General features: G+C 70.5%; 46 protein-coding genes, 2 tRNA genes and 2 pseudogenes. 24 read left to right on the forward strand and 26 right to left on the reverse strand.

The window, feature by feature from the left end; translation table 11 throughout:
• Positions 1–455 precede the first annotated feature (455 nt).
• Entirely contained in the window at positions 456–1,811 is a 1,356-nt protein-coding gene (locus tag ACIBW9_RS02095) for a sigma-70 family RNA polymerase sigma factor (RefSeq protein ID WP_398950302.1), read from the forward strand.
• Between the two features lie 76 nt (positions 1,812–1,887).
• Positions 1,888–2,646 carry an SDR family NAD(P)-dependent oxidoreductase gene (locus tag ACIBW9_RS02100; protein ID WP_398950304.1) on the forward strand — a complete coding sequence of 253 codons (759 nt, stop codon included), beginning with the start codon at positions 1,888–1,890 and terminating at the stop codon, positions 2,644–2,646.
• Between the two features lie 62 nt (positions 2,647–2,708).
• Here the strand turns inward: ACIBW9_RS02100 and pepN (ACIBW9_RS02105) are convergent, their stop codons facing one another.
• Positions 2,709–5,279 carry an aminopeptidase N gene (gene pepN / locus ACIBW9_RS02105; RefSeq protein ID WP_398950306.1) on the reverse strand — a complete coding sequence of 857 codons (2,571 nt, stop codon included), beginning with the start codon at positions 5,277–5,279 and terminating at the stop codon, positions 2,709–2,711.
• 215 nt (positions 5,280–5,494) lie between these two features.
• Here pepN (ACIBW9_RS02105) and ACIBW9_RS02110 point away from each other — a divergent pair.
• Positions 5,495–5,578: pseudogene (locus tag ACIBW9_RS02110) on the forward strand (DUF1203 domain-containing protein); the annotation flags it as partial.
• On the opposite strand, the gene ACIBW9_RS02115 reads toward ACIBW9_RS02110, so the two are convergent.
• Positions 5,578–6,594: an aspartate-semialdehyde dehydrogenase gene (locus ACIBW9_RS02115; RefSeq protein ID WP_398950308.1), complete on the reverse strand. Its 1,017-nt coding sequence runs from the start codon at positions 6,592–6,594 to the stop codon at positions 5,578–5,580. The pseudogene ACIBW9_RS02110 and the gene ACIBW9_RS02115 sit on opposite strands and share 1 nt — an antisense overlap.
• A 307-nt stretch (positions 6,595–6,901) precedes the next feature.
• Here ACIBW9_RS02115 and ACIBW9_RS02120 point away from each other — a divergent pair, with 307 nt between their 5' ends.
• Positions 6,902–7,429, forward strand: a complete 528-nt coding sequence (locus ACIBW9_RS02120) for a sigma-70 family RNA polymerase sigma factor (RefSeq protein ID WP_398950310.1) — start codon at positions 6,902–6,904, stop codon at positions 7,427–7,429.
• A 1-nt stretch (position 7,430) separates the two neighbouring features.
• Entirely contained in the window at positions 7,431–8,153 is a 723-nt protein-coding gene (locus ACIBW9_RS02125) for a hypothetical protein (RefSeq protein WP_398950312.1), read from the forward strand.
• Between the two features lie 79 nt (positions 8,154–8,232).
• Here ACIBW9_RS02125 and ACIBW9_RS02130 read toward each other — a convergent pair whose 3' ends face one another.
• The gene (locus ACIBW9_RS02130; protein ID WP_398950314.1) at positions 8,233–11,526 is read right to left on the reverse strand and encodes a S8 family serine peptidase; all 3,294 of its coding nucleotides are present in this window, start codon (positions 11,524–11,526) and stop codon (positions 8,233–8,235) included.
• Positions 11,527–11,703: 177 nt separating this feature from the next.
• Between ACIBW9_RS02130 and ACIBW9_RS02135 the strand changes: the two genes are divergently transcribed.
• Positions 11,704–12,171, forward strand: coding sequence for an NUDIX hydrolase (locus ACIBW9_RS02135; RefSeq protein ID WP_398950317.1), 468 nt, complete (start codon positions 11,704–11,706; stop codon positions 12,169–12,171).
• Between the two features lie 212 nt (positions 12,172–12,383).
• Positions 12,384–14,147, forward strand: coding sequence for a TIGR03767 family metallophosphoesterase (locus tag ACIBW9_RS02140; protein WP_398950319.1), 1,764 nt, complete (start codon positions 12,384–12,386; stop codon positions 14,145–14,147).
• On the opposite strand, the pseudogene ACIBW9_RS02145 reads toward ACIBW9_RS02140, so the two are convergent.
• Together ACIBW9_RS02145 and ACIBW9_RS02150 are read right to left on the reverse strand one after the other, a co-directional pair.
• Positions 14,134–15,339, reverse strand: a pseudogene (locus tag ACIBW9_RS02145) (RNA-guided endonuclease InsQ/TnpB family protein). The gene ACIBW9_RS02140 and the pseudogene ACIBW9_RS02145 sit on opposite strands and share 14 nt — an antisense overlap.
• A 108-nt stretch (positions 15,340–15,447) precedes the next feature.
• Positions 15,448–16,851 (reverse strand): PLP-dependent aminotransferase family protein, encoded by a 1,404-nt coding sequence (locus ACIBW9_RS02150; protein ID WP_398950321.1) that lies wholly within the window; start codon positions 16,849–16,851, stop codon positions 15,448–15,450.
• A 46-nt stretch (positions 16,852–16,897) separates the two neighbouring features.
• Between ACIBW9_RS02150 and ACIBW9_RS02155 the strand changes: the two genes are divergently transcribed.
• Both ACIBW9_RS02155 and ACIBW9_RS02160 read left to right on the forward strand, forming a co-directional pair.
• Positions 16,898–17,140 carry a hypothetical protein gene (locus ACIBW9_RS02155; RefSeq protein ID WP_398950323.1) on the forward strand — a complete coding sequence of 81 codons (243 nt, stop codon included), beginning with the start codon at positions 16,898–16,900 and terminating at the stop codon, positions 17,138–17,140.
• A gap of 72 nt (positions 17,141–17,212) precedes the next feature.
• Positions 17,213–18,397, forward strand: a complete 1,185-nt coding sequence (locus tag ACIBW9_RS02160; protein ID WP_398952057.1) for a glycosyltransferase — start codon at positions 17,213–17,215, stop codon at positions 18,395–18,397.
• Positions 18,398–18,884: 487 nt separating this feature from the next.
• On the opposite strand, the gene ACIBW9_RS02165 is transcribed toward ACIBW9_RS02160, so the two are convergent.
• Both ACIBW9_RS02165 and pepN (ACIBW9_RS02170) read right to left on the reverse strand, forming a co-directional pair.
• Positions 18,885–19,931: a hypothetical protein gene (locus tag ACIBW9_RS02165; protein ID WP_398950325.1), complete on the reverse strand. Its 1,047-nt coding sequence runs from the start codon at positions 19,929–19,931 to the stop codon at positions 18,885–18,887.
• A 188-nt stretch (positions 19,932–20,119) separates the two neighbouring features.
• Complete coding sequence (gene pepN / locus ACIBW9_RS02170) at positions 20,120–22,720, reverse strand: aminopeptidase N (protein ID WP_398950328.1); 2,601 nt, start codon at positions 22,718–22,720, stop codon at positions 20,120–20,122.
• 138 nt (positions 22,721–22,858) lie between these two features.
• Between pepN (ACIBW9_RS02170) and ACIBW9_RS02175 the strand changes: the two genes are divergently transcribed.
• On the forward strand, positions 22,859–23,524 hold the full coding sequence (locus tag ACIBW9_RS02175; protein ID WP_115908144.1) for a DsbA family protein: 666 nt from the start codon (positions 22,859–22,861) through the stop codon (positions 23,522–23,524).
• A gap of 3 nt (positions 23,525–23,527) precedes the next feature.
• Here the strand turns inward: ACIBW9_RS02175 and ACIBW9_RS02180 are convergent, their stop codons facing one another.
• From ACIBW9_RS02180 to ACIBW9_RS02195, 4 genes are all read right to left on the reverse strand, one after another.
• Positions 23,528–23,755, reverse strand: coding sequence for a hypothetical protein (locus ACIBW9_RS02180; RefSeq protein WP_398950330.1), 228 nt, complete (start codon positions 23,753–23,755; stop codon positions 23,528–23,530).
• Positions 23,756–23,839: 84 nt separating this feature from the next.
• Positions 23,840–25,264 carry an FGGY family carbohydrate kinase gene (locus ACIBW9_RS02185; protein ID WP_398950332.1) on the reverse strand — a complete coding sequence of 475 codons (1,425 nt, stop codon included), beginning with the start codon at positions 25,262–25,264 and terminating at the stop codon, positions 23,840–23,842.
• Positions 25,265–25,388: 124 nt separating this feature from the next.
• The gene (locus tag ACIBW9_RS02190; RefSeq protein ID WP_398950334.1) at positions 25,389–26,411 is read right to left on the reverse strand and encodes a 2-hydroxyacid dehydrogenase; all 1,023 of its coding nucleotides are present in this window, start codon (positions 26,409–26,411) and stop codon (positions 25,389–25,391) included.
• A gap of 43 nt (positions 26,412–26,454) precedes the next feature.
• Positions 26,455–27,291 (reverse strand): DeoR/GlpR family DNA-binding transcription regulator, encoded by an 837-nt coding sequence (locus ACIBW9_RS02195; protein ID WP_398950336.1) that lies wholly within the window; start codon positions 27,289–27,291, stop codon positions 26,455–26,457.
• A gap of 161 nt (positions 27,292–27,452) precedes the next feature.
• Here ACIBW9_RS02195 and ACIBW9_RS02200 point away from each other — a divergent pair, with 161 nt between their 5' ends.
• Positions 27,453–28,892 carry an FGGY-family carbohydrate kinase gene (locus ACIBW9_RS02200; RefSeq protein ID WP_398950337.1) on the forward strand — a complete coding sequence of 480 codons (1,440 nt, stop codon included), beginning with the start codon at positions 27,453–27,455 and terminating at the stop codon, positions 28,890–28,892.
• Between the two features lie 67 nt (positions 28,893–28,959).
• Complete coding sequence (locus ACIBW9_RS02205; protein ID WP_398950339.1) at positions 28,960–29,574, forward strand: histidine phosphatase family protein; 615 nt, start codon at positions 28,960–28,962, stop codon at positions 29,572–29,574.
• 74 nt (positions 29,575–29,648) lie between these two features.
• On the opposite strand, the gene ACIBW9_RS02210 is transcribed toward ACIBW9_RS02205, so the two are convergent.
• The gene (locus ACIBW9_RS02210) at positions 29,649–30,554 is read right to left on the reverse strand and encodes a helix-turn-helix domain-containing protein (RefSeq protein WP_398950341.1); all 906 of its coding nucleotides are present in this window, start codon (positions 30,552–30,554) and stop codon (positions 29,649–29,651) included.
• Positions 30,555–30,568: 14 nt separating this feature from the next.
• Here ACIBW9_RS02210 and ACIBW9_RS02215 point away from each other — a divergent pair, with 14 nt between their 5' ends.
• Positions 30,569–30,739: a tautomerase family protein gene (locus ACIBW9_RS02215; protein ID WP_398952059.1), complete on the forward strand. Its 171-nt coding sequence runs from the start codon at positions 30,569–30,571 to the stop codon at positions 30,737–30,739.
• A 142-nt stretch (positions 30,740–30,881) separates the two neighbouring features.
• Here the strand turns inward: ACIBW9_RS02215 and ACIBW9_RS02220 are convergent, their stop codons facing one another.
• From ACIBW9_RS02220 to ACIBW9_RS02255, 8 genes are all read right to left on the reverse strand, one after another.
• Entirely contained in the window at positions 30,882–31,523 is a 642-nt protein-coding gene (locus ACIBW9_RS02220) for a superoxide dismutase (protein ID WP_398950343.1), read from the reverse strand.
• A 103-nt stretch (positions 31,524–31,626) separates the two neighbouring features.
• Positions 31,627–33,009, reverse strand: coding sequence for an amino acid permease (locus tag ACIBW9_RS02225; RefSeq protein ID WP_398950345.1), 1,383 nt, complete (start codon positions 33,007–33,009; stop codon positions 31,627–31,629).
• A gap of 113 nt (positions 33,010–33,122) precedes the next feature.
• On the reverse strand, positions 33,123–34,019 hold the full coding sequence (locus tag ACIBW9_RS02230) for a TauD/TfdA dioxygenase family protein (RefSeq protein WP_398950347.1): 897 nt from the start codon (positions 34,017–34,019) through the stop codon (positions 33,123–33,125).
• A gap of 13 nt (positions 34,020–34,032) precedes the next feature.
• Positions 34,033–35,373, reverse strand: coding sequence for an LLM class flavin-dependent oxidoreductase (locus ACIBW9_RS02235; protein WP_398950349.1), 1,341 nt, complete (start codon positions 35,371–35,373; stop codon positions 34,033–34,035).
• A 133-nt stretch (positions 35,374–35,506) separates the two neighbouring features.
• Positions 35,507–36,223 carry an ABC transporter ATP-binding protein gene (locus ACIBW9_RS02240; protein ID WP_398950351.1) on the reverse strand — a complete coding sequence of 239 codons (717 nt, stop codon included), beginning with the start codon at positions 36,221–36,223 and terminating at the stop codon, positions 35,507–35,509.
• Positions 36,199–37,041, reverse strand: coding sequence for an ABC transporter permease (locus ACIBW9_RS02245; protein WP_398950353.1), 843 nt, complete (start codon positions 37,039–37,041; stop codon positions 36,199–36,201). The genes ACIBW9_RS02240 and ACIBW9_RS02245 overlap by 25 nt, the downstream gene beginning before the upstream one ends.
• Positions 37,042–37,046: 5 nt before the next feature.
• Positions 37,047–38,114 (reverse strand): ABC transporter substrate-binding protein, encoded by a 1,068-nt coding sequence (locus tag ACIBW9_RS02250; protein WP_398950355.1) that lies wholly within the window; start codon positions 38,112–38,114, stop codon positions 37,047–37,049.
• A 250-nt stretch (positions 38,115–38,364) separates the two neighbouring features.
• Positions 38,365–39,531 (reverse strand): ROK family protein, encoded by a 1,167-nt coding sequence (locus ACIBW9_RS02255; RefSeq protein ID WP_398950357.1) that lies wholly within the window; start codon positions 39,529–39,531, stop codon positions 38,365–38,367.
• 423 nt (positions 39,532–39,954) lie between these two features.
• Here ACIBW9_RS02255 and ACIBW9_RS02260 point away from each other — a divergent pair, with 423 nt between their 5' ends.
• Positions 39,955–40,533 carry a biotin transporter BioY gene (locus tag ACIBW9_RS02260; protein WP_390691892.1) on the forward strand — a complete coding sequence of 193 codons (579 nt, stop codon included), beginning with the start codon at positions 39,955–39,957 and terminating at the stop codon, positions 40,531–40,533.
• On the opposite strand, the gene ACIBW9_RS02265 is transcribed toward ACIBW9_RS02260, so the two are convergent.
• Positions 40,517–41,851: an FAD-binding oxidoreductase gene (locus tag ACIBW9_RS02265; RefSeq protein WP_398950360.1), complete on the reverse strand. Its 1,335-nt coding sequence runs from the start codon at positions 41,849–41,851 to the stop codon at positions 40,517–40,519. The two genes, ACIBW9_RS02260 and ACIBW9_RS02265, sit on opposite strands and share 17 nt — an antisense overlap.
• A gap of 81 nt (positions 41,852–41,932) precedes the next feature.
• Positions 41,933–42,664, reverse strand: coding sequence for an LPXTG cell wall anchor domain-containing protein (locus tag ACIBW9_RS02270; RefSeq protein ID WP_398950362.1), 732 nt, complete (start codon positions 42,662–42,664; stop codon positions 41,933–41,935).
• Between the two features lie 259 nt (positions 42,665–42,923).
• On the opposite strand from ACIBW9_RS02270, the gene ACIBW9_RS02275 reads away from it, so the two are divergent.
• The gene (locus tag ACIBW9_RS02275; RefSeq protein WP_398952061.1) at positions 42,924–44,720 is read left to right on the forward strand and encodes a protein kinase; all 1,797 of its coding nucleotides are present in this window, start codon (positions 42,924–42,926) and stop codon (positions 44,718–44,720) included.
• Positions 44,721–44,756: 36 nt separating this feature from the next.
• Here ACIBW9_RS02275 and ACIBW9_RS02280 read toward each other — a convergent pair whose 3' ends face one another.
• Positions 44,757–46,184 (reverse strand): amino acid permease, encoded by a 1,428-nt coding sequence (locus ACIBW9_RS02280; RefSeq protein ID WP_398950364.1) that lies wholly within the window; start codon positions 46,182–46,184, stop codon positions 44,757–44,759.
• A 216-nt stretch (positions 46,185–46,400) separates the two neighbouring features.
• Between ACIBW9_RS02280 and ACIBW9_RS02285 the strand changes: the two genes are divergently transcribed.
• Both ACIBW9_RS02285 and ACIBW9_RS02290 read left to right on the forward strand, forming a co-directional pair.
• Positions 46,401–46,886, forward strand: coding sequence for a ribose-5-phosphate isomerase (locus ACIBW9_RS02285; RefSeq protein WP_398950366.1), 486 nt, complete (start codon positions 46,401–46,403; stop codon positions 46,884–46,886).
• A 221-nt stretch (positions 46,887–47,107) separates the two neighbouring features.
• Positions 47,108–47,917: an Fpg/Nei family DNA glycosylase gene (locus ACIBW9_RS02290; protein WP_398950368.1), complete on the forward strand. Its 810-nt coding sequence runs from the start codon at positions 47,108–47,110 to the stop codon at positions 47,915–47,917.
• A 7-nt stretch (positions 47,918–47,924) separates the two neighbouring features.
• Here the strand turns inward: ACIBW9_RS02290 and ACIBW9_RS02295 are convergent, their stop codons facing one another.
• Positions 47,925–49,154: a GNAT family N-acetyltransferase gene (locus tag ACIBW9_RS02295; RefSeq protein WP_398950370.1), complete on the reverse strand. Its 1,230-nt coding sequence runs from the start codon at positions 49,152–49,154 to the stop codon at positions 47,925–47,927.
• 162 nt (positions 49,155–49,316) lie between these two features.
• Here ACIBW9_RS02295 and ACIBW9_RS02300 point away from each other — a divergent pair, with 162 nt between their 5' ends.
• Together ACIBW9_RS02300 and ACIBW9_RS02305 are read left to right on the forward strand one after the other, a co-directional pair.
• The gene (locus ACIBW9_RS02300) at positions 49,317–50,507 is read left to right on the forward strand and encodes a PP2C family protein-serine/threonine phosphatase (protein ID WP_398950373.1); all 1,191 of its coding nucleotides are present in this window, start codon (positions 49,317–49,319) and stop codon (positions 50,505–50,507) included.
• Between the two features lie 4 nt (positions 50,508–50,511).
• Complete coding sequence (locus ACIBW9_RS02305; protein WP_398950375.1) at positions 50,512–50,991, forward strand: HD domain-containing protein; 480 nt, start codon at positions 50,512–50,514, stop codon at positions 50,989–50,991.
• 19 nt (positions 50,992–51,010) lie between these two features.
• Here the strand turns inward: ACIBW9_RS02305 and ACIBW9_RS02310 are convergent, their stop codons facing one another.
• Positions 51,011–52,186: an acyltransferase family protein gene (locus tag ACIBW9_RS02310; protein WP_398950377.1), complete on the reverse strand. Its 1,176-nt coding sequence runs from the start codon at positions 52,184–52,186 to the stop codon at positions 51,011–51,013.
• 536 nt (positions 52,187–52,722) lie between these two features.
• Here ACIBW9_RS02310 and ACIBW9_RS02315 point away from each other — a divergent pair.
• Positions 52,723–52,917: a hypothetical protein gene (locus ACIBW9_RS02315; protein WP_016435177.1), complete on the forward strand. Its 195-nt coding sequence runs from the start codon at positions 52,723–52,725 to the stop codon at positions 52,915–52,917.
• 149 nt (positions 52,918–53,066) lie between these two features.
• Here the strand turns inward: ACIBW9_RS02315 and ACIBW9_RS02320 are convergent.
• Positions 53,067–53,137, reverse strand: a tRNA-Gly gene (locus tag ACIBW9_RS02320).
• Between the two features lie 130 nt (positions 53,138–53,267).
• Here ACIBW9_RS02320 and ACIBW9_RS02325 point away from each other — a divergent pair.
• The 4 genes from ACIBW9_RS02325 (at position 53,268) to ACIBW9_RS02340 (ending at position 56,654) form a co-directional block, all read left to right on the forward strand.
• Positions 53,268–53,344: transfer RNA gene (locus ACIBW9_RS02325), tRNA-Pro, on the forward strand.
• A gap of 224 nt (positions 53,345–53,568) precedes the next feature.
• Positions 53,569–54,957 carry a trigger factor gene (tig, locus tag ACIBW9_RS02330; protein WP_398950379.1) on the forward strand — a complete coding sequence of 463 codons (1,389 nt, stop codon included), beginning with the start codon at positions 53,569–53,571 and terminating at the stop codon, positions 54,955–54,957.
• A 341-nt stretch (positions 54,958–55,298) separates the two neighbouring features.
• Positions 55,299–55,904 (forward strand): ATP-dependent Clp protease proteolytic subunit, encoded by a 606-nt coding sequence (locus tag ACIBW9_RS02335; protein ID WP_344402975.1) that lies wholly within the window; start codon positions 55,299–55,301, stop codon positions 55,902–55,904.
• A 69-nt stretch (positions 55,905–55,973) separates the two neighbouring features.
• A complete protein-coding gene (locus ACIBW9_RS02340) occupies positions 55,974–56,654 on the forward strand; it encodes an ATP-dependent Clp protease proteolytic subunit (protein WP_099928871.1) in 681 nt (226 codons plus the stop codon).
• The last annotated feature ends 105 nt before the right edge of the window (positions 56,655–56,759 follow it).

Consider the following 56,759-nt stretch of genomic DNA (forward strand, 5'->3'; position numbering starts at 1 on the left):
CGAGGGGGCCTCGGCCTCCGGGTCGGCGTGACCGGTGGTCCGCCCTCGCCACCCGCGCCGGTGACCGCAGCCGTCTGGTGTCCGCGTTCCGCAAGGTCGCCCGCACTCACCTCGCCCGGCCGTCCGGACCGGCGTGAGCGGTGGTCGCTGTTCCCGCTCGGGTCGGTGACGGTGGTTGTCTGGTGTCAGTGTTTCGGGGGGCGTAGTCGGCTCATCGGGCCGTCAGGGCTCTCTCGACGCGGTGTTCGTCGCCGTCCCGGGCGGACCGGAGGGGGCCTCGGCCTCCGGGTCGGCGTGACCGGTGGTCCGCCCTCGCCACCCGCGCCGGTGACCGCAGCCGTCTGGTGTCCGCGTTCCGCAAGGTCGCCCGCACTCACCTCACCCGGCCGTCCGGACCGGCGTGAGCGGAGGCCTCCCTCGGGCTCCGTGTCGCGATAGCGTCACACCGTTCCCGCGTGACGCAATGCCTTCACCGTCCGGAGGTGCCCGTGGTCGTCGACACCTGTGCCAGTTGCGGCAAACCGCTTCCCGCGCGGGCGGGGCGTACCGGCCGTAGCTCCGTGTACTGCTCGGCCGCGTGCCGGCAGAAGGCGTACCGGGAGCGGCAGGGGAGTGGGGCGGGGGCCAGTGTGCAGCGGCTGATCGACGACATCGGGCGGCAGGTCAAGGAACTCACGCCGCAGCCGCCGTCGGTCCTGTACTCCGGGGTGGCCGACCTGTCGGCCGCCGTGGCGCGGCTGCGGCGGGTCGCCCGGACCGCCCGGGACACCGCGAAGGAACCCCAGGGGCCCGCCGAGCCTTCCGTAACACCGAGAGCCGTTACGGAAATCCCCCTCACGGAAGCCGACTTCGCCACCCTCACCGAGTCCCACCGCCGGGAGATCCACGTCCACTGCTACCGCATGACGGGCTCCTACGACGACGCAGAGGACCTGGTGCAGGAGACGTTCCTGCGGGCCTGGCGGGCCCGGGAGTCCTTCGAGGGGCGCGCCGGTGCCCGCACCTGGCTGTACCGCATCGCCACCAACGCCTGCCTGGACTTCCAGCGCCGCACCGCCCGCCGCCCAAAGCGCTACGAGCCGATCCCCGGCATGAACCACGGCACCGGCGAGGCCCCCGCACGCATCACCTGGCTCCAGCCCTACCCCGACGACGAGCTGCCCACGGCCGAGGAGGACCGGCCGGACGTCGCCGCCGTCTCCCGCGAGACCCTGGAGCTGGTCTTCCTCACCGCCATCCAGCACCTCCCGCCCCGCCAGCGGGCCGTACTGATCCTGCGGGACGTGCTCGGCCTCACCGCCGCCGAGACCGCCGAGGCCCTCGACCTGACCGTGGCCTCCGCCAACAGCGCCCTGCAGCGGGCCCGGCCCACCCTGCGCGACCATCTGCCCGGGCAGCGCGCCCAGTGGAGCGCGGGCGAGCCGACGGAAGCCCAACGCGCCGTTCTGCAGCGGTACATGAGCGCCGCCGAGCAGCTCGACTTCGCGGCGATGACCGACCTGCTCAGCAAGGACGTCACGCTCACCATGCCGCCCAACCCGTTCTGGTTCACCGGCCGGGACGCCCTCGTCGAGTTCCTGCGCCCCACCCTCGACCCGGCGTCCCCCATGTTCTTCGGTCACTGGCGCCATCTGCCCGCCCGCGCCAACGGGCAGCTCGCGGCGGGCGGTTACGTCCGCAGGCCCGGTACGCAGGTCCACCGCGCCCAGGTCCTCGACGTCCTGCGCTTCGACGCCGACGACCGGATCGTGGAGATCACGTCCTTCGAGCCGCATCTCTTCCCGGCCTTCGGACTGCCGCTGCGGCTGTGACGACCGATGAGTGATCGGGGTGCGGTGCGTCTGTACGACCGACCGATACGGAACACCTCTCCCGGAGGAGACCACCATGCTGCTCACCGACAAGACCGCGATCATCTACGGCGCCGGCGGCTCGATCGGCGGTGCGGTCGCCCGCGCCTTCGCCGCCGAGGGTGCCCGCGTCCACCTGGTCGGACGGACCCGGGCGAGCCTGGAGGCCGTGGCCGCCGACATCAAGGACGCCGAGGTCGCCGTAGTAGACGCCCTCGACGAGGCGGCCGTCGAAGAGCACCTCGCGGGCGTCGGGGACGTCGACATCTCGTTCAACCTCGTCACCCGCGGCGATGTGCAGGGCACCCCGCTCACCGACATGCCCGTGGACGACTTCCTGCGGCCCGTTCTCAACGGCCTCCGCGCCAACTTCATCACCGCCCGCGGCGCCGCCCGCCGCATGGCCGAGCGTGGCTCCGGAGTGATCCTCACCCTCAACAGCGGCTCCGCGCACGGCAGCCCGATGATGGGCGGCACGGGATCCGCCGATGCCGCCATCGACACGCTCGTGCGCAACCTGGCCCTGGAGTGCGGTCCCCGCGGGGTGCGCGCCGTGGGCCTGTGGGCGGCCGGAGTACCCGAGACCTTCACCGTCGAGAAGCTCTCCGCGGTCAACCCTGCCATCGACGAGGCCGCCGTCCAGGGCATCGTCGACAACCTCGCCGGAATGCGCATGACCCGTCGCAACCCGACCCTCGCCGAGGTCGCCGCCACGGCTGTGTTCGTCGCTTCCGACCATGCGGCCGGCATCACCGGCACGTTCGTCAACGTGACGGGCGGGATGGTCGTGCGGTGAGGAAACGCGAAGGGCGCCCGGTGTGACACCGGGCGCCCTCGTTCTCGTACCGCTGCGGACGACTACGCCTGCGCGTCAGCCGCCTGCGCCTTCAGCGCGCGCTCCACTCCCGACCGGGACTCCGAGACCAGCCGCCGCAGGGCCGCGCTGGGCTCGGCGGAGGCGAGCCAGGCGTCCGTCCGGTCCAGGGTCTCCTGCGAGACCAGGACGGACGGGTAGAGGCCGACCGCGATCTGCTGGGCGATCTCGTGCGAGCGGGAGTCCCAGATGTCCTTGACCACCTCGAAGTACTTCTCGGCGTACGGGGCGAGCAGCTCGCGCTGGTCGGTCTGGACGAAGCCGCCGATGACCGCCTCCTGGACGGCGTTCGGCAGCTTGTCGGACTCCACGACCTGCGCCCAGACCTCCGCCTTCGCCTCCGCGGTCGGCCGGGCGGCACGGGCGCTGGCCGCATGGCGCTCGCCCGCGGCGGTCTTGTCGCGCTCGTACTCGCCGGCGATCTCCGCCTCGTCGTAGCGGCCCACCGCGGCCAGCCGCTGCACGAACGCCCAGCGCAGCTCGGTGTCGACGACCAGACCCTCGATCGTCTGCGAACCGTCGAGCAGCGCCTCCAGCAGATCCAGCTGCTCCGGGGTCCTGGCGGTCGCCGCGAACGCCCGCGCCCAGGCCAGCTGGTGGTCGCTGCCCGGCTCGGCCGCACGCAGATGGGCCAGCGTGGCGTCGGTCCAGCGGGTGAGCAGGGCCTCACGGGCCGCCGGGTCGGCGTACAGGTCGATCGCCAGCTTCACCTGGCGGTGCAGCGACTGCACGACACCGATGTCGGACTCCTTGCCGATGCCCGACAGGACCAGCGAGAGGTAGTCGCGGGTGGCGAGCTCCGCGTCCCGGGTCATGTCCCAGGCGGAGGCCCAGCACAGGGCACGGGGGAGGGACGACTCGAAGTCGCCCAGGTGCTCGGTGACGAACGCCAGGGAGTTCTCGTCGAGGCGGACCTTGGCGTACGACAGGTCGTCGTCGTTGAGCAGGACGACGGCCGGGCGGCGCCTGCCCACCAGCTGCGGTACGGCGGTCAGTTCACCGTCGACGTCCAGCTCGATGCGCTCGTCACGCACCAGCTTGCCGCTGTCGTCATCGAGTTCGTACAGGCCGACCGCGATGCGGTGCGGGCGGAGCGTGGGCTCGCCCTTCGCACCGGCGGGGAGCGCCGGGGCCTCCTGGCGGATGGCGAAGGAGGTGACGACACCGGCGGCGTCCGTCTCGATCTCGGGCCGCAGGATGTTGATGCCCGCCGTCTGGAGCCATTTCTCCGACCAGTTCTTCAGGTCGCGGCCGGAGGTCTCCTCCAGCGCGCCCAGCAGGTCGGACAGGCGGGTGTTGCCGTACGCGTGACGCTTGAAGTACGCCTGCACGCCTCCGAAGAACTCGTCCATGCCGACGTAGGCGACGAGCTGCTTCAGGACGCTGGCGCCCTTGGCGTAGGTGATGCCGTCGAAGTTGACCAGGACGTCGTCCAGGTCGTTGATCTCGGCCATGATCGGGTGGGTGGAGGGCAGCTGGTCCTGCCGGTAGGCCCACGTCTTCATCGAGTTGGCGAAGGTGGTCCAGGAGTGCGGCCAGCGCGACTCGGGATGGTACGACTGGCACGCGATCGACGTGTACGTGGCGAACGACTCGTTCAGCCACAGGTCGTTCCACCACTCCATGGTGACCAGGTCGCCGAACCACATGTGCGCCAGCTCGTGCAGGATGGTCTCCGCGCGCAGCTCGTACGACGCGTCGGTGACCTTGGAGCGGAACACGTACTGGTCCCGGATGGTCACCGCGCCCGCGTTCTCCATCGCGCCCGCGTTGAACTCCGGCACGAACAGCTGGTCGTACTTCTTGAACGGGTACGCGTAGTCGAACTTCTCCTGGAACCACTCGAAGCCCTGCCGGGTGACCTCGAAGATGGCGTCGGAGTCGAGGAACTCGGCGAGCGAGGGCCGGCAGTAGATGCCCAGCGGCACGGACTGCCCGTCCTTCTCGTACACGCTGTGCACGGAGTGGTACGGGCCGACGATCAGCGCCGTGATGTACGACGAGATCCGCGGCGTCGGCTCGAAGACCCAGGTGTCGTCCTTGGGCTCGGGCGTCGGCGAGTTGGAGACGACGGTCCAGCCGGAGGGCGCCTTCACCGTGAACTGGAAGGTCGCCTTGAGGTCGGGCTGCTCGAACGAGGCGAACACACGGCGGGCGTCCGGGACCTCGAACTGGGTGTAGAGATAGGCCTGTTGGTCGACCGGGTCGACGAAGCGGTGCAGCCCCTCACCCGTGTTGGTGTACGCGCAGTCGGCGACCACGCGCAGGATGTTCCGTCCCTCGAGCAGCCCCGGAAGGGCGATCCGCGAGTCCTTGAAGACCTCGGCGGGGTCGAGGGCGTCGCCGTTCAGCGTCACCTCGTGGACGGTCGGGGCCACCAGGTCGATGAAGGACTCGGCCCCGTTCCCGGCCACGTCGAAGCGCACCGTCGTCACAGACCTGTAGGTGCCGCCCTCCTGCGCGCCGGAGAGGTCGAGATCGATCTCGTACGAGTCAACGGTGAGCAGCTTCGCCCGCTGCTGCGCCTCTTCGCGGGTCAGGTTTGTGCCAGGCACGCGGTCATCTCCTCGTCATGTGTCGGTTCAGCCATCCTTCCACGGGACCGTGGGGAGGGCGACGAGGGTTTTCCCGATGGTGGTCTCCGACGGCCGGGCCGGGTGACGTGCGGGCCCGCTGCGGCTCGCGTCCCGGGGCTGCCGCCCCCAGACCCCCGCTCCGGCCCTCAAGGGGCCTTGTCCTCAAACGCCGGACGGGCTGAAAAACCAGACCTGACGCGCTCGACGACCCGTCCGTGGCGCTCGCCCACGTCCGGGCCGTCGAGTACGGCTGTTTCCTCTACGAGGCCAGGAGGCCTCAGCCCTTCAGTTCCGCAGCCACCAGCTCCGCGATCTGCACCGCGTTCAGGGCCGCGCCCTTGCGGAGGTTGTCGTTGGAGATGAACAGCGCGAGGCCGTTGTCCACCGTCTCGTCGCGGCGGATGCGGCCGACGTAGGACGGGTCCTGGCCGGCGGCCTGGAGGGGGGTCGGGATCTCGGAGAGCGCGACACCCGGGGCGCCCGCCAGCAGCTCCGTGGCGCGCTCCGGGGAGATCGGACGGGCGAAGCGGGCGTTGACCTGCAGGGAGTGGCCGGAGAAGACCGGGACGCGGACGCAGGTGCCGGAGACCTTGAGGTCGGGGATCTCCAGGATCTTGCGGGACTCGTTGCGCAGCTTCTGCTCCTCGTCCGTCTCGTTCAGGCCGTCCTCGACGAGGTTGCCCGCGAAGGGGAGGACGTTGAAGGCGATGGGGCGCTTGTAGACGCCGGGCTCCGGGAAGTCGACCGCCGCGCCGTCGTGCGTGAGCTTGTCGGCGTCGGCGACGACCTTCTGCACCTGGCCGTGCAGCTCCGCCACGCCCGCGAGACCCGAGCCGGACACCGCCTGGTAGGTGGCGACGACCAGCGCCTGAAGGCCCGCCTCCGCGTGCAGCACCTTGAGGACCGGCATCGCGGCCATGGTCGTGCAGTTCGGGTTGGCGATGATGCCCTTGGGGCGGTCCGCGACCGCGTGCGGGTTCACCTCGGAGACGACCAGCGGGACCTCGGGGTCCTTGCGCCAGGCCGAGGAGTTGTCGATCACGACGGGGCCCTGCGCGGCGACCTTCTCGGCCAGCGCCTTCGAGGTCGCGCCGCCCGCGGAGAACAGCACGATGTCCAGGCCGGTGTAGTCGGCGGTCGCCGCGTCCTCCACCGTCACACCGTCCAGTTCCGTGCCCGCCGAGCGGGCCGAGGCGAACAGCCGCAGCTCGGTGACCGGGAAGTCGCGCTCCTTGAGGATCCTGCGCATGACCGTGCCGACCTGCCCGGTGGCTCCGACGATTCCGACCCTCACGGCGACTCCTTCTGCGTGTTCCTGTATGTCTGCGGCGTTTCCATCATGCGGCCGACCCGGGTCAGCCTGTCCAATTCTTTGTGCTCCATGCCCGAAACCTGGGACGCCGCACCGCGACCAACAGTTGCGGAACTCCGCTCACACCCCTGCTGAGCTGGAGAAAATCGCTCCACGACGGCCCCGTGCCGCAAGCTGTGCTGGCCGCGCGCGCCGGTGTGACGTACACCTCTGCACGATGTCCCGCGGCCCGGTCGAACGTTTCCGCCGGCTCCGGCGTCGTAGAGGAAACGCGGTGAGGGGGTGGCTTGTGCTGCGCAGAAAGGCCCGCCGTGGCCAGGGGGACGATCATGGCGATCCTCTGGACGCGGCTCAGGAACGCCGGGTGCGGGCGGTGCTCGCACTGGGCGGGGTGCCGCAGGCGGACCTGCTGGACGGGGTACAGCAGGTACGCCTGCGGTTGCTGGAGCGGGCGGCGAAGGGGTACGAGGCCCCGCGTGACGTCTCCGCATGGGCGGCCGTCGTCGCCTCCAACCTGGCCATGGACTGGCACCGGGCCAAGAAGCGGCAGGAGCGGATCGGCGAACGGCTCGCCTCCCTGCGCCAGCTGGAGCACCCGTCCGGAGAGGACACCAGCGTGCTCTCCCTGGCCGTCGCCCAGGGCCTCGACGAGCTCCCCGACGCCCAGCGCCAGGTCCTCGTCCTGCGCTTCTACGCCGACCTGCCCGTCCGCTCGATAGCCGACGAGCTCGGCATCCCGGAGGGCACGGTCAAGAGCAGGCTGCACACGGCGGTACGGGCCCTGCGCGCCCGCCTGCACGAGGACGAGGTGGTGTGAGATGACCGCCGAACACAACAGCGTCGATGCGCTGATGTCCGCGATCACCGGCGAGGAGCCGCCGGAGGAGGCCCGCGTGGACGCCGCCTTCGCGGCCGAGCACCGCAGGGCCACGGCCGATGTGGCGCTGCTGCGGCAGCAGCTCGGGATCATCGGGGACGCGCTGGCCGAGGAGACGCGCCCCGAGCGGACGGCCGCTGCGGTACGGGCGCCGCGGGACTGGCGCCGGGCACGCAGGTTCGCCTTCGGCTCGCTCGCCGTGGCCGCCGTCGCGACCGTGCTGTCGGGGCTGGGCTGGCTGGTGGTGCAGGCGGACAGCGGCGTCGGCGCCATGTCGGGCGGCAGCGCCGACTCGGCCTCCAAGGCGGACGGGAACGCCAAGGCCGGCTCCGCGTTCTCCAGCCCCGGCTACCTCGCCTGCACCCGCCTGGTCGCCGAGGGCGAGGTGACCGCTGTGCAGCCGGTCCACGGCACCGACGGGCAGGAGCGGATCACCCTGGACGTGACCCGCTCGTACAAGCCGCAGAAGTCCGGGAAGGAGATCACCCTGCTGATCGAGGAGGAGACCCTGCGCAAGGCCCTCCACAAGGGCGACCACATCCTGGTGGCCGTGCCGTCGCAGTCCACCGTCCCGGACTATGTGATCGTCGGCGAGAAGTCGATCGCCCGCGAACGCGCCGGGCTCACCCGAGCGCTGCCCGAATCGGCCGAGGTCGCCTGCTGACATGGCCCGCTGACGTCCCCCGCCGACGGAAAAGGGCGGGCGCCCGTATGGACGCCCGCCCTCACCGCCGTACCGACGGCTACGGAGTGACCTTCTCGATCTTCACGCTGCCGGTGCCCGCGGCAGTGCCGCGGGCGTCGACCAGCTGGACCTGGCCGAAGAACTCCCGGCCCTCAGGAGCGGCCGCCGCGGCGGTGACGCTGCCGGAGACGGTCGCCGACTCGCCCGTGCCGAGCTTCACCGGCGCCGACTCGTCGACGGTGACCGTGCCCAGGGACGCGGAGAAGAAGACGTCCCGGTAGTCGTAGGCGGTGGAGCCGGACGGGACCGAGTAGCCCGCGACCTCGATGGTGTACGTGCCGGCGGAGGGCGAGGCGATGGAGACCGCCTCCTCCGAGTCGCCGTCGGCGGACTGGCCGACGACCGTGCCGGCCGCGTTCTTCACCACCAGGTCCAGGTCGGCGGAGGCGTCCGAGACGTTGCCGATCGCGACGTCCAGCGACTTGGCGCCCGCGGGCACCTCGACCGTGGTGGTCTGCGTCTCGCCCTCCTTGATGGTCGGGCGGGCCGTCTTGGACGAGCCGAGCGGGCCGCCGACCAGCTTGCCGTCGAGCGCGGCGAGCTTGTTCGTCACCTTCCAGGAGACGGCGGCCGGGGTGCCGACCTTGGCCTCGGGGACGGTCACGGTCTGCGGGTCGAAGGCCGCGCCGAGGACGGCGACGTCCAGCTTGTACGGGTTGTCGAGCAGCGGCGAGGTACGGCGCGACTCGACCTCGATCTCCCAGACACCGGCCTGCGGGTCCGCGTACGCACGCACGTCGGGCTTGCAGCCGTTGCCGTCGAGGTAGTTGTTGTAGCAGTTCGGGGTGGAGGTGTTGTCGACCGGAGTGCCGTACGGGTGGATGGCGATGAACCGGGTCTGGCTCTTGTCCTTCAGCCCGCCGATGGCGACCTCGAGGGACTTGGCGCCCGCCGGCACGGTCACGAAGTACGACTGCGTGCTGTTGCGCTGCACCGTGTTCGAGGCGGTGAAGGTGTACTTCACCGGCGTCGAGACCACGACCGTGGCGAGGATCTGCTTGTCGACGCCCTCGGTGCTCGGGTCGTCGACGTCGAGGATCGCGCTCTTGATGCCCGCGGACCTCGGGTTGGCCTGTACCTTGACGGTGACGGGCTGGTTCAGCGGCAGCTTCACCTCGTCCTTGCCGACGATCCGGAAGGTGTCACCGGCGTTGTTCTCGATGCTCAGCTCGTGCCAGACGGACTTGGCGGAGCCGGAGGTCCGGGTGACGGTGACGTCGTACGTCTTCCTGTCACCCGCCTTGAGGCCGCCCTCGCGGTCGTACAGGCCGGTGCCGAAGCCCGGCGTCTTCAGCGCCTGGTCGAGCGCGGTGTCGACCGGGGCCTTGACGGTGTAGTCATTGGCGCCGGCGCCGTCGCGGATCGCGTCCCAGGCGTCGACGATGTCGATGCGGCCCGCGCCCTCCTCGTAGGCCTGAACGCCCTTGATGTGGTGGGCGGTCGACGTGAGCGCCGTGCGCAGGGTGGCGGGCTTGAGCTCGATGTGCTTCTGCTTGGCGGCCGACAGCAGCAGCGCGCTCGCGCCCGTGGCCTGCGGGGAGGCCATGGACGTGCCCTGCAGCATGGAGTAGCCGGCCGGCAGCGAGTAGCCCGACTCGGCGACCGGGGAGCCCGGCAGCCAGGTCTGGGTGGTGTTGATCGCGGCACCCGGCGCGACGAGGGTCGGCGTGAAGCCGCCGTCCTCACGCGGGCCGCGGGAGGAGAAGGGCATCATCGCGTACTTCTTCTCCACGACCGAGCCGTAGTTGGAGGCCCAGGTCGCCTTGGAGATGGCTGCGCCCACGGAGATCACCTTGTCGGCGAGACCGGGGTCGCCGATGGTGTTCGCGCCCGGGCCGGAGTTGCCCGCCGAGATCACCAGCTGCACGCCGTAGGTGTCGATGAGCCGCGTGTACAGCTCGGCGCGCGCGTTGTTGCCGTCGTTGAGCGCCGGCAGGCCGCCGATGGACATGTTGACGATGTCGACGCCGCGGTTGACGACGAGGTCGATCATGCCCTCGGTGAGCGCGACGTTGGTGCAGCCGCCGGTCCAGGTGCAGGCACGGGAGGAGACGATCTTCGCGCCCGGGGCCGCGCCGTTCATCTTCCCGCCGAACAGGCCGTTGGCGGCGGTGATGCCGGCGACGTGCGTGCCGTGCTCGGACTCGATGACGCCGATGTTGACGAAGTCGGCCTTCTTGCCGACCCAGTCGCCGCCGAACGGGTCCATCGGCACGTCCTTGCGGATCTGCACGACGAACGGCTGGCGCTCCACGACGTCGGTGGCCGGGTTGTCGGTCCCGAAGTAACCGATCTGGTAGCCGTCCTTGTACGGCTTCATCGGCGTGTCGTCGCTGAAGTCGTAGTTGTTGTTCAGGTCGACGGTGACCGTCCCGGCGGCGGCGTCGTAGAGGACACCCCACTTGTCCGTGGTGTCCCCGTCCCGGTTGGCGTCGCCCTTCGCGTCGCCGCCCGCGGTGGCGGCCTCGCTGAAGGTGCTGACCTGGTACGACCCGGCGGGCGCCGTCCAGGTCTTTCCGCCGTAGGTGAAGGTGGGCCCGGAGACCGAGGTCACCATCGGGCGCCAGGTGGCGTCGCTGTCGACGATCGGGTCGGTCGCCGTCACCCAGTCGACGATCTTCCGCTCGCCGGTGGTGGTCTTCTGCAGCGCCGGGTGGCCGAGGTCGACGCCGGAGTCCAGGATGCCGATGGTGACGCCGCGGCCGTCCGCCTTCGGGTGGTCCTTCACGAAGTCGACGGCGCCCGTCTCGAAGGACGGGTTGTACGGGTTCTCGGCGGGCGTGTTCTTGTCCGGAGCCGGGTAACTGACCGTGCCCGAGGCGGACTTGGAGCCGCTCGTCGCGCTCGGGTCGTCCAGCGGTATCTCCTTGCGCAGGTCGATGCCGTGCACGGAGGAGAGCTTCGCGGCGGCGGCGATGGCCGCGTCCGCCTTCGCGGTGGGGACGGTGGCGCGGACGTAACCGAGCTTGTCGTACGTCCGGCCGACCGAGCCGCCCTTGACCGCGTCCAGCTCCCCGGCGACCTGCTCGGTCTGCCCCGGGGCGGTGGCGATCATCATCGTGACGTTCTTGGCGCCGTCGGCCTTGGCCTCGGCGAGCAGGTCCGCGTCGTCGGAACCGAGCTTCTCCTGCGCGGACTTGACGCTGCCGTCGGAGGGGGCGGTGGAGCCCGGGGACGGCGCGTCGGCGGAGAAGGCCATGGGTATCGGGCCGGCCGCGGAGAGGGCGGCGACGAGACCGGCGGTCACGGCTATTCGGGCCACGGGTCTCAGGGGGGTGAGGGTCATCGGCATCCCTAGGAGTGAAGATTTTCAGTGCCGGACGAGCGCACAGCTTTACCCAAGGGACAGATGTTTGGGAAGTGTTGACCGAAACGATATGGACGTATGGGGAAAACCCCCGATTCCCTTTACGGGGATGAGTCCCCAATAGTGCTAAATGAACCGGCGGTTCCGGACTAACGTCCCTACGTGCGCAGGAAACTGAGGGTGGCGGCCTACGCCATATGCGTCCGCGACGACGAACTCCTTCTGGCCCGCTGGATCGACGACCGGGGCCGCCCCGAGTGGACCCTGCCCGGCGGCGGCGTGGAACACGGCGAGGACCCCTACGACGCCGCCGTCAGGGAGGTGGAGGAGGAGACCGGCTACCACGTCGACCTCACCGCCCTCCTGGGTGTGCACTCGATCCGGCTCACCACCCCGCGCCGCTTCGGCCGCTCCGTCGACCACCACGGACTGCGTCTGGTCTACGAGGGCCGGGTGGCCGGCGGCGAACTCCGCCACGAGATCGGCGGCTCGACGGACATGGCGGCCTGGCATCCCCTGGAGACGGTGCCCGAACTGCACCGGGTCGCACTGGTCGACGTGGGGTTGGCGCTGTGGCGGGAGCGGCCGGCGACAGGGCGGGTGAACTGCTTGCAGTACCCAGAAAGATGAACGCGGAGTGACCGTCCCCGGGCCGGCCGACGAGCGGTCGTGAACGCGGAGGATGGCCCAAGATCCACGTACGGTGATCGGCGTTGCCCGTTGCCGCCTCGTTCACCAGCAGGTCATTCCCGGTGCCAACCATCCAGAGCGAGCGGGTTGTTCGCGACAGCGAAACAGCCCGCGACCACTGCCGACGCGTTGCCACTCGGGGAGATCGCGCCATGTCGCGCATACGCTCTGTCGCCGCCACCAGCCCGGCGATCAACCGCCGTACCGTCCTCGCCGCCACCGGCGCGGCAGCCGTCTCCGCAGGCGTCGGCTACGCCCTGCGGCCCACCGACAGCCAGGCCGCCACCGACACCACCCGGGTGGTGGCGCAGTCCCGCAGGGCTCCGGCCGCCCCCCTCGCGCCCTACACCAAGGGCACCACCCTCGCCACGGTCGCCGCTCCGCGCACCTCCTCCGGGTTCCGCCGCCTCGGCGACGGCCCCGGCTGGTCCCGCGTCGTGCGCAGCGAGCTCGCCGCCCCCAAGTCGGGCCGAGCCGGCCGCCGTACCGCGCTCGCCGCGTTCGTACAGCTCACCGATCTGCACCTGATCGACTCCCAGCACCCGATGCGCCTGGAGTACCTGCGCTCCACGGACCGGCACGCCTGGCGCCCGCAGGAGGCGCTGACCGTGCAGGGCGCGATCTCGCTCGTCGAGCGGATCAACGCGCTGCGCGGCGCCCCCGTCACCGGCTCCCCGCTGCACTTCGCGATGACCACCGGCGACAACACGGACAACAACGCCAAGTCCGAGCTCGAGTGGTTCCTGAAGATCATGAGTGGCGGGCGGATCACGCCCAACTCGGGGGACCCGCGGCACTACGAGGGCGTCCAGAACAGCGGTCTCAAGCTGTACTGGCAGCCCGACTCCACCGTCCGCGACGGCGACAAGCAGCTCGGCTTCCCGCATCTGCAGGGCTTCCTGGCCGCCGCGATCCGCGAGGTCCGCAGCCCCGGCCTGACGCTGCCCTGGTACTCCACGGTGGGCAACCACGACGCCATGCCGCTCGGCTGCTACGGCCACGGCGACTCCTGGCTCGCCGAGTACGCGGTCGGCGGCAGGAAGCTGATGTCGCTGTCCGCCGCCGAGGCGAAGAAGCTGCAGGACAGCATCGCCAACGCCAAGGACCCGCGGGGCACGGCGTTCCGGGACTTCCTCAAGGCCCACGCCCGCGCCATGCGCTCGGTCACCGCGGACGAGCGCCGGGCCCCGTACACCCCGGCCGACTACCTCAAGGCCCACCTCGACCCGGCGTACCGCGGCAACGGGCCGGTCGGGCACGGCTACTCCACCGCCAACCTCGACGCCGGCACCCAGTACTACACCTTCCGCATCTCCGACGACGTCGTCGGCATCAGCCTCGACACCACCGACCCGGGCGGCCACTACGAGGGCTCCATCGGCACCGCCCAGCTGAAGTGGCTCGACCAGCAGCTGAAGGACAACAAGGACTCGTACGCCATCGTCTTCAGCCACCACACCAGCAAGACGATGGACAACACGGGCATCGTGGACCCGGCCCGCCCCCACGAGCGGCGGCACGGCGGCGAGGAGCTCGTCGCCCTCCTCGGCAGCCACGCCAACGTCGTCGCCTGGGTGAACGGCCACATCCACCGCAACGACATCACCCCGCACAAGGCGTCCAACGGCCGCTCGTTCTGGGAGATCTCGACCGCCTCGCACGTGGACTACCCCCAGCTGGCCCGCGTCATCGAGATCGCCGACAACAAGGACGGCACCCTCTCCCTGTTCACCACCCTCGTCGAGTCCGCGGCCCCGCACCGCACGGACTTCGCCGACCTCACCCAGACGGGCCTGGCCGCCCTGTACCGCGAGCTGTCGTACAACGTCCCCGGCCGCAGCGCCACGCTCGCCGGCAACCCGGAGGACCGCAACACGGAGCTGGTGCTGAAGAAGGGGTCAACTACCCGGGGCTGAGAGGCCCTGGGCGTGCACAACGGGCATCACTGGCGGTGATGCTGCGTCCAGCCCCACCCCGCTGGAGCGGTGGTGGGGCAGGGGCCGTTGACAGGGCCCCGCGTCGCCACAACTCCCACGCTCTGGCGCGGATGTTGCGGGAGCCGTTCCGGTCCGCGTGATCAACGAATCCGCAGTTCCGGCATGCGAACCGGGCCTGGGAGACCCGGTTCGCCTTGTCGATGTGTCCGCACTCGGCGCAGGTACGGGAGGTGTACGCCGGATCGACGTGCACCACCGGCACTCCCGCCTTGCGGGCCTTGTACGCGATGAACTGCCCGAGTTGGTGGAAGGCCCAGCTGGAGTGAGTGGCCCGTTGGGGCTTTCGAAGCCGTCCCCGTTCGCGGACGCCCGTCAGGTTTCCCAGGGCGATTCCGCGACCGGTGCGTTCTGCCTCGGCCACCACATGCTTCGCGATCTTGTGGTTGATGTCCCGCGCCCGCCGTGCTTCCTTGCGCAGCCTCTTCTTCAGCCGGCGCTTGGCGGACGGGGTGTTCTTCTTCTGCAGCTTGTTGCGGAGCGTGCGCTCCCGCAACCGGATGCGGTTGAGCTCACGCCCGGCCATGGTCTCGCCGTCGGACGTGGTGGCGATGTTCACGATGCCCAAGTCGATCCCGAGGAAGTCCGCCGGATCCGTGTTCAGCGGTGCCTCGGGCAGTCGGACTCGCCCCGCCGGTACATGGCCAGGGTGGACAACTGCTCCGGAGAGGCGGTGAACGCCACATCCTTGACGCGTCCGACCGTCGTCCAGATCGAGCCCCGGCGCTCGGGGATCTGCCAGGACAGCATCCGGTCGTCAGAGGGCTGCGCCCCTTGAGGTCGGAAGGCGATCGGTTTCTCGGTCGCGCTGCGGTATCGCTTGGAACCGGGCGTGCCCAGGTTCCCGGCCCTCGGGTTTGTCTTGAGCGTGGCGTACGCGTCACAGGTCTTCTTGATGACGTGCTGGGCGGCCTGCGGCCCCTAGCCCTCACCGCGCCTTGACCTCGCCGTAGGCGTACTCGCGCAGCGCGAAGTTGCGCTTCACATCCTTCTCGAAGGCGATCCCGCTGGTCCATGGAGCGGCTTCGTTGCCTGCGCGCAGGGTTGCCTCGAGTGCCGTCGCCTGCACGGGCGTCGGCAGCAGCCTGATCTGCACCACCAGCTTCACGATCATTGAAGGTACACACGTGAACGACACTCAACCGCACGTTCATCCCCGTCACCCAACCGGGTGACTCCCGTCTCCCTGTTGCAGTGAGTCCTGCTGCGCACCGCCGGACGCTCAGCTCTCGATCGCCACCCGGAGGTGCCGTACCGCCTCCTCCACCGCCCCGTCCGCGAGGTTGCCGTACCCGAGGACCAGGCCGTGGTCGGCGTGATCCTCGGTGGCGTGGTAGGCGGCGAGGTCGGCCACGCGCAGCGAGCGGGCCGCCGCCGCCCTGACCACGGCCGCCGGGTCCACGGCGGCAGGCAGCCGCAGCAGGAGATGCAGGCCGGCCGCGACACCGGAGACCGGGGCGTACGGCAGCTGGTCGGCGAGGGCCCGGACGAGGGTGTCGCGGCGGGCGCGGTAGCGCCCCCGGCAGGCCCGTAGATGGCGGTCGTAGGCGCCTGATTCCAGGAGGTCGGCGAAGGCGAGCTGGTCCAGCGGCGGGGGCTGGTTCGCCGTCTGGTCGGTCCGGTGCAGATGCTCGGTCCAGCGGGCGGGTGCCACGATCCATCCGATGCCGAGCGCGGGGGAGAGGATCTTGCTGAGCGACTTGAACAGGACGACCCGGGAGGGGTCCATGCCCTGCAGGCTCGCGACCGGCCGGCGGTCGTAGCGGAACTCGGCGTCGTAGTCGTCCTCCAGTACGACGCCGTCCACCTCGCGGGCCCAGCGCAGCAGGGCCGCGCGCCGCTCCGGGGCGAGCACGGTGCCCAGCGGGAACTGGTGCGCCGGGGACGCGAGCACGGCCCTCAGCCCGGGGTGTCCGGCGAGCTCGTCGGTGCGCAGGCCGGCGCCGTCCACGCGGAGGGGTACGACGTCCAGGCCCGCGGCGCGGATCACCTCGCGCAGCCGGGTCCAGCCGGGTTCCTCGACTCCGACGGCGGTGCTGCCGCGGGCGCGCAGGGCCTGGCAGAAACGGCGCACTCCGTCGGTCACGCTCGTGCACACCGTCATGTCCTCGGGGCTCGCCGAGACGCCGCGGGAGCGGGCCATGTATTCGGCGAGCAGCCGTCTGAGCCGGGGGTGGCCGCCGGGCGGCGGGTAGCCGAACTCCGTGAAGGCCACCGTCGTCGTCTGTGCGCGGATCGCGTCGGCCCAGCGGCGCCGAGGGAACGCCCGCAGGTCCGGCAGGCCCGGAGCAAGGTCGTAGCGGGCCGCCGGAGCCTGCTGCGGCGCGCGCCGCGCGGTGCGGTCGGCGTCGCTGTTCGACCAGCGCACCCGAGTGGCGGAGCCGGTCCGGGCCTCCAGATAGCCCTCGGCGACGAGCTGGCCGTACGCCTCGGTCACCGCCCAGCGCGAACAGCCGAGGTCGGCGGCGAGCTGCCGGCTGGGCGGCAGGGCGGTGCCCACCTCGATCCGGCCCTCCCTGATCGCCGAACGCAGCGCCCGCTTCACCCGCTCGTGCAACGGCCCGTCGGCGGCCTGCCCGAGGTGGAGCAGGAGATCGCCCACAGGATTGGTCTGTGATTCCCGCATGCCATTGGACGGTAGCAGCGAGCCATTTCTCAGTAGCTTCGAGTGCATGAAGGACGTACCTGAAACCCACCAGTTGTTCCGCGGAGTCTTCGAGGACTGGCAGACCAAGGCGGGCGTCCTGTCGGCGACACCGGACGCGCCGGTCGTGACGGACGACTCCCCGCCCGTGCGGCGCGTGCTGCGCCGGTTGCGGACCTGCTTCGAAAGACCACCCGGTAATTCAGCCGACTCCGACACGAGACGCCTAGTTCATCCGTACGAAACGTCCATGCCGCCTCATATCGGCTAACCCGCACTTCACGGGGGATGGCTCGATTTGTGCAAGGCGGGTGGTCGTATGCCCACGAGGCGCGGACTGCACGTGCTCTCGGTCTACGAGGGTTTCTTCTCCGGCGGGGCCCGGATCGTTCACAGTGACGTCGTACTCGGACTGCAGGAGGGTGACCAGCAGCATCGTGTGCTGAGCCTCCATGGCGAGGTGCACCGGGAGGCCACCCGGCAGCGGATGGAGGACGACGCCTGCTACCGGTCGCTGACCGCGGCGGGCGTGGGCGTCACCTCCCTGGGCCGGGTCTTTCCCGCAAGCGGGGATCCGGCCACCTTCACCGGGCCGGAGCTGGCCGACACGGCGCGGGCCACGGCGGAGGCGGATGTGATCCTCTCGCTGAAGGAACAGCCTCTGCGCCTCCTGAACCAGGCGGGCCTGCCGCGCCGCCCCGTCGTGGTCTGCCTGCACCGCTCCGACCCGGAGAACCAGGGCGCGGCCCTCCACGAGCTGAAGGCCGCCATCGCGGACGGCAGGGTGGTGGCGTGCGTGTGCTGCGCGGAGTCGACGCGGGCGGCCTACGAGGCGGCGGGGATCCCGGCCGAGCTGCTGCACGTCATCCCGAACGGCGTGGACCTGTTGCGCTTCCGCCCCGACCCGGCCCGGCGGCTGGCGGTGCGGGCCTCGCTGGAGATCCCGGCCTCGGCACCGGTGGTCGTCTTCGCGGCCCGCTACGACGCGATGAAGAACGTCCCGCTGTTCCTGCGGGCGGCACGGGTGTGGCTCGAGCAGCAGCCCGACGGGCATGTGCTGATGTGCGGCGCGGGCATGACACCGGCGAACCCGGGACTGGGGGCGGACATCGAGACCGCGTTCGGACCGCAGCGGACGCCGGCGGACCGGATCCACCTGCTCGGCGTCAGACACGACATGGAATCCGTGTACGCCGGTGCCGACGTCGTCGCGCTGACCTCCGCCTGGGGCGAGGCGGCCCCGCTGTGCCTGGTCGAGGGCATGATGTGCGGCGCCGTACCAGTCGCCACCGACGTCGGCGACAGCGCGGCGATCGTTGCGGGCCACGGCTTCGTCACCCCGCCCGACCCGGCGGCGATCGCCTGGGCCTGGACGGAAGCGGCAGCCTCCCGCACCGCCCTCACCCCGTCCCTCACCGCAAGCCGCGAACGCTTCAGCCGCACCCGCATGATCGCGTCCTACGCCTCCCTCCTCGACTGGGTGGCCGCGGGCGCCGCCGCCCGACCGGTCCTCCCGGAGCCGCACTGAGCGTCGGCCGGGCCTGATCTCGGCAGTGAACGACCGCCGTCTCCTGCGGGCCGCGGGAGCTGCCACCGGGTGAGCGCGTCCTGGGGCGGGTGCCGTTGGCCGGCGGTCCCCGCGTGCCGCTCTCTGTGGGACCGGTGCCGCCCCAGCACGATCGCCCGCAGCTACGCGGGCCGGGGGCCGGCGGGGCGAGCCGGAGCCGGCACAGCCGCCGGCTTCCTGACACGAGGAGGGGCCACCGGCACCCGGTGGCCCCTCCTCTCCCCTCCTGGTCCCGCCGCGGTCCGGCGAGCCTGTGTCACATCCCCGGCCGGGCGCGCGACGCCTGGCACGCACGCTCGCCGCGTTGCCGAAACGCCCTAGTAGCTCCTCCCCCACTCTCGGCTTCGCTCGAGCGGGGGGATCCCCATCGAGTGCGCTCCGGCGCCTTGCGATCGCACGCACCGGACGCCGCGCGCTGATCCGACCGGGGATGTGACACAGGCACTCACTACCGCGGCAGCACCACGACATACGCGGCGGGCTCCCGGTCGCCGGAGGCCATCAGGGCCGTGCGGACGACCGCCGCCTGTTGTTCCATCGAGTCGCGGAGCTTCTTGGGGGTGATGTGGACGACCGTGATGCCCAGGCGCTCCAAGTGCTCCCGCTTGCGGGCGTATTCGGACCACAGGGCGTCCTCGTCCTGTCGCGGTGCCCGGGTGTCCAGCTCCACGGCCACCGCCTGCTCCGGCCAGTACGCGTCGAGGCCGCCGAGGTGGGGGCCGCCCGGCAGGCGGAGGTCCACGTTCCAGACGGGGTCGGGCAGACCGTGGTCGCGGACCATCCGGTACAGCCGGTCCTCCGCGATGGCGCGGCCCTCGGCCAGCAAGGAGTCCACCGCGTCCACCACGTGCGGGCGGCTGAGCAGCTTCGCCTGGTTCAACGCCCGTACCACCGAGGCCGGTTCGCAGTGCCCGGCGCGCACCGCCTCGGTCAGCAGCCGGCGTACCGCCCCCGCGTCCGCGAGTTCCGACACCGCGTCGGCCAGGGCGCGCGGCACCGGCGCGATCGGAACTCCCGTCACCTGCTGGGGAGTCGGCAGCGTGTGCGTGCGGACGACCCGGGCGCAACCCGCCGAGCGCAGCCGGCGCAGCCGGGGGACCAGGACGTCGATCTTCTCCAGCGACAGCAGCGGCGGAGCGGACGTGAAGCCGTGCAGCGTCAGAGCCGCCAGGCCCGTGATCATCGCCTCCGCGTAGACCGGCCGGTGCGGGCTCTCCGCGCCCGGTTGCACCGGCACTCCGGGCGTCGACTCGCGCGCCGCGTACATCAGCACCGCGTGCAGCCGCTCCTCGCTGGTCGGCGGGCCCGGGTGGAGCAGGAAGACGCCCGGGAGGAGCTGCTGCCAGGGGCCGCCCGTGCGGCACTGCTCGGTCATCTCCGCGGACGAGACGCCGTGCGCCCGGAGCTGAGCCGTCGTCAGCACTCGGCGGTGCACCTCGGCGAGGTGGCGCAGGGGGCGGGGGGAGGCCGGGGGGAGAGGGGTGTTGTGGTTCATGCCGGGGGGTTTCCCGCGCTCGAACCCCCCTCTAACCGCTGTTACACGCTCGTCGACAAAAACGGACAAGGTGGCACTAAAGGACGCTTGTTCGGGTGCCGATAGGGCAGTCAAAACCCCTGGTCCGTTCGGGTCGGACCAGGGGTTACGGGTGTTATTGACCGGATTCCGTAACGGTCACGGGCGGATCAATCGTTGGCCAAGGTCTGGGGCTGGGCGCCCGCCGCCTGGGCCCGCAGCGCCCGCGCCAGATCGTCGCGCGCCTCCAGGACCAGCCTGCGCAGCGCCGGTGCCGCGTCCTCGTGGGCCCCGAGCCACGCGTCCGCCGCGTCCAGCGTCGCCTGCGCGCCCTGCGCCGTCGGGTAGGAGGGGAACAGCCCCCGGACCACGTCCATGCCGATCTGGATCGACCGCTCCCGCCACACCCGCTGGATCGCCGCGAAGTACTTCGGGGCGTACGGCGCGATCAGCTCCCGCTGCGAGGGCTGCGCGAAGCCCGCGATCGTCGCCTCCACCAGGGCATTGGACAGTGCGTCCGACTCCACCACCTGCGCCCAGGCCTGCGCCTTCACCGCTTCGGAGGGGCGGGCGGCCAGGCAGCGGACCTGGTGGCGCTTGCCCGACGCCGTGTCGTCGCGGGCCAGCTCGGCCGCCAGCACCGTCTCGTCCGCGGCCCCGTGTGCGGCCAGCGGCTCCAGGAACGCCCAGCGCAGCTCCTGGTCCACCTCGAGACCGTCGACCTTCTCCGTGCCGTCCAACAGGCCGCGCAGCAGCGCCAGTTCGTCCGGCCCTGCCGCCACCGTGGCGAGGAAACGGGCCCAGGCCAGCTGCTGCTCGCTGCCCGGCTCGGCCGCCCGCAGGTCCCGCAGGGCGACCTCGGCCAGCAGCCGCTCACCGGTCGGCCGCCAGGCCGGCGCCGCATAGTGGACCAGCGCCGAGTTCGCCCAGGCGTGCAGCATCTGCAGCACGCCGATGTCGGACTCGCGGCGCGCGAACCGCGTCACCAGGTCCACGAAGTCCGCGGCGGGCAGCAGCGCGTCCCGGGTCAGGTTCCACAGCGCCGACCAGCACAGGGCGCGGGCCAGCGGGTCGGTGACCGATCCGAGGTGCTCGCGCAGGGTGGCCAGCGAGGTGTCGTCGAAGCGGATCTTGCAGTACGTGAGGTCGTCGTCGTTGACGAGCACCAGCTCCGGCGCCTCGGCACCCGCCAGCTCCGCCACGACCGTACGCGGACCGTCGACGTCCACCTCGACCCGGGCGTACCGCTCCAGGGCGCCCTCGCCGGTGCGCCGGTACAGGCCCACCGCCACCCGGTGCGGCCTCAGCTCGGGATGCGACTCGGCCGCCTCCTGCAGCACGGCCAGCTCGTCGACCCGCCCCTCCGCGTCCAGCAGCACCTGCGGGGTGAGGGAGTTGACCCCGGCGGTCTGCAGCCACTTCCGCGCCCAGCTCGCCATGTCCCGGCCGCTGGTCTCCTCCAGCACCGACAGCAGATCGCCGAGGCGCGTGTTGCCGTACGCGTTCCGCTTGAAGTAGCGGCGCGCGCCCTCCAGGAAGGCGTCCTGGCCGACGTACGCGACCAGCTGCTTGAGCACCGACGCGCCCTTGGCGTACGTGATGCCGTCGAAGTTGAGCTTCGCGTCCTGGAGGTCGCGGATGTCGGCGGTGATCGGATGGGTGGAGGGCAGCTGGTCGGCGCGGTACGCCCAGGCCTTGCGGCGGTTGGCGAAGGTGATCCAGGCGTCGGTGAAGCGGGTCGCGCCGACGTTCGCGAAGGTGCCCATGAAGTCCGCGAAGGACTCCTTCAGCCACAGGTCGTCCCACCACACCATGGTGACCAGGTCGCCGAACCACATGTGCGCCATCTCGTGCAGGATGACGTTGGCCCGCCCCTCGTACGAGGCCCGCGTGACCTTGCCGCGGAAGATGAACTCCTCGCGGAAGGTGACAAGACCCGGGTTCTCCATCGCGCCCAGGTTGTACTCGGGGACGAACGCCTGGTCGTACTTCCCGAAGGGGTAGGGGTAGTCGAAGTGGTCGTGGAAGAAGTCCAGGCCCTGCTTGGTGACGAGGAAGACGTCGTCCGAGTCGAAGTAGGGCGCCAGGCCCTTGCGGCACAGGGCGCCGAGGGGGATCTCCAGGCGCGTGCCGTCCTCGAAGGTCCGCTCGTAGGAGTCCGTGACGTAGTGGTACGGCCCCGCCACCACGCAGGTGATGTAGGTGGAGATCGGCTTGGTCTCCGCGAACCTCCACACCCCGTCCGCCTGCTCGCCGACGCCGTTGCTCCAGACCGTCCACCCCTCCGGCGCCCGCACCTCGAAGCGGAAGGGGGCCTTGAGGTCCGGCTGCTCGAAGTTGGCGAAGACCCGGCGGGAGTCGGCCGGCTCGTACTGGGTGTACAGGTACACCTCGCCGTCCTCCGGGTCGACGAAGCGGTGCAGGCCCTCGCCGGTGCGGGAGTAGGCGCACTGCGCGTCGACGACCAGCTCGTTCTCGGCGGCGAGGTCCTCCAGGAGGATCCGGGAGCCGTCGAAGACCTGCCCGGGGTCGAGGTCCCTCCCGTTGAGTGAGACGGAGGTCACACTCGGCGCGATCAGGTCGGCGAAGGTGGCGGCGCCGGGCTCGTTGCTGCGGAAGCGGATCGTGGTGACGGACCGGAAGGTCCGCGGACCGTCCCCGTCCGAGTCCCCCACCGCCGTACGCAGATCGAGGGACACCTCGTACCCGTCGACGGACAGCAGGGCGGCCCGCTCCCGGGCCTCGTCGCGGGTCAGATTCTCACCGGGCACGGGCAGCGCTCCCTCGGCTGGTGTTCGGTATGTGGACAGGGCTGATCCTGCCATGGGGCACTGGCACCGGGCACTCGGGAATGGGGACGGGGAGGGCTGTTGTTGCGGGTTGAAACGAACACTTTTCCTAGGAGAGCCATGTCCGAGACCGCGAGCAGCTCCGCCGCGAAGACGCCCGTCGACTTCTGGTTCGACCCGCTGTGCCCCTGGGCCTGGATGACCTCCCGGTGGGTGCTGGAGGTGGAGAAGGTCCGGAACATCGAGGTCCGTTGGCACATCATGAGCCTCGCGGTGCTCAACGAGCCCAAGATCGACGAGCTGCCCGAGGAGTACCGCGAGCTGCTGGAGACCAAGGCCTGGCAGCCGATCCGGGTGGTCACCGCCGCCTGGCAGAAGCACGGCTCCGACATCCTCGGCCCGCTCTACACCGCGCTCGGCACCCGTATCCACAACGAGGGCCAGGGCCCGACGCGCGAGGCCGTCGAAGGCGCCCTGGCGGACGTCGGCCTGCCCGCCGACCTGATCGAGTACTTCGACCAGAAGGACTTCGAGTTCGACGCCGAGCTGCGCGCCTCCCACAAGGAGGGCATCGACAAGGTCGGTCAGGACGTCGGCACCCCGGTCATCGCGGTCCCCGGCCCCGACGGCGAGCAGATCGCCTTCTTCGGCCCGGTCGTCACCCCGGCCCCCAAGGGCGAGGAAGCCGCCCGCCTCTGGGACGGCACGCTCGCGGTCGCCTCGGTCCCGGGCTTCTACGAGATCAAGCGCACGCGTACGAAGGGCCCGGACTTCAGCAACCTGTAGGGATCAGGCGGAGCCGGCTTCCGGATTCTTGAGCTCCTCCGGGAGCCGGCTTCCCGCGCTCTGCTTGCTCCAGCGCTGGTACCACCGGCAGCCCGGGGCGGTGCAGCGCCACAGGTCGGTCAACCGGCGGTGCTCCGGCTCGACGGTCGCCCTTTCCTTGTCGTTGAGCGGCCTGAACACCTGGGTGCCGCTGCCCCCGCAGGTCGGGCAGTGCTTGTCCTTGAAGAACATCCGCGCCTCCTCGCCGTCACCGGTAGTACAGCGCCTGTTCGGCGCACGCGCCCCCGGAATCCCCGGGTCCCGGTGGTGCGCCGGTCACGCCCGCGCCCTTCCCCGCGCCTGCGCGAGCCGGGACAGATGGTCCTCGTACGCCTTCGCGTAGTACGCCGCCCGGGCCGCGTCCGGCTCCACGACCGCCGTCGGCTCGGTCCACGCGCTCGCGTCCAGGCCGACGCCGTACCGCTCGGCCGCGGCCAACACCGCGCCCCGCGCCCCCACTTCACCCTCGACGACCCGCAACGGCCGTCCCAGGACATCGGCGAGCAGCCGCATCCAGGCGGGGCTGCGGGTACCCCCGCCGCAGACGGCCAGCGAGCCCGTGAGGCCCGCCGCCTCCAGACAGTGGCGGGCCGCGTACCCGATGCCCTCGCAGGTGGCGCGGACCAGGTCGCCCTTCGTCGACTCCAGGGAGACACCGGTGAGTTCGGCACGCAGCCGCGGCTCGACGAACGGCGCGCGCTCGCCGGACGGCGCGAAGTACGGCAGCACGCGGACGCCGTTCGCGCCCGGCGGCGTCCCGGCGAGCAGCCCGTCGACCTCCTCGTGGTGGACGCCCGTCGTCGACAGCACCCAGTCCAGAGCCGCCGTGCCGACCATCGCGGGCATGGCGCGCAGCCAGTGACCGGGACGGTCGGTGGAGATGTACAGGCCGGCCGGCTCGCCGGTCAGGTCGAGTTCGGTCGTGGCGACCAGGCTGGCCAGGCAGGTGCCGACGATGAGCAGACCGTCCCCCGGGGTCGTGACACCCGCACCGAGCGCGCACGAGGGGAGGTCGTACGGGCCGTTCGCCAGCCGTGTGCCGGCCGGCAGGCCCTCGCCGCGCGCCTCGGCCGTCGCGATCGGGTCCCCGACGGGAGCGAGCAGCCCACGGCGGTGGGTCAGCCCCAGCAACTCCACCACCCGGTTGTCGTACGCCCGCGTCCGCGGATCGAGGAACGGCATCGACGCGTCCGACACATCCGTCGTCACCGGCGCCCCCGTCAGCCGCCGGAACACCATGTCCTTGCAGTACAGGGCCGTGGCCGCCGCGTCGAGGGACTTCGGCTCGTAACGGTCGAGCCAGGCCAGCAGCGGCCCCGGACACCCTGGGAACATGGCACTGCCCGTCCGCCGGAACACCGTCTCGAAGGTCCCGTCCGCCAGCCACTGATCAAGCAGCTCATGCGCCCGCCCGTCCATCCAGGAGGCAGCGGCCCGAACCGGCCGCCCGTCCTTGTCGACCAGCCAGACACCGTCCCCCTGCCCGGTCAGCCCGGCAAGCTCCACCGGCTCGGCCACCCGCGCGACGACGGCCTCCAGCACCCCGACGACGGCCGCGTACACCTCCTCCATGTCCTGCTCGACGACACCACCGTGCAGCTCGAGCCCCACAGGCCGCGCCTCAACGGCAAGTTCACACCCCGCACCGTCAAACGCGGCGGCCTTCACCATGGACGTACCGACGTCAATCCCAACGTACATAGCGGCTCTCCCTTACGGTCCGGTAGCGCCCCCGAAGGGGCGCGGGGCTGTGTCGATAAGCGGCTCCGCCGCGGGGCGCGACCGGCCACAACGGCGCCGCAGACGAAAAACGACTCCCCGGCAGTCATGTCAACGCGTGGGCGAGGGGCTCCCCCCTCGCCCACCGCCCCACCTCAGCGGCAGCGATCCCCGCGGCCTTCGAAGCCACCGCACGCGAAGCCCCGCCCAGATGCGGCGTCATCACCACCCGCTCCCGCAGCCCGAACAACCGCGACCCCTCCGGCACGGGCTCCGTCGCGTACGTGTCGAGGGCGGCAGCCGACAGCCGCCCGCTCTCCAGCGCGTCGCACAACGCGTCCTCATCCAGCAGCGGCCCGCGCGCCACGTTCACGACCACCGCCCCCGGAGGCATGAGCCCCAGTTCGCGCGCACCGATCAGGCCCCGGGTCTCGTCGGTGAGCCGCGCATGCAGGCTGATCACCTGAGACCGCCGCAGCAGGTCGTCCAGTGACAACACCCGCAGCCCGTGGATCTCGCCCCGCACATAAGGGTCGTGGACCATCACCTGCGCCCCGAACGCACACAGCGCCCGAGCGACCCGGCTGCCCACCGCCCCGTAACCGACGAGCCCGACCGGCAGGTCCTCCAGCTCCAGTCCGCTGTGTTCGTACGTGTAGTACGTCGCCCCCTGCCAACTGCCCTCCCCGGCGAGGAGGTTGTGAGCCTGGGGGATGCGCCGCAGGGCCGCCAGCATCAGGCCGACGGTGAACTCGGCGGTGGCGGCGGCGTTGCGGCCGGGGGCGAAGCAGACGCGGACGTCGTGCCGCTTGGCCGCGTCCAGGTTGACGTTGACCGGGCCGCCCCGGCACACGACCACCAGCCGCAGGTCCGGGCAGGCGTCCAGGACGCGCTCCGTCACCGGTCCCATCTGGGTGACCAGCACCTGCGCCCCCGCGAGCGCGTCGATCAGCTCGTCCTCGGCGTCGCTGGCCTCCGACACCTCGGCCACCGGGCCGAAGGGTTCGAGTGGCCAGCCGAGGGTCAACTCACGTACCTCACATGCGTGTTCCTGGTTGAGCGCCGCCGTGATGAGCGACGGCAGGATGAAGTGGTCGCCGGCGGCGACGACACGCACGGGTTCGCTCATCGCGGGGAGTCTCCTGTCTCGAGGCCGCACCGGGAGGCGCGGATCACGTGGCTCCGGCTCGGTCGTCGCCGTCCTTCGTGGCGCAGACCTGATAGGTGACCTTGTGCTCGTCCAGGTCCCGCAGCGCCTGAGCCGACGCCCCGTCGTCGACGAGGAGCAGGTCGAAGCGGGAGAGCGGGGCGACCCGGTGCAGGGCGGTGCGGGCGAGCTTGGTGTGGTCGATCAGCAGGACGTTGCGGGCGGCCGAGTCGAGCATCGCCCGCTTCACCGACACGATGTGCTGCTCCTGGTGGTAGGCGTAACCCCCGTGCACGGCGGACGTCGACGCGAAGCACACGTCCACCCGCAGCGACTGCACCGCCTCCACGCAGGACACCCCGAGGAACGACGAGTGCAGTGGGTCGTAGTCGCCGCCGAGGGCCATCAGATGGATGCCCCGCTGGTCGGCGAGCAGGTTGATCGCCTCCAGGAAGTTGGTGACGACCGTCAGCGGGGTGATCTCGCCGAGGCGCAGCCTGCGGGCCAGCTCCAGGGTGGAGGTGGAGTCGTCCAGCATGATCGCCATGCCGGGCTCTATCGACCTCAGCGCCTGCTCGGCGACGGCGGCCTTCTGTGCCCGCATGGTCTTCAGCCGGTACTGCACGTTCGACTCGAACACCCCGGACGGCTGGGCGGTCACCCCGCCCCTGAACTTTCTCACCAGGCCCTGCCGCTCCAGCTCGTCGAGGTCCCGGTGGATGGTCATCAGGCTCACCCCGAACCGCTCGGCGAGCTCCGCAGCGGTCGCCGAACCGTCGGCCAGGACCAGCTCGGCCATGGCGGCCTGCCGGGCCGCGGGCCCCTGCTGGTGCGCGCTGCCGGCGCTGCTGTTGCTGCTCATCGTGTCCCGATCAGTCGTCCTGCGGTGCGGCCGAGGAAGCGCCGGCGGTCGTGTCCCGAGGGTGTAACGGCGGAAGATGGCCGTCAATCCCTCGCGCAGGCGAAAATCTCAGTGCAGAGTGTGAAGTTCACATCCCGGGTCGCGATCCGTGGGAGGTCCGCATGGGATACGAGGGCGAGGCGTGGCTGGGGATCGACCTGGGCACGCAGAGCGTCCGTGCGCTGCTCGTCGCCGCCGACGGCACGGTCCTCGGCGCCGGCTCGGCCCCCCTGGCGGGGGTGCGGGACGGGGTGCGGCACGAGCAGGATCCGGGGGAGTGGTGGCCGGCGGTGTGCACGGCCGCCCGCGTCGCCCTCCGGGAACGGCCTTTCCGCATCGGCGGGCTCGCGGTGTGCGGGACCTCCGGGACCGTGCTGCTCACGGATGCGGCGGGGCGGCCGGTGAGCCCCGCCCTGATGTACGACGACGGGCGGGCCTGGGCCGAGGCGGAGCGGCTGCGGGGGGCGGGGCTCACGGTGCAGAACACCTGGGGGCTGCCGAAGGCACTGTGGCTCCTGCGCACGCACGGGCAGGGGCGCATCACCCACCAGCCGGACCTCGTCGCCGCCCGGCTGGTCGGCCGTCCCGTTCCCACCGACTCCAGCCATGCCCTCAAGACGGCCTACGACGTGGAGGGCGACGCCTGGCCGGACATCCCCGGCGCGCCCGAACTGCCCGAGGTCGTACGGCCCGGCACCCCGCTCGGCGAGGTCTGCCCGGCCGCCGCGGACGCCACCGGCATCCCCGCCGGCACCCCGGTGATCGCCGGGATGACCGACGGCTGCGCGGCGCAGATCGCGTCCGGCGCGCTGCGGCCGGGCTCCTGGAACTCGGTGCTCGGCACGACGCTCGTCCTCAAGGGGGCCTCTTCCACCCCCGTCCGCGATGCGACGGGCGTGGTCTACAACCACCGTGCACCGGACGGCAGTTGGCTGCCCGGCGGGGCGTCCAGCGTGGGCGCGGGCGTGCTGGCCGCCGCCTTCGCGGGCGCCGACCCGGCCGCGATGGACGCACGGGCGGCCGCCCATGAGCCCTCGGGTGCGGTCGCGTACCCGCTCGTGTCGCCCGGCGAACGCTTCCCCTTCTTGGCCCCGCAGGCCTCCGCCCTGGTCCTGGGCGAACCCGAGGGGGAGGCCGACCTGTGGGCCGCGCTGCTCCAGGGCGTCGCCTTCACCGAACGCCTCTGCCTGGACTACCTCGACCACCTGGGCGCCCCGCTCGCCGGCCCCCTCACCTTCACCGGCGGCGGCGCCCGCAGCCCGTACTGGAACCAGCTCCGCGCCGACATCCTCGGCCATTTCGCCCGCGTACCGGAACAGACCGAACCGGCCCTCGGCATGGCCGCCCTGGCCGCCCACGGAACGGGCGCGGGCCCCCTGACGGACGTGGCCGACCGCATGGTCCGCATCCACGCCGTCCTCGAACCCCACCCCGACCGCACCGCCCTGTTCGCCGAGCCGTACGCCCGCCTCGTCGACGAACTGTCGGCCCGCGGCTGGCTGCCCTCCCCCGTGGCGGCACACGCGCACGAACGCCTCAACCGGAACACTGCGCCCTCATGACCACGACCCGTCTCCCCGCCGGTGGTGCCCACGCGCATTGGTCCCTGGGCCGGGATACTGCGGGTTCATGACCACGACCCTGTTGCTGGCCCGTCACGGCCAGACCGTGTGGCACGCGGAGAACCGTTACGCGGGGGTGAGCGACGTCGGTCTGACCGAGACCGGCCGTGCCCAGGCCGAGGCCCTCGGGCGCTGGGTAGCCGCTCATCCCGTCGACGCCATCTGGACCTCCACCGTCTCCCGTGCGATCGTCACCGCCGAGCCCGCCTGCCGCGCCCTCGGCCTCATCCCGCACCGCGAAGCCGACCTGCGGGAATGCGACTTCGGGGTGCTGGAGGGCCGTACGCTCGCCGAGTTCGCGGCCGAGGATTCGACGGCGGCGGAGGCCTTCCGTGCCGACCCCGTGGCCCACCCCTTCCCCGGCGCCGAGGACCCGAGGGCCGCGGCGCACCGGGGCGCCGCCGCCCTGCACCGCATCGCCGCCGCCCACGAGGGCGGACGCGTCCTGGTCGTCGCCCACAACACCCTGCTCCGGCTGGTCCTCTGCGACCTGCTGTCCATCCCGCTGGGCGACTACCGCCGCGTCTTCCCGCAACTGCGGAACGCCGCGCTCACCGAACTCCGGATGAGCGCCGGGTCGGTCGGGCTGATCTCGCTGAATGTCCCCCTGGCTGCCTCGTAGCCCGGTCAGGTGCGAGCGATCACGGGTATGCCTTCGGCTTGTCCATGCCTGGCGCCCTTCCTGTGCGGTGTGGGTCAGCGCTGCGATCCGGACTCGTCCGCGGACAACCGCTCCGGTGCCGTGCCCTCGGTGACGCTCAGGTCCTGGCTTCCTATGACGGACAGCAGTTCCAGCTGCTCGGCTCCCCGGCTTCCGGGCGGCGCGGTGAACCACAGCAGGCGTTGGCGTCCGTCCTCGCTGAGCAGGTTGTAGCAGTCGAGTTCGATGACGCCGAGCGTGGGGTGGACGATCTTCTTGTGGTCCATGCGGCGCACCGCGACGTCGTGGGTGTCCCAAAGAGCCGCGAACTCCGGGCTACGGCGACGTAGCACGGCGACCATCTTGGTGACCTCCGCGTCCCGGCCGCGCCGGGCGGCCGCTGCCTGGAGGTCGGCCACGAACACCCGGGAGTGGTGCGGGTGGTCCTCGACGGGGTACCTCTCGCGGGCCTCCCGGTCGGTGAACCAGCGGTACACGAAGCTGGCTGCCGGGCCGCGGTGTGCCGGGGACCTGCCGAGCAGGCTTCGGGCCAGGTCGTTCTCCACCAGCGTCTCGTGCAGGTCGGTGATGACGCGCGCGGGGGTGTTGGACAACCGGTCCAGGAGCCCGAGCAGCGCGGGCTGCACGTGTGCCGACGGTCCGTGTGCCGTCGGGGGGACCGGCCGCTCGGCCAGGTGAAACAGGTGGTCGCGCTCGTCGCCGTTCAGGCGCAGGGCTCGGGCGAGGGCGGCCAGGGTCTGGGCCGAGGGCTGCACGCCGTTCTTCGCGCCGCCGCGTTCCAACTCGGTGTAGTAGTCGGCCGACAGCCCCGCCAACTGGGCGACCTCCTCACGGCGCAGCCCGGGGACGCGCCGACGCGGGCCCTGGGGGAGACCGACCTCGGCGGGGCGGATGCGGTCGCGGCGGGTCCTGAGGAAGGCACCGAGTTCCGGAAGGTTCACCCGTTCAGGAGGAGATCGTCACCCGCACCACCGAGCTGTACGTCGAGATCTACGGCGAGCGCGCCCGCAACAACACCATGGTTCTGGTGGAAGAGGTCGCCGACGGCGGCTGGGGCATCTCCGGCAACGTGCTGACCCTCGCCATGCTCGGTGAGGCGACACCGACCGACACCAGCGACGCCTGACCGCGGAGGGCGACCCGCCCCCCGCTTATGGAGGCGCACAAGCAAGGCCCTCGCGAGTCACGTCCTCGCGAGGGCCTTCCTCTTCATCCGCCCGCTCCGTGAAAGGTGAGAAGACGATCACGAGGCAGGACGCTTCACGGGGTCACGGGGCCGGCAGCAGTACCTCCGCACGGGACTTCGCGGCCTCGTAACGGCGGGCCACGTCCTGCCAGTTGACGACCCGCCACATCGCCTCGACGAAGTCCACCTTCTGGTTGCGGTACTGGAGGTAGAAGGCGTGCTCCCAGGCGTCGAAGACGAGGATCGGCACCGAGCCCTGCCCGACGTTGCCCTGGTGGTCGTAGACCTGCTCGACGATCAGCCGGCCGCTCAGCGCCTCGTACGCGAGGACGCCCCAGCCCGAGCCCTGGGTGGTGGCGGCGGCCTTCGACAGCTGCGCCCGGAAGCCGGCGAACGACCCGAAGGACTCGGCGATGGCGTCCGCGAGCTCGCCCACGCCGTCCGCCGCCAGCGGCTCACCGCCGCCGTCACCGGTCATGTTCCGCCAGTAGATCGAGTGCAGGATGTGCCCGGACAGATGGAACGCCAGGTTCTTCTCCAGACCGTTGACCGCCGCCCATGACTCCTTGTCCCGCGCCTCCGCGAGCTGCTCCAGCGTGTCGTTGGCGCCCTTCACATACGCGGCGTGGTGCTTGTCGTGGTGCAGCTCGATGATCTCGGGACTGATCACGGGCGCGAGCGCGGAGTAGTCGTACGGCAGGTCAGGAAGCGTGTAGACGGGCATGGGGGTCCCCTCCGGAACTCTTATTGCAAGTAACTTGCAACTACACGCTAGCAACAAAAAGCCCCCGTGCGTACACGGGGGCTTCGTCGCGGGGCGGCTGTCGTCAGTGCCTGGCCCGCTGCCAGGCGTATCCCACCGCCGCGAGGACGGCCGTCATCCCGCCGGTGGAGTAGAGCTGCACCCGGGTGCCGGGCTCCCGGGCCATCAGGACGAAGATCGCCGCCATGGCCGCCAGCGCCACCCAGGTCAGCCACGGGAACGCCCACATCCGGACCACCAGCTTCTCGGGTGCCTGACGGTTCAGCCGGGCCCGCAGCCGCAGCTGGCTGACCGCGATGAAGATCCAGACGACCAGGATCACCGCCCCGATCATGTTCAGCAGCCAGGGGAAGACGTCGTCCGGGCGCCAGTAGCTGAGGACGACGCAGACGAAGCCGAAGACCGAGGAGGCGAGGACGGCGATCCGTGGCACCCCGCCCGACACCCGGCCCAGCACCTTCGGACCCTGGCGGCGCTCGACGAGCGAGTAGGCGATGCGCGAGGAGCCGTAGATGTTGGCGTTCATGGCCGACAGTAGGGCGACCAGGACGACCACGTTCATGAGCTGACCGGCGCCCGGGATGCCGAGGTGGTCGAGGGCGGCGACGTACGGGCCCTTCTCGACGACCTCCTTCGAGTCCCAGGGGACCAGTGTCACGATGACCGCCATCGAGCCGATGTAGAACAGCGCGATGCGCCACATCGCGGTACGGACGGCGCTCGCCACGCCTCGCACCGGGTCCTGCGACTCGGCCGCCGCGATGGTGACGGTCTCCAGGCCGCCGTACGCGAAGATCGAGGCGAGCACGCCGACGATCAGGCCCTCGCTGCCGTTCGGCAGGAAGTGGGTGAGGTTCGCCGTGCCCGGGGCGTCCGTGCCGGGGAGCACGCCCGCGATGGCGAGGACGCCAAGGACCAGGAACAGGCTGATCGCGCCGACCTTCAGGGCCGCGAACCAGAACTCGAACTCGCCGAAGTTCTTCACGGCGGCCAGGTTCGCGACACAGAACACCACCATGAACAGGGCCACCCAGCCCCATTCGGGCGTGTGCGGCAGCCAGCCCGTCACGATCTTCGCGGCGCCGATGCCCTCCAGGCCGACGGCCGTGCAGAGCAGCACCCAGAAGGACCAGCCCGCGGTGAAGCCCGCCCACGGGCCGATCGCCCGTTCCGCGTGCGCCGAGAACGAACCCGACGACGGATACGCGGCCGACATCTCGCCGAGCATCCGCATCACCAGCATCACGAGGAGACCGGAGAGGGTGTAGGCGACGACGATGGAGGGTCCGGCGGCGGCGATCCCGGCGCCGGAGCCGACGAACAGACCGGCGCCGATGACCCCGCCGAGGGCGATCATCGACAGGTGGCGCTGCTTGAGGCCGTGGGACAGGGTGGCGTCGGCGTCCGCCTGCGGCGGCGACTCGACCTCGGTGGTGCTGCTGGGCATGGGCGCGGCTCGTCCAGTCCATGAGATGGGCAAAAACGCCCACAGTCTGGGCGGCCTCTCCGCTCAGAAGGAGAGACCGCCCATTATCCGGACGGGCCCGGTACGTACTGTGACTATGCGGCTACGGAGGTGTAGTGCGAGGCGTCGCCCTCGATCGAGTAGCTCTCCTTGCCCTCGATGCCGACCGGGATGTCACCGGCGACGGTCACCCGGTGCAGACGGCGCGGCAGACCGTCGTAGTTGTCGACGGCGTAGTGCTGGGTGATGCGGTTGTCGAAGAGGACGAGCTGGTTCTCCGACCAGCGGTGGCGCAGGATGTTCTCCGGCCGGGTGACATACGCCTGCAGCAGATCGAGGATCTTGCGGGACTCGCCCGGCGACAGGCCCACGATGCGCTGCGCGAACCCGCCGATGAACAGCCCGCGCTCACCGGTCAGCGGGTGCACGCGGACCACCGGGTGGACCGTGCGGTACTTGATCGAGGTGAACTGGGCGCGCTGGGCGGCCTGCTGCTCGTCGAGCTCCTCCTCCGGTACGGCGTAGTCGTAGTCGTTGGTGTGCTCGGCCCACAGCGTGTCCGCCAACTGGCGGAGCGATTCGGGAAGCTGGCGGTAGGCGGCCGCCGAGTTGGCGATCAGGGTCTCGCCGCCGTACGGCGGGATCGTGATCGAGCGCAGGGTGCTGGCCTGCGGTGGGTTCAGCACGAAGGTGACGTCCGTGTGCCAGTGGTTGGCGGCGCGGCCGCGCTCGCTGTCGACGGGCAGGACGTTCGGGACGCCGTCCACGGAGGAGACCGTCGGGTGGGCGGTGGTGATGTCGCCGAGGTGGCGGACGAAGGCCTGCTGGCCCGCGTCGTCGAGGTTCACGTCCTCGAAGACGAGCGCCTTGTGGACGTTGAGCGCCTCGCGGACGGCGGCGGTCGTCTCCTCGTCGAGCGGCTTGGAGATGTCGATGCCGGAGATGCGGGCGCCGATGTGGGCGGTGACCTTCTGGATGTCGATGCTTGACACGGGAGGGGGCCTTTCAGACGAGGACGGGTTCCTGGGTGGAGTACTGGTTGGCGGGGCGGGGGAGGCCGTAGCGCTCCCGGAGGGTCTGGCGGGGGCCGTACTCGGTGCGGAGCAGGCCTCGGGCGCGCAGGATCGGGACGACCTGCTCGACGAAGGCCTCGAGACCGGAGGGCAGCACGGCGGGCATGATGTTGAAGCCGTCGGCGGCGCCCTGCGTGAACCACGTCTCGATCGCGTCGGCGACCTGCTCGGGCGTGCCCGCGAAGGTGAGGTGGCCGCGTCCGCCGCCGAGCCGGCCGACCAGCTGCCGGACGGTGAGGCGCTCGCGCCGGGCGAGTTCGACGATCAGCGTGTAGCGGCTCTTGGCGCCCTCGATGGCGTCCTCGGGCGGCAGATCGGACGGCAGCTGGGCATCCAACTCCAGCGATCCTGCGGGGAGTTGGAGAAGGCGCTCCAGGCGGTCCACGCCGTGCGTGTACACGATGTGGTCCTCCAGGACCTGCTCGTTCGCCCGCGCCTCGGCCTCCGTCGACCCGATGACGGGCACGATGCCGGGCAGCACCTTGATGAGCCCGGGATCCCGGCCGACGGCCGCCGTACGGGACTTGAGATCGGCGTAGAAGGCCTGGGCGTCGGCCAGGGTCTGCTGGGCCGTGAACACGGCCTCCGCGTAGCGCGCCGCGAACGCCTTGCCGTCCTCGCTCGACCCGGCCTGCACGAGCAGCGGGTAACCCTGGGGCGAGCGGGGCACATTGAGGGCGCCCTCGACGCTGAAGTACGTCCCCTTGTGCCGGGGCGGATGGATCTTCGCGTCGTCGCCCCAGACGCCGGCCGCCTTGTCACCGACGATGGCGTCGTCCTCCCAGCTGTCCCAGAGCTTCAGCGCCACGTCGAGGAACTCGGCGGCGCGGGCGTACCGGTCGGCGTGGGCGGGCTCGTGCTCCAGACCGAAGTTGCGCGCGGCCTCGGCACCCGCCGTGGTGACGATGTTCCAGCCGGCGCGGCCGCCGCTGATGATGTCCAGGGAGGCGAACCTGCGGGCCAGGTTGTAGGGGGAGTTGTACGAGGTGGAGGCGGTGGCGATCAGCCCGATTTGCTCGGTGGCCGTCGCCAGCGCGGTCAGCAGGGTGAGCGGCTCCAGGGCGCCCGCGGGGCGCTGGGCGAGATTGCCCCACAGCTGCGGCCCGTCGGCGAGGAAGAGGGAGTCGAAGCTGCCGCGCTCGGCGATCCGGGCGAGCCGCACATAGTGGTCCAGCTCGACGTGCGCATACGGATCGCTCTCGGGCAGCCGCCACGAGGCTTCGTGATGGCCGGTGCTCATGAGGAAGGCGTTGAGGTGAAGCTGGCGGGGCATGAGGTGTCCTTTTGGGCAGGTTTCGTTCCGGTTCTGGCGAGTGCCGGTCGCGGCACTTCAGCCCGTCCGGCGTGTGAGGACGAGGCCGTTCAGGCCGAAAAGCGGGGGCCTGGGGGCGGCAGCCCCCGGACGGTCACCCCACCCCCTCGGTGACACCCAGCGCCGAGAGCAACCGCTCCCGGTACTCGCCGCGCGCCCCGGCATCTCGCTCGATGGCCAGATCGACCGAGATCCGCCCGGAGTCGAGCACAAGCACCCGATCGGCGAGCACGATCGCCTCGTCCACGTCATGGGTGACCAGCAGCACGGACGGCTGATGCCGCTTCCACAGCTCCCGCAGCAAGGCGTGCATCTTGATGCGCGTCAGTGCGTCCAAGGCCCCGAACGGCTCGTCGGCCAGCAGCAGTTCGGGCTCCCGGACCAGCGACCGCGCGAGCGCGGCCCGCTGCGCCTCGCCGCCGGACAGCTCGCTCGGCCAGGCCCGCTCGCGGCCCTTCAGGCCCACCTCGGCGAGGGCCTCGCGGCCCTTCCGCTCGGAGTCCCTGCCGTCCAGGCCGAGGAGTACGTTGTCCAGGACCCGGCGCCAGGGCAGCAGCCGGGAGTCCTGGAAGACCACGGACACCTGCTCCGGGGCCGTGAGCTGCCCGCTGCCGGTGACCTTGTGGTCCAGGCCCGCGATCGCCCGCAGCAGTGTGCTCTTGCCGGAGCCGCTGTGCCCGAGCAGGGCGGTGAACTGTCCCGCCGGGATGTCGAGGTCGATGCCGTCGAGCACGGTCCGCCCCTCGAACGACCGGGTGAGGCCCCTGAGCTGGACCGCAGGGCGGGTCAGCTGCTCAGTGTGCGGCGCCATGACAGCACCCTCCGTTCGATGAGACGGACCGCGCTGTCGGAGACCAGGCCGAAGATCCCGTAGACGAGCAGGCCCACGAGGATGACGTCGGACTGGCCGTAGTTCTGGGCCTGGAACATCATGTAGCCGAGCCCGCTGGTGGCGTTGATCTGTTCGAGGACCACCAGGCCCAGCCAGGAGCCGGTCACCCCGAGCCGGAGTCCCACGAAGAATCCGGGCAGGGCGCCGGGAATGACGATCTGGCGGATGAACCGGAAGCGGGCCAGCCCCTGCACCTCGGCGAGTTCGACGTAGCGGCTGTCGATGCCGGACAGCGCGGCGTGCGTGTTCAGATAGATCGGGACATAGACGACGATCGCGATGATCGCGATCTTGAACCCCTCGCCGATGCCCAGCCAGAGGATGAACAGCGGGATCAGACCGAGGGTCGGGATCGCCCGGTTGAGGTTCACCGTCCCGTCGATCAGCGCCTCGCCGACCCGGCTGAGGCCGGCCGCCAGCGCCAGCACGACCCCGGCGGCGAGACCGATGGTGAAGCCGTACGCGGCCCGTTCGAGGGAGGTCAGGATGTCCGTGGGCAGCGTCCCGGCGCTCCACAGCCGGCCGGCGGTCCACAGCACCGTCCAGGGCGTGGGGATCGCGGCCGGGTCGAGTCGTCCGGCGGCCGAGGCGGCGGCCCACAGGGCGAGGAAGAGGGCGGGGCCGATCAGCCGGGAGGCGGGGAGCCGCCTGCCGGGGGACAGGCCGCGGCGGCGCCGTACGGGACGGCTCTGCTCCTGAACCTGCGCCGGGAGTGCGGTGGGCGTGGTGGTGGTCATCGCGGTCACCTCCGGTACTCCGCAGGCACGGCCTTGGCGGCGATGGACTCGAAGCGGTGGTCGAAGAGCGAGGAGACGTCGAACTTCTTCACGAAGCCGCCCTCCGCCAGCAGATCGGCGGTCTCCTGCTCCCACTTGATCGCCTCGGCCCAACTCGGCGGGAACAGAGGCTTGTTGGCGAGTTTGCTGATGCCCCGGGCCTGCGCGCGGGTCAGGTTCTGCGTCTTGACGTAGAACTCCTCGTTCCAGGCGTCGGGGTTCTCGTAGATCCAGACCTGGCCCTTGGCCCAGTACGGGATGTACGCGGCGACCGCGGCGGCCTTCGCGGGGTCGTTGAGCACGGAGGCCGGCGCCCACAGCAGGTTGAGGAGGTCGACGACGTCCGTGGTGATGGCGTGGGCGCCCTTGGACGCGTACTGCCCCAGATAGGCGGGCGCCTGCTGGTTGGGGAGCGGCGCGATGTCCACCTGGCCGGACTGCAGGGCGGTCAGGAACTGGTTGCTGGTCAGCGGGACGAGGTCGACCTCGTCGTACTTGAGGCCCGCCTTCTTCAACGCCCGCAGGAGCACGACACCCTGGGCCTGGCCCTGCGAGAAGGCGAGCTTCTTGCCCTTGAAGTCCGCGACCGACCGGATGTCGCTGCCTGGCTTGGTGACGAAGAGGTAATTCGGCTTGCGGGTGATGTTGATTGCGACGATCTTCGCGTCGAAGCCCTGGTAGTGCGCCTGGATCGGCGGGATTCCCGCATTGTTGGCGACGTCCAGGGATTTGGCGCGGAAAGCGTTGATCACATCCGGTCCTGCGCCGATGTTCAGCCAGTTCGACACCTTGAACGGCAGGTCGCCCAACTTGGCCAGCTTGAACTGGAGTTGTTCGGTGTTCTGATACGAGGCGATCTTCAGGCTCGTACCGGCCGGAACCCTGTCGGCGAGCGGCGCGGTCGAGACGCCCTTGCTGTCGGCGGATGCACTGCCGCCCGCGCAGCCGGTCAGACCGGCGACACCGGCTGCGGCGCCGAGCACTGAAGTGAGAAAGAGCCGTCGGTCGAGACCGGGCCCGGGAGAAGAAGGCATGGCAGGACTCCGTGAGGCGGGAAGGAAAGTGAGGAAAGAAAGGAAAGCGAGGAGAGAAAGGCATGCGGAATTCCGGGCGACCGGACGGTCGGAGAGAGGAATTCACACAGCAGGAAATGAGCGCTTCACACGCGGCAACGTGTCAGCAACAAAGGGTGCGACAGCTCACGATCGGGCTCATGAGTACGATGCTCCTGGTCGGCGCCGAGCCCTGTCAATATTCGGCGATTCTGAATTAAATAGCCTCAGGTCAAGCGGCCAGCGGATCCCGGTAGAGCACGTCGAGGGCAACCGAACCGCCCGCCACCGCGAGCACCGAATCCGGGAAACTCGTCGGCACCACGGCCGCCGCACGCTCGTCGCCGACCCCCTCGCGCAACGCGTTCAGGCAGTCCTCCCGGTGGATGATCCCGACCTCCGTCACGACCACCGTCTCCGGATTGAGCACATCGAGCAGCAGCCGCGCCGCCCGCCCGATCGCTCCCGCCCGCTGCACCAGCAGCCGTACGGCCTCGGGATCGTCCGCGGCGGCCGCCGCGACCACATGCATGGGGTTCACGCCGTCCGTCACGCCCGCCTCCCGAGCCCGCCGGCACAGCGTCCGCTCGCTCAACTCGGCCTGCAGGCAGCCGGTCCGCCCGCAGGCGCAGGGCTCCGTGCCCCCCGGCACCGGCAGATGTGCGATGGCGCCCGCCTGGGAGCGGGGCCCGTGGTGCACCGCGTCATGGGTGGCGAACGCCGCGTCGACGACGTTGCCGACGAACAGATGCAGCATGCTCCCGCTGCCCCGCGCCCGCCCGAACAGCCGCTCCGCGTTGACCAGCGCCCTCGCGTGGCCGTCCACATGGACCGGCAGCCCGGTGCGCTCGCCGAGCACCTCCCGCACCGCCACCTCCCGCCAGCCGAGCAGCGCGTGCTCGACGACGGTCCCGGACTCGCGGTCCACCCAGCCGCCGACGGCCACGCCGACACCGAGAGCCCTGCAGCGGGGGTTCCGGGCCAGCAGCGCCCCGAGCCCCTCGGCGGCCCGGGACAGCACCCAGCCGGGATCGGTGCGCTCGTGCTTCAACTCGCGCAGTGCCACCACCCGGCCGCGCAGATCGAGCAGTGCGACCGTGGTGTACGGGACCGCCACATGCACCCCGCCCACCACGAACCGGGAGTCGTCCAGATCGACGGGGACATGCGGGCGGCCCACCCCGTTCGAACGCCGGGGCACGGCCGACTCGCGGATCAGGCCCAGTTCGGCGAACCGGGCGCAGTAGTCCGTCACCGACGCCGGCGAAAGACCGGTCAGCCGGGCGATGGTGCTGCGGGCCACCGGACCGTGCTCCAGCACGGACCGCAGCACGACGCTCGCGCTGGCGCGGCGACGGGTGGAAGGGGACGTCAGGGTGGATGCCGGGGCAGAGGGCATGGGAGACCGTCCTCGGGAACGGGGCCGACACGTCTCGGAGGTCGAGGCGTGCCGCGGCCCGCCTCACACCGGACGGCGACAGGTGGCAGCACCCTGGCGTCGCAGGTCGACATAGCGACGCGACGTGAAGTTCCGGGCCTGGGCAACCATGGCTCGAAGGGTAGGCCAGAAAAGGTGAATCCGGCCAGACCGCTAGGATTCATTTGGTGAGACCCCACAGACCTGCCCGCGTCCCGCTGGGTGAGCACGGCCTCCCTGCCTCAGTGACCGGTATCACGCGAAACCCCGTGTAACCAGCACTGTTTGTTCGAAGCCCACCAAGCTCGCGTTCCAGCCTTTGTCGACCGCTGACGGTGATCGGCTCGAGGCGGCCGGGATAGCGTCACCGTGTCCCAGCATGTCCCCGTCACCCGCGGAGTCCCCATGAGCACCGCCGCCGCCACCGCCCGCCCCCGCGAGGTCCTCGCCGACCTGCTGCCCGCCTCCCGCGTCCGGGACGTGGCACTCGTGCTCGGCGGCGCCGCGCTCACCGGCCTCGCGGCCCAGATCTCCGTGCCCGTGCCGGGCTCCCCGGTGCCGGTGACCGGCCAGACCTTCGCCGCGCTGCTGGTCGGCACGACTCTCGGCGCGAGCCGTGGCCTCGCCTCGCTCGTCCTGTACGCGCTGGCCGGTCTCGCCGGTGTGCCGTGGTTCGCGGGCGGCAGCTCCGGTGTCTCCGTCTCCTTCGGCTACATCCTCGGCATGCTCCTCGCCTCCACCGTCGTGGGCGCCCTGGCGCGCCGCGGCGCCGACCGCTCGGTGCTGCGCATGGCGGGCACCATGCTGCTCGGCGAGGCGATCATCTACGCCGTCGGCGTCCCGTACCTGGCCTACGCCGCCGACATGTCCGCGTCCGCGGCGATCGCGGCCGGCCTCACCCCGTTCCTGATCGGCGACGCTCTCAAGGCCGCCCTGGCGATGGGCGTCATGCCCACCGCCTGGAAGCTCATCGACAAGCGCTGAGGTTGTAGTTCCTGCGGAAGAGGTTCGCCGGGTCGTACGTCGACTTCAGCCCGGCGAGCCTCTTCAGCGTTCCGGCGTCGTACAGCCCGTCCGTCCGGTCCCCGGCGCCGAAGGCGAAGTTGAGCGCCCGCCCGAGCGTGACCGGAGCGAGCAGCGCGCACGCCGGATCCAGCACCGCGCGCGCCGCGTCCCGGTCGCCCACCGTCAGCAGCCGCACCAGGAACCGCCCTTCGCGGTACGGCACCGAGTTCGGCGCGGGCCGGGCGAGCGCCCCGCCCAGGTGGTTGATCTGCAGGACGCACATCGGACCACCCGCATCCGGCCCGGTGGCGGCGAGCACCTCACCGGCCCGCTCCACGTCCAGCTCGCACAGCACCGCACTGTCCCCGTAGTACGCATGAGGGAAGTCGGGGTCGCTGTGGATGGTGCGGCTCTCGGCATACGGCATCTCGCGCAGGGAGTCGGCGAGCACGGGCCCCAGCTCACGCAGCGGGGCGACGAGTTGCTCACTGTCGGCCCCGGTGTACGCGACGCGCACGGAGACGACGTACCGACCCCGCAGCTGCGGCGGCAACGCCGGCACGTCCGGATACGGTACGGCCGCGAAGGACGAGGTCAGCCCCTCGGGCACGGTCCGCGTCCACTGCTCGTACGCCCGCAGCAGGGCCGCCGGGTCGACCTGGCGGCCGTCGAACGCGAGCGAACCGCCGTAGAGCGTCCGCACGGGTACGAGGCCGATCTCCAGCTCGGTGACGATGCCGAAGTTGTGGCCGCCGCCGAGCAGGGCCCAGTACAGGTCGGGCTCGGACTCCCGGGTCACGCGCCGGAGCCGGCCGTCGGCGGTGACGAGGTCCAGGGAGCGGACATGGTCGGCCGCGTATCCGAACTCCCTGGCCAGGATGCCCAGCCCGCCGCTCAGTGTGTAGGAGACGGCGCCGACACTCGGCGCGGAGCCGTTGAGCGGGGCCAGACCGTACGGCTCGGCGGCCGCCACGACCTGCCCCCAGCGGACGCCCGCCTGGAGGCGCGCGGTGCGCGCCCCGGGGTCTACGGTCACCCGGTCCATCCGCCTGGTCGTCACCAGCACCCCGCCCGTGGACGGGCCGGGCAGCCCGTGCCCGGTGGCCTGGACGCCGACCGGCAGACCGTGTTCGGCCGCGTACCTCACGGCGGCGATCACGTCCTCGGCCGAGGCGGCGGCGAAGACGACGGCGGGGCGCTGGGCGAACCCGGTCTGGAAACCGGCGAGTTCGTCGTCGTAGCCGGGGTCGCCGGGACGGAGGGTGAGCAGGTCAGCGGTGTGGTCGACGGAGTTCATGGAACGCATCGTGCCCGCATAACCTGACAAGGACCGTCAGGTTATGCGGGCGAAGCGGCGACCGGTGCGCCCCGAGGGCGCTCAGCCGCGCAGCCGCTGCGGGGCCGGCCGCCGGGAGGACCACCACAGCCCCGCCGCACCGGCCGCGATCAGCGAGGCACCGGCCGCCCCCAGCGGCAGGACATCGCGCCCGACACCGGTCTTGGGCAACTCCTTGCTGCCGCTCGGGCCCACCGGCTTGTTGTCGGTGCCGAGGAGCAGCGGGGTGGCCGGGGCGTTCGGCGACGGATTGGTCGTACCGAACGGAACCGGGCCCTGCTGCCAGTACGTCTTCTTCCCGTCACCGGACTGCACGGGAAGGCAGATCTTGCCGGTCTTGCGCACGTCGAATGTGGCGTCGACGGCAAACGACTTCGACTTGCCGGCCGCGAGATTGTCGATCGGGCAGGAGAAGCCGCTGTTCGAGCCCGCCGGAAGGTTCTTTTCGTCAATCCGGGAGCAGCCTTGAACACTTTTGACCGTGAGACCGTCGAATCCGACGACCAGAAGCTGGATCTTTCCGCTGTCCTTGGTCCCCCCGTTCTTCACCGTGGCGGTGAGAGCCGTTTTCTGCGAGCGGTTGTCGACCGAGATCCTGGAGGGCAGGAGCGTGGTCGGCTTCACGCCTGCCGGTGCCTCGTCGACGGCCTTTCCCCCCTTGCTGCTGCCCGGCCCCTGGTCGTCCGCGCTGGCGGTGAAGGAAAGGATCATCACCGCCGAAAAAGATGCCGCGACCAGCGATCCCGCGATGGTCGTCGTGCGACGAGAACTCATGTTCACATCCCCCTTGGCTGCGCCTGAATTCGCAGTACTTGAAGAGCTACCACAAGATTTCTCCGCACTATGCTGGTATGCCATGAAGTGTGACCATTGTGTTTCAGTCGGGATGCGGTCGAGATAACTGAGGTATTCGAGAGAATTTCGGTGGCTGAGGGGGTGCGGCGGATTGCCGGGGAATACGAGGAGCGGCGGAGTCCCAGGGCTCTTGGTGACGGGACGCTATCGGCTGGTCGAAAGCATCGGCCAGGGAGGAATGGGGCGGGTGTGGCGAGCCGTCGACGAGATGCTCGACCGCCCGGTCGCCGTCAAGGAGATGCGCATAGACGGCCTGGACGCGGAGGACTCCCGCACCCGCCGCGAACGCACGCTGCGGGAGGCCCGGGCCACCGCCCGGATCGACCACCCCAATGTCGTGCGGGTCTACGACGTCGTCGACGAGGGCGAACGCCTGTGGATCGTCATGGAGTTGGTCGTCGGCCGCTCCCTCGAACGGATCACGGTGGAGGAGGGGCCGCTGGTACCGGGTGAGACGGCACGGATCGGGCTCGGTCTGGTGGCCGCGCTGCGTCAGGTGCACGCACGCGGTGTCCTGCACCGGGACATCAAACCGGGGAACGTCCTGGTCGAGGAGAACGGCCGGCGCGTCGTCCTCACCGACTTCGGCATCGCCGCGATCCAGGACGCCAAGGCCCTCACCATGGTCGGCATGCTCGTCGGCTCCCCCGACTACATGGCCCCCGAACGGATCTCCGGCCGCCCCCAGGGCCCGCCGTCGGACGTGTGGTCCCTGGGCGCGACACTCTGCGCGGCCCTGGGCGGCCGTTCCCCCTTCTCCCGCGACACGACCCTGGCCACCCTGCACGCGGTCCTCTACGAGGAGCCCGAACTCCCCGCCGCGGCCGGCCCCCTGCGCGAGGTTCTGGCAGCCCTGCTGGAGAAGGAACCGGCGGTCCGCCCGGCCCTGCCCGACCTGGAGGAGGCCCTGCGCCGGGTCGCCTACCCGGCACCACGACCGACGGATGCGGAAGAGCCGACCGAGCCCCAGGAGCCACCCGGGACCGAACCGCTCGAGGGTGCCGATCCGGGCCCCGCGGGTGCCGAAGCCGAGCCCGAGCCCGAGCGGCCCGGCGGGGCCGAAAGGCCCACCCCGGCCTACCTGGACACCCGTCTGATGCGCGCCGCACGCGACCCCGGGCGACCCGCGCCCGCCTCCGTCGAGGACGCGGTACCCCAAGGACCGACCTACGACTTCCGCCGGGAACAGCCCCCGGCCCCGTCCCCGGAAGCACCTTCCGCCCCTCCCGCACCCCCGGTACCCGTGCGGCTCCCGAACGCCTCCACCGAAGTCCCCTCCGAACCGCGCTCGGAGGCCCGCTCCGAGACCTCGTCCGCCAACCCGGCACCTCGGACCGGCCCCGAGGTCCCTCACCGCAGTCGCCGACGCGCCGTACTCGTGGCCGCGGGCGGCCTGTTGGCTGCCGGTGCCCTCGTCGCCGTATTCCTCCTGACGAACTCCGGATCACCCGGCGGTAACCACGCAGGCTCCTCGACCACGCCGACGACGTCCGCCTCGACACCCCCCGACAGCCCGTCGCCCACCGTGGAGGGCACGTCCAGGCCGCAGAGCCTGCCTCCCGGTGCGCATCGGGAGGCAGGCGGGTTCGCGTGGGCGCCGCCGCGGGGCTGGCGGCGGGATCTGAAGACGGGGGCCGAGGTGCACTACACGTCACCCGACGGCACACAGGAACTGGTCGCCAAGTCGTCCCTCGCCCGCGGCGACCTGATGGAGACCTGGCAGAAGTCGGAGCAGGCCGCCCACCAGGGCCAGGACTACCGGAAGGTCCGCCTGGAGAGGACGACGTTCCGCGGCAACCCGGGCGTGGTCTGGGAGTACACCTTCACCATGAAGGGCGCCCCCTGGCACGCCCGGCTGCTGGGCTTCGACCAGGACGGGAAGTCCTACCAGATCAACACCTGGTACCAGCCGGAGACCGAAACCCGCGCCCTCAAGACCTACGACAGCGTCAGGGACAGCTTCACGGTTCTGTGAGCGGTTCTGTGAGCGGTGCGGCGAGGGCCGTCGGCGTCAGCCGGCCTTGACCTTGTCCTGCCCTCGCACCTCCGCCGAGGCCGCGCCCGCGACAGCGGCCCGGCCGCCCCCGCGCACCTTCTCCTTCACCACGGCGACGACCAGCACGACCGCCGCGACCAGCAGCGACAGCAGTACGGTCTCGCGCCCGTCGTGCTCCGTGTCCGTGAGCATGTAACCGAGCACGAACACGATCAGAGCGGCCGTCGCCCAGGTCAGATACGGGTACAGCCACATCTTCACGACCAGCTTCTCCGGCGCCTCGGCCTGGATGATCTTCCGCATCCGCAGCTGCGAGAAGCAGATGACCAGCCACACGAACAGCGCCACCGCACCACTGGAGTTGACCAGGAAGAGGAAGACCGAGTCCGGGAACTTGTAGTTGAAGAACACGGCGACGAACCCGAAGACGACGGACGCGACGATCGCGGCCAACGGAACGCCCCGCGAGGTGGTCCTGGCGAAGGCCTTCGGCGCGTCGCCGCGCTCACCGAGCGAGAAGGCCATCCGGGAGGCCGTGTAGAGACCCGAGTTGAGACAGGACAGCACCGAGGTCAGCACGATGAAGTTCATGATCTGACCGGCGTGCGCGATCCCGAGCGAGTCGAGGGCCGCGACGTAGGAGCCCTGCTTCTTGATCGACGGGTCGTTCCACGGCAGCAGGGTCACGACGACGAGGATCGAGCCCAGGTAGAAGACGGCGATCCGCCAGATGATGCTGTTGGTCGACTTGGTGACGGCCCGCTGCGGGTCCTCCGACTCACCGGCGGCCAGCGTCGCGATCTCGCTGCCCATGAAGGAGAAGACGACCAGCAGTACGCCCGTGAGGATCGCGCCGGGCCCGTTGGGCAGGAAGCCGCCGTGGCCGGTGAGGTTGCCCAGGCCCGCCTTGTCGCTGTCGACGCCCGGCAGCACCCCGAAGACCGCGAGCCCGCCGACCACGATGAACGCACCGATCGCGACGACCTTGATCCCCGCGAACCAGAACTCGAACTCGCCGTAGGAACCGACCGAGACGAGGTTGGTGGCGGTCAGCACCGCCATCACGATCAGGGCCCAGCCCCACTGCGGAACGGCCGGCACCCACCCCGCCAGGATCTTGGCCCCGGCGGTGGCCTCCACCGCGAGCACCACGACCCAGAAGAACCAGTAGAGCCAGCCGATGGAGAACCCGGCCCAGCGGCCGAGCGCCCGGTCCGCGTGCGCCGAGAACGAGCCGGAGGTCGGGTTGGCGGCGGACATCTCGCCGAGCATGCGCATCACAAGGACGACGAGCGTGCCGACGAGGGCGTACGACAGGAGGATGCCCGGTCCCGCGGTGGCGATACCGGAGCTGGAGCCGACGAAGAGGCCGGCGCCGATGACGCCACCGATGGCGATCATCGACAGATGGCGGTTCTTCAGTCCGGCCTGGAGACCAGTCATGGGGAATTCCTTTGCGCCGGGTGAGCGGTCCCGTACGGGTCGCGTACGAGTTGGTCCAGTGAAACGGAGGCAAAGGAATTCGTGAACCTTTGAATCCAGATCGTTACTTGAGGTTTCCTTGAGGTTCCTTGGTCGGGGTCGTTGTGCTGGATCCCCTTCCCTCCCGGCCGCCACCCGAGGCTGCTGCCCGGAAACAGCCATGTCACACTCGGAACCATGCGCGTGTATCTCGGCTCCGACCATGCGGGCTTCGAACTCAAGAACCACCTCGTCGAGTGGCTCAAGGCGGCGGGCCACGAGCCCGTCGACTGCGGCCCCCACATCTACGACGCCCAGGACGACTACCCGCCCTTCTGCCTCCGTGCCGCGGAGCGGACGGCCGCGGACCCCGACGCCCTCGGCATCGTGATCGGCGGCTCCGGCAACGGCGAGCAGATCGCGGCGAACAAGGTCAAGGGCGTCCGCGCGGCCCTCGCCTGGAGCGAGGAGACGGCCTCCCTCGGCCGCCAGCACAACAACGCCAACGTCGTCGCGGTGGGCGCACGCATGCACACCCAGGAGGAGGCGACCAAGTTCGTCGAGACCTTCCTGGGCACCCCCTTCTCCGAGGACGCCCGCCACATCCGCCGAATCGACATGCTCGCGACCTACGAGACAACGGGCGACCTGCCCCCCATCCCGCCCCACCACCCGCAGCAGTAATTCTCAGCCCGTCCGGCGCCCGAGCTTTCAGCCCGTCCGGCACCCGAGCTTTTCAGCCCGTCCGGCGTTTGAGGACAAGGCCGTCAGGCCGATGGGGGTCCAGGGGGCGAAGCCCCCTGGGCGGGGCCGAAGGGGCGGCAGCCCCTGGGGACGGGAACGGGTAAGGGCGGCGGGGGCGAACAAACCCACGTCCGCCCACCCGCAGACGAACAGGAGCCACCGTGCCGGAGGGGCACACGATCCACCGCCTGGCCAAGGACTACGCCACGAGATTCCTCGGCACGAGCCCCCACGTCACCAGCCCCCAGGGCAAGTTCTCCGACGCGGCACAACTCCTCGACAGGGCCGAACTCACCCACACCGAAGCCCACGGCAAACACCTCTTCCTAGGCTTCCGGGACACCGACTGGGTCCACATCCACCTCGGCCTCTTCGGCAAGGTCACCTTCGGCGAGGCCCCACCACCCCCACCCACGGACACCGTCCGCCTCCGCCTCGCGAACAACACCGCATACGTGGACCTCCGCGGCCCCACGACCTGTGCCCTCATCACGGACACCGAGAAGAACGCGATACACGCCCGCCTCGGCCCCGACCCCCTCCGCGAGGACGCCGACCCGCAGACGGCGTACCGCCGAATCTCCCGCAGCCGTACGACGATCGCCGCCCTCCTCATGGACCAGAAGGTGATCGCGGGCGTCGGCAACGTCTACCGCGCCGAGGTCCTCTTCCGCCACGGCATCGACCCCTACCGCCCCGGCAGGGACGTCACACCCGCCGAGTGGGACGCGATCTGGTCCGACCTGGTGGAACTGATGCACGAGGGCGTCCGCAACAACCGCATCGACACCGTCCGCCCGGAACACACCCCCGAGGCGATGGGCCGCCCGCCCCGCGTCGACGACCACGGCGGTGAGGTGTACGTCTACCGCCGGACCACCCTCCCCTGCCACATCTGCGCCGCCGAGATCCGCACCGCAGACCTCGCCGCCCGCAACCTCTTCTGGTGCCCCACCTGCCAACAGCGCTGACGCGGCGCTAGAACCCGTGCGGCAACCAGGGCGCCACCGCCGAGCCGAACGCGAGCGACGCCTCCGCCAGTGCGCCCTGGCGCAGCTCGCGCACCCTGCCGGCCGCCGCCAGCGACGCCAGCGGGACCCCGCCGAGGTACGCCGAGCCCAACTCCCGTACGGACAGGGCGAGGTCGGCGGCATCCGCCGTACGCTCGCAGGACGCGCCCTTCGGGTCGCCGGTCAGCCGCCAGCGGCCCTCGTTCCAGGGGCAGAAGGCGTCCTCGACCTCCAGCACCACGTCCACCGGCACCTGATACGTGCGCGCCTGCAGCGCGGCGCCGACGTCCACCAGCCGTATGTGCAGCGAGTCCCGGACCAGCAGCGAGCAGCGGCGGATGTCGGACACCATGTGCTGCCACGGCTCGTCCAGCGGCCGCCGCCGCGCGTCGATCCGCGTCGTCAGGTCGATCTCGAACAGGAACCGCCAGAGCGCCGCGTGCGCCGCCGGGTCCAGTGCCTCCACGTCCTGTGTGACGACCGTCCCCCTGGGGCCGGCGGCCTCCCAGTCCGCCTTGATCCGGAAGCGGGCGTACCCGACGACCTCGCCGTCCCGCTCCGCGAGCACGCACTGCAGCGGCGACGCACCGCCCCGCTCGCTCTCCGGGTCGAGCAGCCACAGCCGCTCCCAGCCCGGAATGCGCGCCACCATTCCGGGCCGCCGCGCGACCAGTTGGGCGTACACCGCCTCGCACGCGTCGAGTACGTCGGCCGGCTCCGCGTACCGCAGCCGTACGTCATCGGTGCCGGGCGGCACGGACAGCCGTACGCGAGTCGTGTCGATCTCGGCGTTGACGTGGTACGTCCCGACGCCGTACCCGAACCGTCCGTAGATCGCGGGTTCGGACGCCGTCAGGACGGCCAGCGGCTCGCCCCAGGACCGTACGTCGTCCAACTGCCGCCGCATCATGGACGTCAGCACCCCGCGCCGCCGGTGCGTCGCGGCCACCGACACCATGGTCACGCCCGCCGCGGACACCGCGGCCCCGCCGGGCACGGTCAGCCGGAAGGAGAACGCGCCCGCCGTCCCGACGTACGCCTCACCGTCCCAGGCACCGATGGAGCGGTCTGTCTCGGTGAGCTCACGAAACAGTGCCCGTTCCTCGGCCGGCTCCGGAATCCCGCCGAAGGCGCGGATCAGGTTGTCGTACCACTGGTCCCAGTCTTCCCGGCGCAGTACGCGCAAGTCAGTCCCCATGAACCATGCCTACCAGGGCATTGCGGGACAGGCGAGGGAATTTCGCCTTGGCGGGCCCGCAACGGCTTTCTGTGAAGTTCACTGTGAAGTTGAACCTCGGACGGGGGACAAGTGGGACCTCCCGTGCCAAGCAGCTGGTCCGATGGATAGGGTCCCGAACTAATGGCAGCAGGACGAGAGCGGCGCGCAGCAGCCGAGACGTTCACGGCCCGGTTGAAGATGCAGTGGCACCGGGTCCGCGTCGGCCTGCGCAGAAGCGCCGTGGACTACTTCCGGGGGGACGGCTCGGACTGGGTCGCGCTCGCCGGTCTGCTCCTCACCGTCCCGCTGATCGCCGCCGTCACGCTCGCCAACTCCGTCTGGTGCTCCCCGGCCGTACTGGTCCTGCCGATCGTCGCCGGCGGCCTGCTGCTGCGTCCGGCGAGCCTGCTCGGTCTGTACGCGGCCGCGGCCACGGCGCTGATCGTGGAGTCGGTGAAACTGGGGCCCTACACGGAGGGCCCTTCCCGTGTCACCCCTGGCGTCGTACTGGTGGTGGCCGCCTGCGGGTTCTTCGGCCTGCTCATCGCCCAGTTCCGCAGCCGGGTCGGCGTGCCCTGGCGGCGGGGCGGCACCATGCTCTTCGACCTGCGCGAACGCATCCGGGTGCAGAGCAAGCTGCCGCTGCTGCCGGTGGGCTGGCACCGCGAGATGGCGCTGCGTCCCGCGGGCGGCCAGTCCTTCTCGGGCGACTTCGTGGTCGCCGCCCGCACCAACGGCGGTCGCACCCTGGAGGTCGTCCTGACGGACGTCTCCGGGAAGGGCATGGACGCGGGCTCGCGCGCCCTGCTCCTGTCGGGGGCCTTCGGCGGCCTCCTCGGCTCCCTGCCCCCGCACGCGTTCCTCCCGGCGGCCAACGGCTATCTGCTCCGCCAGGACTGGGACGAAGGCTTCGCGACCTCGATCCACCTCGTCCTGGACCTCGACTCCGGTGACTACGAGCTCTACTCCGCGGGCCATCCGCCGGGTCTCCAGCTCAGCGCGGGCAGCGGCCGCTGGGAGGAGAAGGCGGCCGAGGGTCCGCTCCTGGGTGTGTACGACGGCGCGCAGTTCGACCCCGTGAAGGGCTCGCTGCGCCCCGGTGACGTGTTGATGCTGTTCACAGACGGCCTGGTGGAGACCTCCGACCGGGACATCGTCGAGGGCATCGACCGGCTCACGGGCGAGGCCGACCGCTATGTCGCCGGCGGCTTCCACGGCGCCGCCTGGCATCTCATCGAGGCGGTCGCGAAGGACGTCAACGACGACCGCGCGCTCCTGCTGATCTGCCGGGAGGGCCCGACGGCGACCTCCCAGCCGTCGACCCAGGGCTGAGCCGATGGCCGGGACCCCTCGCAATCCGATGACCCTCGCCGAGGTCGAGGCCACCGCCCGCGCCGCCCACGAGGGCCAGGCGGACAAGGCGGGACGGCCCTACGCCGAGCACCTCCAGGCGGTCGCCGAGGGCGTACGCACACGCGGCGGCGACGAGGACCAGACAGCGGCAGCCTGGCTCCACGACGCCGTGGAGGACGACGCCCTCTCCGAACAATGGCTGAACGAGGCCCCCCTGAGCGCCCGCACGAAGAACATCGTCCTGGCGGTCACCAAGCGCCCGGGGGAGAGCCCGGAAGCGTACGCCGAACGGATCCTGTCCACACCAGGCGCCCTGCTGGTGAAGGAGGCGGACCTGGCACACAACGCGGATCCGGCCCGCCTGGCCCGCCTCACCGACGAGGCAACCCGCCAGAGACTGACCGAGAAGTACGCCCACATGCGCGCACTTCTCGGCCTGGCCCAGCAGCCGCCTGGTCTTTAGGCGCGCGGGCAGCAACCGCTCAGGCGCCGGCCACCTCGCGTCCCCGCGCACCCTCAGCCACGTCCGCCTTGAAAGCCCACCTCATCTCGGGTTCCATCACGCACGTGAAGACCCGCCGCACCGGCGAACTGCACAACAACGTGACGGCCCCGGCAAAGACCACCGTCACCAGGATCTCCCCCGACGGCCGGTGCAGCCACTGCGGCTCGAACCAGCCGTAGAACTCCCCGGCCTTCACCAGGAACCCGTGCAGCAGGTACCCGTAGAGCGTGCCCGCGCCGAGCGCCGTGAACCACGTCTTCCGGCGCGGCACCCAGGCGAAGAAGCAGGCGGTCAGCAGCAGCGAGCAGCCGAGCATGGCGAGCACCATGACCGGTCCGGTCCACCACGGCGCGCCCAACTCCTGGGCGGAGTCCCGGTGGTAGAACCACGCGGTGTTCATCCGCGGCACCGCCCACCAGCCGACGGCCAGCGCGGTCGCGAAGACCGGCACCGCCAGAATCCGCATCCTCCGCGTGCGCACCATCTGGAAGTGCTCCGGCTTCATGCACAGGCCCAGCACGAAGTACGGCAGGAACTGCAGCACGCGCTGGAGGTCGAGGTCGTTGCCGATCTCCGGTGAGACCGATCCGAACATCGCGATGCCGATCGCGACGGGCAGCGGCCACCGCAGGGTCCTCCACAGCGGGGTGGTCAGCCGCCAGATGAACAGTGCGACCAGGAACCAGGTGAGGTACCAGGGGTCGAGCAGACTGACCGTCATGCTCGGATCGTGGTCGCCGTAGCGCTTGAAGAGGGTGTACGCGGTCTCGAAGACGACGTACGGCACGAGGACGCCGGTGATCAGTCGTCTGACGCGGTCGGGGCGCAGGTCGAAACTGCGCGAGAAGTAGCCGGAGATGATGATGAACGCCGGCATGTGGAAGCTGTACACCACCGTGTACGCGGCCTCCAGGATGCGGCTGTCCCCCTTCAGCGGCTCCCAGGAGTGGCCCATCGCCACCAGCAGGATCGCCAGGTACTTCGCGTTGTCGAAGAACGAGTCGCGCCGTTTGCCGGGTTTGGGGGGCTTGTTCGGCTGGCTCTGCTCGTTCTGCGGTGAGCGCGGACTCGGCACTCCCGACGCCGGTGACTGTGCCGGCGGGAGCGGCGCCCTGTTCTGGCCGTGCGGGTGCAACGAGTTCGCGTGAAACATCTGAGGCACCCTAGCGTCGTCTGTGGGTTTTCGTAAAACCCCCACGTGGTTCCCGTCAATTGGCTTCGAGTGCCCGCGATTAAGGGAAGTTGGCGACCGGGTGGAGATGACGGTCGGCACACCATTACATGTCCTGGTTGTCACGACTCGTCCTGACTAAACGGGGCATATGACTAGGGGGTGACTCCAGCGGAATGTCTGCTTCATTGGCCTTTCCAGGGTCCCGTGTTGGCCACTGTGCTGTGCCCGTGACAACAATTCGAAATACCTGCGAACGCGCTGTGTGGACATGGAAACGATCTCGCTGAATTCCCTGTGCGGGTGCACCGTCGAATTGCTGTGCGAGCAACGGGCGTTGGGGCTCCCGGACGTGCCGCGCCCGCATGGCTGAGGCAAAGGTCCGGCACAGGTGTGACCGACGTTGCCTCACCTGCCGCATACGGGGGCTCTGTTGGTGGCACGATGGTTCTGGCGGGGGTGCGCGGGGCAGGCACCCCCGGGCCGGGAGAGCGGACCGACCGAGGGTGTGATCAGTTGTGGCCATTTCACTGTCAGTGGTGCTGCTGTTGGCGATCATCCTGGTGGTGTTGATCAGGGGAGGCTCGATCAAGGCCGGCCCGGCGATCGTCGCGGTGCTCTTCGGCTTCTTCCTCGCGTCGACCGGCATGGCCCCGTCGATCAACCGGTTCCTGAACTCGATAGCGGAGACCATCAACTCGATCAGCTTCTGATCCGGGCGGATGCTCCGCCCGCGCAGGACGCGGAGGCCGCCGCGCCGCGCCCGTGGACGACCACGCCCCACGCACCGGACGCAGCGGCGCCCGAAACGATCAGGGCCGGCCCGGAGGAAGATCCTCCGGGCCGGCCCTGATGCGTGGAGAGCGGGCGACGGGAATCGAACCCGCGTAGCTAGTTTGGAAGACTAGGGCTCTACCATTGAGCTACGCCCGCACAGCACGCGCCGCAGGTCAGATGACCGCGGCACAGAAGGCATCGTAGCGGGTCCGGCCCCCTTGGCGCACACTCCGTAAATGCGGCGGCCGCGCTGTCTGTGGGCATGTACCCTACGTGTCGCACCTGACGGGGTGTGGCGCAGCTTGGTAGCGCGTCCGCTTTGGGAGCGGAAGGCCGTGGGTTCAAATCCCGCCACCCCGACCATCGACCGGTCAACACCGGTCACCCCGGGCGATCACCTCGCATGATCGCCTTTGGGGCGTTCAGCCGCTGCGGTTACTATGCAAGCTGCGCGCCCGTGTGTCTCATCCACAGGAATCCACTGGACCACCACTGGAGATCCTTCGGACGTCCTCCGGGCGGCGAAATCCGCCGGACCAGTCTGGCTCCGGCAGAAACCAAGAAGTCAGCCACAAGGAGACCGAACCGTGAAGAGCGCCGTGGAGACCCTGAACCCGACCCGGGTTCGGCTCACTGTCGAGGTGCCCTTCGAGGAGCTCAAGGACAGCCTCGACGCGGCGTACAAGAAGATCAACCAGCAGGTCACGGTGAAGGGCTTCCGGAAGGGCAAGATCCCGGCGCGCGTCATCGACCAGCGGTTCGGCCGCGGTGCGGTCCTGGAGGAGGCGGTCAACGACGCGCTTCCGAAGTTCTACACCGAGGCGGTCAACGAGGCCGAGCTGAACGTCCTCGGCCAGCCCGAGGTCGACATCACGGAGCTGAAGGACGGCGAGACGCTGAACTTCACCGCCGAGGTCGACGTCCGTCCCGCCCTCGAGATCCCGGACTACTCCGGCATCGAGGTCGAGGTCGACGCCGTCGAGGTCACCGACGAGGACGTCGACAAGTCGGTCGAGCAGCTCCGCGAGCGCTTCGCCTCGACCTCCCCGGTCGAGCGCGCCGCCGAGGACGGCGACGTCGTCACCATCGACCTGGAGGCCAAGGTCGAGGGCGAGGTCCTGGAGGACGGCGTCGCCAGCGGCGTCTCCTACACCATCGGCTCCGGCGAGCTGCTCGACGGCATCGACGACGCCGTCAAGGGCCTGTCCGCCGGCGAGGAGGCCACCTTCACCTCCGAGCTCAAGGGAGGCTCCGCGGCCGGCAAGGAGGCCGAGGTCACCGTCAAGGTCACCCAGGTCGCCGCCCGCGAACTGCCCGAGCTGGACGACGAGTTCGCGCAGCTCGCCTCCGAGTTCGACACCCTGGAGGAGCTGAAGGCGGACAGCCGCAAGCGCCTCGAGAACATGAAGCAGTACGACCAGGCCACGCAGGCCCAGGAGCGCGTCCTGGAGAAGCTGCTGGAGCTGGTCGAGGTGCCCGTCCCCGAGAAGCTGCTCGAGGACGAGATCAACACCCGTAAGCACAACCTCGAGCACCACCAGCTCGGCCAGATGGGCCTCGACCTCGAGAAGTACCTCGAGATCCAGGGCAAGACGGTCGAGGAGTTCGAGGCCGAGACCAAGGAAGCCGCGGTCAAGGGCATCAAGACCCAGTTCGTCCTCGACGAGCTGGTCAAGCAGGAGAAGCTCAACGTCAACCAGGAGGAGCTCACCGAGCACCTCATGCGGCGCGCGGCCTCCTCCGGCATGTCCCCCGACCAGTTCGCCCAGGCCGTCGTCGAGGGCGGCCAGGTTCCGCTCCTGGTCGGCGAGGTCGCCCGCGGCAAGGCCCTCGCGGTCGTCGTCGAGGCCGCCACGGTCAAGGACACCAACGGCGAGGTCATCGACCTGGACGACGAGGACGAGGTCGAGACGGCCGCCGAGGTCGCCGCCGAGGCCACGGAGGCCGACGCCACCGAGGAGAAGACCGAGGGCTGATGCCCCCGGCGCTTCTGCGAGACGTATGACGGGCCCCGGGTCGCATCGTGACCCGGGGCCCGTTCGCCTTCCCAGGGGCGCGGGGCTGTGTCGATATGCGGCTCCGCCGCGTGGGCGCGAACAGCCCCCACTACCCGCAGTGGCCGACGAACGGAAAGTACCCACGACGCTACGCCCCCGGCGAACACCCCCCTCCGCGGGATTCCCCGAAGGGACCCGCGCGTTAGGGTCCATGAATATGGGGGCAGGGAACTCCGCGAAACCGCCGGAGGCCCCCGCAGGGAAACGTGAGACGGCCCGGCGCCGTCGTAAGACGAGCAGGTGGATACGTGACGAATCTGATGCCCTCCGCCGCCGGCGAGCCCTCCATCGGCGGTGGCCTCGGCGACCATGTCTACAACCGGCTGCTCAACGAGCGGATCATCTTCCTCGGCCAGCCGGTCGACGACGACATCGCGAACAAGATCACCGCGCAGCTGTTGCTCCTTGCCGCAGACCCGGACAAGGACATCTACATGTACATCAACAGCCCGGGCGGCTCGATCACGGCCGGCATGGCGATCTACGACACCATGCAGTACATCAAGAACGACGTGGTGACCATCGCGATGGGCCTCGCGGCCTCCATGGGCCAGTTCCTGCTCAGCGCGGGCACCCCCGGCAAGCGCTTCGCGCTGCCGAACGCCGAGATCCTGATCCACCAGCCCTCCGCCGGCCTGGCCGGCTCGGCCTCCGACATCAAGATCCACGCGGAGCGGCTGCTGCACACCAAGAAGCGCATGGCCGAGCTCACGGCCTTCCACACCGGCCAGTCGGTCGAGCAGATCACCCGCGACTCGGACCGCGACCGCTGGTTCGACGCCGACGAGGCCAAGGAGTACGGCCTCATCGACGACGTCATCCCGACGGCCGCCGGTATGCCGGGCGGCGGCGGTACCGGGGCCTGAGCCCCGCCGCGGGGCCCCCGGGCCCCGCACAGCCCCCAGCCGACCGCCTCAGCTCCTAGGAGACAGACAGTGAACGACTTCCCCGGCAGCGGCCTGTACGACCGCTCACGCGCCGAGTACACGGGCCCCACGGCGGAGTCCCGTTACGTCATCCCGCGCTTCGTCGAGCGCACCTCGCAGGGCATCCGCGAGTACGACCCGTACGCGAAGCTCTTCGAGGAGCGCGTGATCTTCCTGGGCGTCCAGATCGACGACGCCTCGGCCAACGACGTCATGGCGCAGCTGCTGTGCCTGGAGTCGATGGACCCCGACCGGGACATCTCGGTCTACATCAACAGCCCCGGCGGCTCCTTCACCGCGCTGACCGCGATCTACGACACGATGCAGTTCGTGAAGCCGGACATCCAGACGGTCTGCATGGGCCAGGCGGCCTCCGCCGCCGCCATCCTGCTGGCCGCCGGCACGCCCGGCAAGCGCATGGCGCTGCCGAACGCCCGCGTGCTGATCCACCAGCCCTACAGCGAGACGGGCCGCGGCCAGGTCTCCGACCTGGAGATCGCCGCGAACGAGATCCTGCGGATGCGCTCGCAGCTGGAGGAGATGCTCGCCAAGCACTCCACCACGCCGATCGAGAAGATCCGCGAGGACATCGAGCGCGACAAGATCCTCACGGCCGAGGAGGCGCTCTCGTACGGCCTGATCGACCAGATCATCTCCACCCGGAAGATGAACAACGCGGCCGTCCGCTAGTCGGAGGCTGTATCGTCTGCCGCCCCTTGGCACGGTAAGTGGGCTTTGACACGCTGCACGTCAAAGTGAACCGCGCCAAGGGGGGCCCGAACGGGGGGCCCGGCA

This window comes from Streptomyces sp. NPDC049541, assembly GCF_044465725.1.
In the GTDB taxonomy this organism is placed as follows: Bacteria; Actinomycetota; Actinomycetes; order Streptomycetales; family Streptomycetaceae; genus Streptomyces.

Bases quoted from the DNA above. Each gene is read 5' to 3' on its own strand.
- ACIBW9_RS02190 (WP_398950334.1), bottom strand. From the start codon at position 26,411: ATGAGCGAACCCGTGCGTGTCGTCGCCGCCGGCGACCACTTCATCCTG.
- ACIBW9_RS02165 (WP_398950325.1), bottom strand. From the start codon at position 19,931: ATGAACCACAACACCCCTCTCCCCCCGGCCTCCCCCCGCCCCCTGCGC.
- ACIBW9_RS02235 (WP_398950349.1), bottom strand. From the start codon at position 35,373: ATGCCCCGCCAGCTTCACCTCAACGCCTTCCTCATGAGCACCGGCCAT.
- ACIBW9_RS02240 (WP_398950351.1), bottom strand. From the start codon at position 36,223: ATGGCGCCGCACACTGAGCAGCTGACCCGCCCTGCGGTCCAGCTCAGG.
- ACIBW9_RS02305 (WP_398950375.1), top strand. From the start codon at position 50,512: ATGGCCGGGACCCCTCGCAATCCGATGACCCTCGCCGAGGTCGAGGCC.
- ACIBW9_RS02280 (WP_398950364.1), bottom strand. From the start codon at position 46,184: ATGACTGGTCTCCAGGCCGGACTGAAGAACCGCCATCTGTCGATGATC.
- ACIBW9_RS02255 (WP_398950357.1), bottom strand. From the start codon at position 39,531: ATGCCCTCTGCCCCGGCATCCACCCTGACGTCCCCTTCCACCCGTCGC.
- ACIBW9_RS02295 (WP_398950370.1), bottom strand. From the start codon at position 49,154: ATGGGGACTGACTTGCGCGTACTGCGCCGGGAAGACTGGGACCAGTGG.
- ACIBW9_RS02250 (WP_398950355.1), bottom strand. From the start codon at position 38,114: ATGCCTTCTTCTCCCGGGCCCGGTCTCGACCGACGGCTCTTTCTCACT.
- ACIBW9_RS02275 (WP_398952061.1), top strand. From the start codon at position 42,924: ATGGGGCGGGTGTGGCGAGCCGTCGACGAGATGCTCGACCGCCCGGTC.
- ACIBW9_RS02200 (WP_398950337.1), top strand. From the start codon at position 27,453: ATGGGATACGAGGGCGAGGCGTGGCTGGGGATCGACCTGGGCACGCAG.
- ACIBW9_RS02300 (WP_398950373.1), top strand. From the start codon at position 49,317: ATGGCAGCAGGACGAGAGCGGCGCGCAGCAGCCGAGACGTTCACGGCC.
- ACIBW9_RS02155 (WP_398950323.1), top strand. From the start codon at position 16,898: ATGAAGGACGTACCTGAAACCCACCAGTTGTTCCGCGGAGTCTTCGAG.
- ACIBW9_RS02225 (WP_398950345.1), bottom strand. From the start codon at position 33,009: ATGCCCAGCAGCACCACCGAGGTCGAGTCGCCGCCGCAGGCGGACGCC.
- ACIBW9_RS02285 (WP_398950366.1), top strand. From the start codon at position 46,401: ATGCGCGTGTATCTCGGCTCCGACCATGCGGGCTTCGAACTCAAGAAC.
- ACIBW9_RS02175 (WP_115908144.1), top strand. From the start codon at position 22,859: ATGTCCGAGACCGCGAGCAGCTCCGCCGCGAAGACGCCCGTCGACTTC.
- ACIBW9_RS02270 (WP_398950362.1), bottom strand. From the start codon at position 42,664: ATGAGTTCTCGTCGCACGACGACCATCGCGGGATCGCTGGTCGCGGCA.
- ACIBW9_RS02245 (WP_398950353.1), bottom strand. From the start codon at position 37,041: ATGACCACCACCACGCCCACCGCACTCCCGGCGCAGGTTCAGGAGCAG.
- ACIBW9_RS02220 (WP_398950343.1), bottom strand. From the start codon at position 31,523: ATGCCCGTCTACACGCTTCCTGACCTGCCGTACGACTACTCCGCGCTC.
- ACIBW9_RS02150 (WP_398950321.1), bottom strand. From the start codon at position 16,851: ATGCGGGAATCACAGACCAATCCTGTGGGCGATCTCCTGCTCCACCTC.
- ACIBW9_RS02100 (WP_398950304.1), top strand. From the start codon at position 1,888: ATGCTGCTCACCGACAAGACCGCGATCATCTACGGCGCCGGCGGCTCG.
- ACIBW9_RS02195 (WP_398950336.1), bottom strand. From the start codon at position 27,291: ATGAGCAGCAACAGCAGCGCCGGCAGCGCGCACCAGCAGGGGCCCGCG.
- ACIBW9_RS02335 (WP_344402975.1), top strand. From the start codon at position 55,299: ATGCCCTCCGCCGCCGGCGAGCCCTCCATCGGCGGTGGCCTCGGCGAC.
- ACIBW9_RS02130 (WP_398950314.1), bottom strand. From the start codon at position 11,526: ATGCCGATGACCCTCACCCCCCTGAGACCCGTGGCCCGAATAGCCGTG.
- ACIBW9_RS02140 (WP_398950319.1), top strand. From the start codon at position 12,384: ATGTCGCGCATACGCTCTGTCGCCGCCACCAGCCCGGCGATCAACCGC.
- ACIBW9_RS02180 (WP_398950330.1), bottom strand. From the start codon at position 23,755: ATGTTCTTCAAGGACAAGCACTGCCCGACCTGCGGGGGCAGCGGCACC.
- ACIBW9_RS02310 (WP_398950377.1), bottom strand. From the start codon at position 52,186: ATGTTTCACGCGAACTCGTTGCACCCGCACGGCCAGAACAGGGCGCCG.
- ACIBW9_RS02125 (WP_398950312.1), top strand. From the start codon at position 7,431: ATGACCGCCGAACACAACAGCGTCGATGCGCTGATGTCCGCGATCACC.
- ACIBW9_RS02205 (WP_398950339.1), top strand. From the start codon at position 28,960: ATGACCACGACCCTGTTGCTGGCCCGTCACGGCCAGACCGTGTGGCAC.
- ACIBW9_RS02260 (WP_390691892.1), top strand. From the start codon at position 39,955: ATGAGCACCGCCGCCGCCACCGCCCGCCCCCGCGAGGTCCTCGCCGAC.
- ACIBW9_RS02265 (WP_398950360.1), bottom strand. From the start codon at position 41,851: ATGAACTCCGTCGACCACACCGCTGACCTGCTCACCCTCCGTCCCGGC.
- ACIBW9_RS02185 (WP_398950332.1), bottom strand. From the start codon at position 25,264: ATGTACGTTGGGATTGACGTCGGTACGTCCATGGTGAAGGCCGCCGCG.